A 56060-nucleotide genomic window follows, 5' to 3' on the forward strand; every position below is an offset into this window, starting at 1 on the left:
GACACGACAGTCGGGCCACCGGCCTGACCATCACCCACCGGACAAAGCAAAACGGTCCGCCGACTCCGTCGGCAGACCGTCACGCAAGATCGAGGTTAGGCGCTTGATAGCCGAGACCGCAAGCGGCTTGGAATCGCTGGACATGCCCGGCGGGTCCGGAACCGCCGTCGGCGGATACGACGGCATCGTCACAGCGTCGCGACCGTCGGCGTTCGTGCCCGAGGGAACTTCGGTGTGGGAGCTGTCTGTTGGCGGCGGCAATAGCAAGGCCGAGGATGACTACGAGAAAAGAATCAAAGGCCCGAAGGGGCTCGCGACCCAAGACGTCACCTACGTAGAAGTCGTCCTCGACACGTGGAGAGATGCTCGAACCTGGGCCGAGCGTCACACCGGAGATGGTCGGTGGCGGGAGGTACGTGGGTACAACCTCGACGGGATCGACCTATGGCTGGAGCAAGCGCCGGCCACCACGGCATGGCTTGCAGCCCGGCTGGGGAAGGCACTGCCGGGCGTGCGGTCTCTGGACTCGTGGTGGACGGACAGTTGGCTCCGGTCGACGCGCATCCCGCTGGACCGAACGGTGGTGCTGGCAGGAAGAGAGAAGGCAGCCGCCGACTTTGGTGCCCTACTCGCCACCGGCCAGTCGGTAACCACGCTAGGTGGTGATCTGCGTCCCGATGAAGTCTGCGCTTTCGTCGCCGCTGCCCTAGAGCAAGAAGGCATCCTGGGGGCCACTCAGGTGGGGGCGCGGGTCCTGTTTGTTTCCGACAGGAGTGGTATTGAGCAACTGGTCACGCAGCGCCAGCCGTTGATCCTGGTCCTCGCCGACCCGGCCCTCGCGCGGGACATTCCGCAGCAGCAGCCTCACCAGTTGGTGTGGGCGGCGATGCCGGGCGCCCGGTGCGACGTGAAGGTACCCAGGCTCCACAGCCAAGTCATCGAGTCCCTGCTGCTCTCCAACGACATGCCGCGTGAGCGTGCGGCTCGACTCGGCGCGCTCGGTCGCCGCAGCCTGCTTGCGCTACGGCGAGCCCTGGCCCACCACCCAGAGCCACTCACACCGGAGCGGGTCTCCACTCTCGATGTGGTCCGCCGACGGCTGCTCCTGGTGAACTCCTGGGCCGGAGACAATCAGGAAGACCGCCGTGTGGTTGGGCAGTGCTCGGGACTTGAGTACGACGAGTTGCAGGAGCGAGCCCGGGAGCTCGCCGCCGGGGCCGACATCCCCTTCCTTGGCTATCAGGAAGGAATTTGGCATGTGCTCGCCGCCGAGGATGCCTGGGCGTTGCTCGGTACGTCTCTCACCAGTGACGATCTTCAATTCTTCCGAAGGGTAGTTCTAGAGGTACTGACTGAAACAGATCCGACCCTCGACCTAGACCCTGGTGAGAAGTGGAAGGCCGGGGTGATGGGCATACGACGATGCTTCTCACACACCCTTCGCGCCGGGCTCGCCCAGTCGCTCGCCCTCCTGGGCACCCTGGGCGCAGACCTACGGGGCCCGGGCGGTGTCACGGGCGATCGGTGGGCACGGTTGCTAGTTCGTGATCTGCTGAAACAGGCCAATGCTGATGACACGTATAGCCTGTGGCGTTCCCTGGGCGATGTGCTCACTTTGCTGGCTGAGGCCGCTCCGGAGGAGTTCATGGAAGCGGTGCACGAGGGCCTCAGCGGCACCACGCCGCTTCACACCGCCATGTTCACAGACAACCAGCCTGACAACATGGGGCTTGGATCCAGCTCTCCTCATACAAGCTTCTTGTGGTCCTTGGAGAGCCTGGCGTGGTCTCCGGAGCACCTCGATGACGCAGTCGACGTACTGACTGCGCTGGCTGTCGTGGACCCGGGCGGCCGGCTCTCGAATCGTCCCCTCGCGAGTCTGGTGGGGATTCTCAGCGCATGGGCTCCGAACACGACCGCCCATGCCGAGGACCGCATAAGAGTAATCCGACGCCTGGTGCGGAGGCAGCCAGCACTCGGCCGCAAGTTGCTCCTCCAGCTCATTCCTGACAGTCACGCTATACAGATGAGCCATCCTGGTCCGCGTTTCCGTGATTGGAAAAGGGCCACCGTCGTCACCCCGCATGATCGATGGAGTGTGATCACCGCCGTGGTCGACCTACTCCTGGACGAGGTCAACGCTGCCCCCGAGCTGTATGCCGAACTGATCGGCAAAATCGACGTTCTCCCTCCCCAACACCGCGCTGAGGTCGCGCGAGGACTGACTGAACTGGGCGGCGACCTGGAAGATGACGATCAGCGCGCGGTTCTCCACCGCGCACTGCGCGACCAAGTCGCCCGGCACCAAGAGTATGCGGACGCCGCGTGGGCGCTTCCTGCGGACGAGCTGGCCCCCCTCCAAGCCGCATGTCAAGCGCTGGAGCCTCGGAATCCGGTGAGGCGATACGCATGGTTGTTCCAATCCGGTTGGATCACGCTCGGCGACATCAGGCGGCGTGATGACTTCGCTGCCTACGACGCGGAACTCCTCGCCCGGCGGGCCGCCGCAGTCGGGGAAATAGTCGTGAATGGAGGGCTGACGGCTCTTGTCGAGCTGGCTTCCGTAGCAGAGTTCGCCGACCTGGTGGGCATCGCTCTTGCCGAGCACTCCGATGACCATGACCAAGAGCTGCTGTCATGGCTTGAGGAGGACGCCTCGCCAGCCAAGGAGGTTGCCGTTGGGTACCTGCGTCGGCGTATGTGGGCTCGGGGGAATGATCTCCGCGACAGACTTCTTTCTCTTACGGAGCTTCCGCATGTTCAGGCAGTGATCCTTCGACTCGGCCCAGAACCAGCCGCCGCGTGGTCCAAGCTCTCGGAACTCAGTCCGGAAGTAGCGGGACATTATTGGCGCGAGTTCTCCTACTTTGGGCTCGGCTCTAATTTCCCACGAGCGCTTGACGCCGCCCGGTCGCTGCTGGGTGCAGGCCGTCCGGCAGCCGCGCTGGACCTCATCCTCCTCTACGACAAGGAAGGGGGTGCTCCAGAGGTCGCTGAGATTGTCGTCACCGGGCTCGAAGACCTCATCGCAGCTAGGTTGAGCGATCCTGAGATCGGGCGACTCAGTTCACGTTTCCAGGATCTATTCACGCTGCTGGCACGGCATTGCGAGCAGGTCGGGCGTCAACGCATCCTCAGGCTGGAGTGGCAACTCTTGCCTGCGCTCGGATTCGACGCTAAGGCTCCGATCCTCCACAAGATGCTGGTCGAGGACCCTGAGGCGTTCGCGGATTTGGTGACATGGTCCTTCCGTCCCAGCACCGCTTCTGACGAAGATACGGTAGATGCCGTAGAGAAGGAGAATAGGCGCAATATTGCGAACCATTCATATCAAGCCCTTCGTGCGTTGCGCACGTGTCCAGGGCTTAAGGCCGACGGGACCCTCGACCCGGTTGCGCTGCGCACGTGGGTCATGACGGCACGGGCAGAATTGGCTTCTAGGGATCGCGCCAGGGTGGGTGACGTGCAGATCGGTCAGGTCCTTGCTTTCGCCCCGCGCGACCAGGACGACCTGCAAGTTCCGGAAGCTGTCCGAGATCTACTTGAAGAGATCAATAGCAACGATCTCGAAAGGGGTCTCAGCATTGGCATCTACAACAAACGAGGTGTGACCAGCCGAGGGCTCCTAGACGGTGGAGTGCAAGAGATGGAGTTGGCCCGGTCCTTCCGGGAGCAGGCCGAACGCGTACGCGCGTGGCCGCGAACCCGAAAGTTGCTCAAAGGGCTTGCGGAGTCGTACGAAGCAGACGCCCGGCGGGAAGACCAAGAGGCAGAGCGACGTCATCAGGGCCTGGAGTAGGCCATGCCGCCAAGACCCGTTGCGAAAGCGCGGGCCGACGCTGCTCAGCGAGCTCAGTTAACAGCAGGTCGCCTTATCGACGTGAGCGACGCCGACACCGACGCGACCCTGGCGCGCGTGAGGCGGCTGCCTGCACCTCGACGCTATCGCCGACCTCGCGGTTCTCTGGATGAGGATCGCCCGTCAGGAGCCCAAGGTTCTTGACGGGCTCGCGAAACTCAGCAGGTGCGTCCCGCTCGAATGGCAGGGGGCCACGGGGGCTGACTGGGCCGAGCGACTGACCGGCGGGAATCCGAGTACGCCAGCCACTCGGACCCGGACTTCACGCTGCGGACGTACACGCACCCGCTGTCGTCCAGCCAGACGCGGACCCGCAAGATGATCGACGACGTCTTCAGTCAGTAGCCAGCACCAGAAGCCCAGGGTGTAGTCAGTAACCCGGCTGCACGAATGTGCCCTCAATGTGCCCCGGGCCCCTGACGGCCCCTCCCCGGCACGTGAAAGGGCGAGGCCCGAAGACCCCGCCCGCCCCTCACGAAACCCCAGCTCAGGGCCACACCAGGCAGTAAGGCTGATGCCCCGCCTCATGCAACCGATGGCTGAAGTCCTGCCACTCGTGCAGCAACTGGTACACGTTGAACGCGTCCCGCGGCCCCCCGCGGTCCGGGACCGTGGACCAGATGAAGGCCGCCGCGCCCACCGCCTCCTCGCCGATGTCGCGGAGGGGGTCGACGACGGTCATGGGGAGTTTGACGACGGCGTAGTCGGGGTGCAGGACGACCAGTTCGAGGGGCGGGACCCGGTGGAGGGGGACGCCCTCGATGCCGGTGAGGACCATGGCGGCCATGGTCTCCGGCTTGATCTTGGTGAACATGCCGTTCATGCCGAGTTCGTCGCCGCCGAGTTCCTCGGGGCGCATCGAGATCGGGACCCGGGCCGCGGTCGCGCCGTCCGGTGCGCCGAAGTACTTGTAGGTCACCCCCACCCGACCACCATTCCTGCTCCCCGCCCGGAGGCGATCGGCCCGCTCGGGATCACCCGGTGCACCCTGTGCCTGACGTGCTGCGGCGGTTTCCTCCGCGTCGCGCCGGTGCCTTCCCCGCCGGGCACGCCGAGGACCCAGGTCGTCAGTCCCCTCGCCCAGTCCGCCACCGCGATGCATATCTCCACCCGACTGCTTTTCTAGGACGCGTGGCCCCGGCCGCGCAACCCGATCATCGTGTCAGTGACCTCCCCCACGGCCGCACGCCGAAACGTGCGTCGAAACATCTCCCCGCGGGATCTTCGTGGCCGTCCGCACGACCCTGCCACGACTTTTTCCTCCTGCTCCGTCCGTCCGGCCCGAGGCACCTGTGAGGGGCGCCCGGCGCCGCGCGCACGTCCTCGCGCGCCCGTCCCTGCGCACCTGTCCATACGTACGAGGAGCCCAGTTTCTCAGATGGGGCGGGCGGAAGCCGCTTCTTCGGCCACCGGGCCGCGGCCGGGTATGCGGTCGGGCCCGCTCCGCTCCCGGCGTCCCGCGCCCCCTGGCCTACCCTGAACAGGGCACCGGACAGGTCACGGCCCGCCGGGCGCCGCCCAGCACCGCCCACCGGATCCGCCGAAGCCGCCGCCCGGCCCGAGCCCCAGCAAGCCCCAGCCAGCACCGGAAAACCCCCGAGAGAACCGAGAAGTCGGAGAAGTCGGAGAAGTCGCAGGTCATGAGCGAACTGCCATACCCATACGAAGCCCCCGCCTCACAGGCGCTGTTCGACCGTGCGGCGGCGGTCACGCCCGGCGGCGTGAACTCGCCGGTGCGTGCCTTCCGTGCCGTGGGCGGTACGCCCCGGTTCATGGTGTCCGGCAGCGGGCCGTACCTGAAGGACGCCGACGGGCGGGAGTACGTCGACCTCGTGTGCTCCTGGGGGCCGATGATCCTCGGGCACAGCCACCCGGAGGTGATCGCCGCCGTGCAGGAGGCGGTCGCGCACGGTACGTCCTTCGGCACGCCCGGTGAGGGCGAGGTCGCGCTCGCCGAGGAGATGACCGGGCGGGTGGGGCCGCTGGAGCAGGTGCGGCTCGTGTCCAGCGGCACCGAGGCCACCATGTCCGCGATCCGGCTCGCCCGCGGGTTCACGCAGCGCACCAAGGTGGTCAAGTTCGCCGGCTGCTACCACGGGCACGTCGACTCGCTGCTGGCCGCCGCCGGCTCGGGCGTCGCCACCTTCGCGCTGCCGGACACCCCGGGCGTCACCGGCGCCCAGGCCGGCGACACGATCGTCCTGCCGTACAACGACCTCGAAGCGGTGCGCGCCGCCTTCGCCGCCCACCCGGGCGAGATCGCCTGCGTGATCACCGAGGCCTCGCCGGGCAACATGGGCGTCGTGCCGCCGCTGCCCTCCTTCAACCAGGGGCTGAAGGACCTGTGCCGGGAGAACGGCGCGCTGTACATCTCCGACGAGGTCATGACCGGGTTCCGCACCAGCCGCGCCGGGTGGTACGGCGTGGACGGGGTCGAGCCCGACCTGATGACCTTCGGGAAGGTGATGGGCGGCGGCTTCCCGGCCGCGGCCTTCGGCGGACGTGCCGAGGTCATGGCGCACCTCGCGCCGGCCGGGCCCGTCTACCAGGCCGGCACCCTGTCCGGGAACCCGGTCGCCACCGCCGCGGGCCTCGCCCAGCTGCGGCTGCTCGACGACGCCGCCTACGCCAAGGTGAACGCCGTCTCGCAGCAGATCCAGGCCATGGTCTCCGAGGCGCTGACCAAGGAAGGCGTCGCGCACACCGTGCAGAACGCCTCCAACATGTTCTCGGTGTTCTTCACCGGCCGGCCGGTGCGCAACTACGACGACGCCCGCGCGCAGGAGTCGTACCGCTACACCGCCTTCTTCCACGCGATGCTGGCGAACGGCGTCTACCTGCCGCCGTCGTCCTTCGAGTCCTGGTTCGTGTCCACCACCCACGACGAGCAGGCGCTCCAGCGGATCGCCGACGCCCTCCCGGCGGCGGCCCGCGCGGCGGCGGAGGCCACGGCATGAGCGAGCGGCTGAACAAGGAGAACGGCATGGGCGACAAGGACGTCACCGTCGTCCACCTCATGCGGCACGGGGAGGTCGAGAACCCGACCGGGGTGCTGTACGGGCGGCTGCCCGGCTACCACCTGTCCGACCTGGGGCGGCAGATGGCCGAGCGGGTCGCCGAGCACCTCGCGCCCCGCGACGTCACGTACGTCGTCGCCTCGCCGCTGGAGCGGGCGCAGGAGACGGCGACGCCGATCGCCAAGGCGCACGGGCTCGACCTCGCCGCCGACGAGCGGCTGATCGAGGCGGAGAACGTCTTCCAGGGCAAGACGTTCGGCGTCGGCGACGGCGCGCTGCGCCGGCCGGGGAACTGGAAGCACGTGGTCAACCCGTTCAAGCCGTCCTGGGGCGAGCCGTACGTCGACCAGGTGGTGCGCATGATGGGCGCGCTGAACGCGGCGAAGGACCGGGCGCGCGGGCACGAAGCGGTGCTCGTCAGCCACCAGTTGCCGATCTGGATCGTGCGGTCCTACGTGGAGCGGCGGCGGCTGTGGCACGATCCGCGCAAGCGGCAGTGCACACTGGCCTCGCTGACGACGTTCACCTACCTGGGCGACCGGATCGTCTCCGTCGGCTACAGCGAGCCGGCCCGGGACCTGGTGCCGGCTCATCTCCTGGCGGGTGCCAAGCCGGTGAAGGGGCAGGGGAAGGCGTTCGGGGCGTAGCTCCGGCCCAGCCCCCATAGAGCACGCAGCGTAAGGAGACCGTAAGCCTTCGGTCACGTACGCACAGTTTCGTTACGTTTGTTGTGAAATTCATATGGGTTCACGGAACCCTGTCGTTCGTCACGTCCTCTGAATGAGTGACCAGCATTCGCAGGACGTGACGGATCGGGGATCTCATGCGCACCTTCTCCCGGAGGGGAATACTCGGCCTTGGCGCGGGCACCGCTGCTGCCGTCGGACTCGCGGGCTGCGGCGGCTCCAAGTCTTCGGACGGCTCGGGCGGTGCCGGCGGTTCCGGTTCGGGCGCGGGGTCGCAGGGCAAGGGCTCGCAGCAGCCCGCCCGCCCCATCGGTGACGGCTCGACGTCGTTCACCGGCAAACAGGCGCACCAGCCCGCCAAGCCGACCCCGCTGGAGCCGGGCCAGACCCCGCCGCAGTTCGTCATCTTCTCCTGGGACGGCGCGGGCGAGGTGGGCAACGGCCTCTTCCCGCGCTTCCTCGACCTCGCCAAGCAGCACGAGGCGAGCATGACCTTCTTCCTCTCCGGGCTCTACCTGCTGCCGGAGTCGAAGAAGCGCATGTACGAGCCGCCGAACAACGCGCGCGGCGCCTCCGACATCGGCTACCTCACCGACGAGCACATCAAGGCCACGCTCACCAACGTGCGCCGCGCCTGGCTCGAGGGCCACGAGATCGGCACCCACTTCAACGGCCACTTCTGCTCCGGTCACGGCACCGTGGCGAACTGGACGCCGGGGCAGTGGCGCAGCGAGATCGACCAGGCCAAGGCGTTCGTGAAGCAGTGGCGGACCAACACCGGCTGGACCGACCTGCCCTCCCTGCCCTTCGACTACGACAAGGAGCTGGTCGGCGGCCGCACGCCCTGCCTGCTCGGCCAGAACAACCTGCTGCCCACGGCCAAGAAGCTGGGCTGGCGCTACGACGCCTCCTCGCCGGGCGGCCGCCAGGTGTGGCCGCAGAAGAAGCTGGGGATCTGGGACCTGCCGCTGCAGCAGATCCCCTTTCCGGGCCACTCCTTCGAGGTCCTCTCGATGGACTACAACATGCTCGCCAACCAGTCGGTGAACTCCACCAAGGCGCCGCCCGCCAACTACCCCGGCTGGCGCAAGCAGTCCGCCCAGTCCTACATCCAGGGCTTCCAGCGGGCGTACCAGACGAACCGGGCGCCGTTCTTCATCGGCAACCACTTCGAGCAGTGGAACGGCGGCATCTACATGGACTCCGTCGAGGAGGCCTTCAAGCACATCGCGGCCGAGCGGGACAAGGGCGCCGACGTGCGCCTGGTCTCCTTCCGGCAGTTCGTCGACTGGATGGACGTCCAGAAGCCGGAGGTGCTGGCCAAGCTGCGCACCCTCGAGGTCGGGCGGCAGCCGGCGGGCGGCTGGAAGGAGTTCATGAAGGACACCGGCCCGGGGACCGCCGGCAGCACCGGCACGCAGAGCGGGACGGGCACCTCGAACGCCGCCTGATATGCGGTTTTCCGCCCGGCAGGGGGGCGCGCAAGATCCGCGGAACAGGCATGCGAAACTTTTCACATGAGTGCCGCCAGCCGCGCCCCCCAGTGCTCGAACCGGGCGAACCGTACGTCCCGTCCGCACCGCACGCGCACGACCCGTGCCCGCGGCCGCGCCGCCCTGCTCGCCGCCGGGACCGCCGCGCTCGCACTCGCCCTGACCGCCTGCGGCTCCGGCGGCACCTCCGGCGGCTCGGGAAAGAGCAACTTCATCACCGGCTCCGACGGCATCGCGACCGTGAAGAAGGGCGACCGCAAACCCGCGCCCGACCTCTCCGGCAAGACCATCGACGGCAAGCAGATCGACGTCGCCTCCTACAAGGGCAAGGTCGTCGTCCTCAACGTCTGGGGCTCCTGGTGCGCGCCGTGCCGCGCCGAGGCCCCCAACCTGGTCGAGGTCGCCAAGGACACCGCCGCCAAGGACGTGCAGTTCGTCGGCATCAACACCCGCGACACCAGCACCCAGCCGGCCCAGGAGTTCGAGAAGAGCTACGGGGTGCCGTACCCGAGCCTGTACGACCCCACCGGCAAGCTGATGCTCCGCTTCAAGAAGGGCACCCTCAACCCGCAGGCCATCCCGAGCACCCTCGTCATCGACCGGGACGGGAAGATCGCGGCGCGCGCCCTGCAGGCGCTCAGCGAGGAGAAGCTGCGCAAGATGCTCGACCCGGTCCTCGCGGAGAAGTGAGCCGTCGTGCTACTGGCCGCAGCCACTGACCCCAACCAGACGGTGTTCAGCGGAGCCCTGCTGCTCGCGCTGCCCGTCGCCGTGCTCGGCGGGCTCGTCTCCTTCTTCTCGCCGTGCGTCCTGCCGCTGGTCCCCGGCTACCTGTCGTACGTGACCGGCGTCACCGGCACCGACCTGGCCGAGGCGCGGCGCGGGCGGATGACCGTGGGCGCCTCGCTCTTCGTGCTCGGCTTCACCGTGGTGTTCGTCTCCGGCGGCGCGCTGTTCGGGTTCTTCGGGCAGACCCTCCAGGACTACAAGGGGACGCTGTCCAAGGTGCTGGGTGTGCTCATGATCCTCATGGGCGTCTTCTTCATGGGCCTGATGCCCTGGCTGACCCAGCGGGAGTTCCGCTTCCACCGGCGGCCGGCCACCGGCCTGGTGGGCGCACCCGTCCTCGGCGCCCTGTTCGGCGTCGGCTGGACCCCGTGCATCGGCCCGACCCTCGCCTCCGTCGTGGCGCTCTCCTCCAACGAGGCCAGCGCCGGGCGCGGCGCCCTGCTGACCGTCGCCTACTGCGCCGGACTCGGCATACCGTTCGTGCTCACCGCCATCGCCTTCCGCAAGGCCCTCGGCGCCTTCGGCTGGGTCAAGCGCCACTATGTCTGGGTGATGCGCATCGGCGGCACGATGATGATCGTGACCGGTGTGCTGCTGCTCACCGGCGCCTGGGACCGGCTGGTGCAGGAGATGCAGACCTGGTCCAGCGGCTTCACTGTGGGGATCTGATCCATGAGCAAGACGACACCCGGCACGAGCGCCGACGAGAACCCGGCCGTGCCTCCCCCCGGTGAGGACGACCTGGGCGCGGCCGGCTCGCAGCTGTCCACCGCGCCCACCGAGACGGCCGTCCCCGGCTCCTTCGGCGGCAACCGCGCCCCCGGCCTGGCCGGCCGGCTCGCCTGGACGGGACGGGAGGTGCTCGGCTGGACCCGCTGGTTCTGGCGGCAGCTGACCTCCATGCGGGTCGCGCTGCTCCTGCTGTTCCTGCTCTCCCTCGGCGCCATCCCCGGCTCGCTGATCCCGCAGACCGGCAGCGACGCGCTGAAGGTCGAGACCTTCCGGCAGAACCACACCACGCTCGCGCCCCTCTACGACAAGCTCGGCCTCTTCCACGTCTACAGCTCGGTGTGGTTCTCCGCCATCTACATCCTGCTGTTCGTCTCCCTCATCGGCTGCATCGTGCCGCGCACCTGGCAGTTCACCGGCCAGCTGCGCAGCCGCCCGCCGGGCGCGCCCAAGCGGCTGACCCGGCTGCCCGCGTACGCCACCTGGCGCACGGCCGCCGCGCCCGAAGAGGTCCGCGAGGCCGCGCTGAAGACGCTCAGGCAGCGCCGCTTCCGCGCCCACCTGGCCGGGGACGCGGTCGCCGCCGAGAAGGGCTACCTGCGTGAGGCCGGCAACCTGCTCTTCCACATCGCGCTGATCGTGCTGCTGGTCGCCTTCGGCTGGGGCCAGTTGTTCAAGACCGAGGGCAACAAGCTGATCGTCGAGGGCGACGGTTTCGCCAACACCCTCACCCAGTACGACGACTTCAAGTCCGGGAACCTGTTCAACGACGACAGCCTGGTCCCCTTCAGCTTCAACCTGGAGAAGTTCACCGGCACCTACGAGACCAGCGGCCCCAACAAGGGCACGCCGCGCACCTACCAGGCGGCCATCGACTACAGCGTGGGCGCCGACGGCAAGGAACGGCACAAGATCATCAAGGTCAACGAGCCGCTGGAGATCGACGACGCCAAGGTCTACCTGGTCGCCCACGGCTACGCCCCGACCGTCACCGTGCGCGACGGCAAGGGCAACGTGGTCTACCACCAGGCCGTGCCGCTGCTGCCGCTGGACTCCAACGTCACCTCGCAGGGCGCGATCAAGGTGATGGACGGCTACCGCAACCCGCAGGGCAAGAGCGAGCAGCTCGGTTTCGCGGCGGTCCTGGTGCCGACGTTCGCCGGGGCGGGCAAGGGCACGATGTTCTCCCAGTTCCCCGCGCTGAACTTCCCCGTCCTGTCGGTGGGCGCCTACCACGGAGACCTGGGCGTGGACGCGGGCACCCCGCAGAACGTCTACCAGCTGGACACCAAGAACCCGAACCTGAAGCCGTTCAAGGACGCCCAGGGCAACATCCTGAAGAAGATGCTGCTGCCCGGCGAGAGCCTGGCCCTGCCGAACGGGGCCGGCTCCATCACCTTCGACAAGGACATCAAGGAGTGGGCCGGCTTCCAGATCGTCCAGCAGCCCGGCACCGGCTGGGCACTGACCGGGGCCGTCTCCGCGATCTTCGGACTGGCCGGATCGCTGTTCATCCAGCGCCGCCGGGTCTGGGTGCGCGCGGTGCGGGGCGCCGACGGGGTGACGGTCGTCGAGGTGGCCGGTCTGGGCCGCAGCGAGTCGGCGAAGCTCCCCGAGGAGGTCGGCGCGCTGGCCGCCCTGGTCCACGACAAGGCACCCACCCAAGCCGTCACCGACTCCGACCCGGAGCCGGGCGCCGTCACCCCCGTACCCGCCGAAGGGGCTGAGAAGAAGTGACTCCCGCAGCCACGCAGCTGGCCGTCGCCACCAACGAAAATCTCGCACACCTCAGCAACACGCTGATCTACTCCTCGATGGCCGTCTACATGCTGGCCTTCTTCGCCTACATCGCGGAGTGGCTCTTCGGCAGCCGCAGCAAGGTGGCCCGCACGGCCGCGGCGCTGACCGCCAAGGGGGAGACGGCCCGGGCCGCGGGCCCGGCCGTGGCGGTGAGGTCCGCCGGTGGCACCGCCGTCCTGGAGCGGCCCGAGGTCGTCGTGCGGTCCGCCTCCGGCTCCCGTGACATGCCCGACGGGCCGGGCGCGCACGGCGGTGACCAGCAGGGCGACCTGTACGGCCGGATCGCCGTCTCGCTCACCGTGCTCGCCTTCCTCGTGGAGCTGGGCGGCGTCGTCGCCCGCGCGGCCTCCGTGGAGCGGGCGCCGTGGGGCAACATGTACGAGTTCAACATCACCTTCTCCACGGTCGCGGTCGGCGTGTACCTCGCGCTGCTCGCCCTGAAGAAGAACGTGCGCTGGATCGGCCTGTTCCTGACCACCACGGTCCTGCTCGACCTGGGCCTCGCCGTCACCGTCCTGTACACCGCGAGCGACCAGCTGGTCCCCGCCCTGCACTCGTACTGGCTCTACATCCACGTCTCCACCGCGATCTTCTGCGGCGCGGCCCTGTACGTCGGCGCGGTCGGCACGCTCGCCTACCTCTTCAAGGACTCCTACGAGAACAAGCTGGCCGGTGGCGGCGAGCCCGGCTCCTTCGCGAAGTCGGTGCTGGAGCGGCTGCCCTCGGCCGCGTCGCTGGACAAGTTCGCCTACCGGATCAACGCGGGCGTCTTCCCGCTGTGGACGTTCACGATCATCGCGGGCTCCATCTGGGCCGAGTCGGCGTGGGGCCGCTACTGGGGCTGGGACCCCAAGGAGACCTGGGCCTTCATCACCTGGGTCGCCTACGCCGGCTACCTGCACGCCCGCTCCACAGCGGGCTGGAAGGGCCGCAAGGCGGCGTACATCGCGCTGATCGCCTTCGCCTGCTACCTGTTCAACTACTACGGCGTGAACATCTTCGTGAGCGGCAAGCACTCGTACGCGGGCGTCTGAGGGCCGCTAAGCCCTGTCGCCCGGGGGAACACGGGTGGTATGACCGGTTGCATCGAACAGGGCACCAGCCAGACCCACGGCAACACGCACATCCTCGGCTTCCTGGTCCGGCTTCCCCGGCCCATGGGGGCGGTCTGGCCGGCGCTGTCCACCCCGCAGGGGCTCGCGCTCTGGTTCACCCGCGCCGACGAGCTGGAACCCCGGCTCGGCGGCGCGGTCAGCCTGCACGGCCTCGGCAGCGGGCACATCACCGCCTGGGACGTCGACCGGGTCGCCGAGTACACCGTGGACGGCGGCGGCCGGATCCGCTTCCACCTGGAGCCGGACGGCGAGGCCGGCTCGCTGCTCCGCTTCACCCACGAGTTCCAGGGCGAGGGGGAGTCGGAGCAGGCCTGGCGGACCCGTTTCGAACGCCTCATCGAGAACCTGGGGGCGGGGGAGTAGGGCCCCATGTGCCCCCGGGCACCCCATGTGCCCCGGGCCGTCCCTCCCGGGGCCGGCTACTCCCCGATGTCCTCCCGCCACAGCCGTGGACGGTCCCGTACGAAGCCGCTCATCAGGCGCACGCACTCCGGGTCCTCCAGGAGCACGATCTCCACGCCGTGCTCCGCCAGCCAGTCGTGGCCGCCGTGGAAGGTGGACGCCTCCCCGACGACGACCCGGGAGATCCCGAACTGGCGGACGAGACCGCTGCAGTACCAGCAGGGCGAGAGCGTCGTCACCATCGTCGTCCCCCGGTAGGACCGCTGCCGTCCCGCCGCACGGAACGCGGCCGTCTCCGCGTGCAGGGACGGGTCCCCGTCCTGCACCCGCCGGTTGCGGCCCCTCCCCAGCAGCGTCCCGTCGGCCGCGTAGAGCGCCGCGCCGATCGGGATGCCGCCCTCCGCGAGCCCGGTGCGGGCCTCGGCGAGAGCGGTGGCGAGCCATGCGCGTGCCTGTGCCGGGTCCATACGCTCAACTGTGCGGGCGCCGGCGCCGCAGGGCAACGACCCGGCGGGGCCCTCAGGGGGCCAGCGAGCGGCAGATGCGGTCCGGCAGCAGACGGGCCGCCTCCGCCAGGTCGACGTCCTCGACGCCGGACAGCCAGCGCCGGGCCGTGGCCACGATCGGGCCCATCACCAGGGCTTCGATCAGCGGGGCGGGCAGCGCCGCGATGTCCCCGGCCGCGATGCGGGGCCCCAGCCAGCCGGCGAACCCCGACAGCCTCGCCTCCTGCGTCTCGTGCACCTGCCGCCCCTGGCGCATCGCCGCCCGCGAGGTGCCGGAGGAGTGCAGGAAGAGGGCGGCGTCCCGGTGCTCCTGGATGAACGTCAGGTACGCCCGTACGAGCGCCCGGACGCCGGTGTGCAGGGTGCGCGTGGGCTCGAGCGCCGTCAGCAGGGCCTCCAGCAGGCGGGTGTTCCAGCGGGTGTGGAGCGCGCTCGCCAGCCCCTCGACGCTGCCGAAGTGGTGGTACAGGCTGCCCATGCTCACCCCGCTGAGCGCGGTGACCGCGGTGACGGTCAGGCCGTGCTCTCCCGCGACGGCGTGCACGCGCAGCGCGGCGTCCAGGAGCAGGTCGGCCGTCGCCTCCCCGCGTCGCTGCTTGGGGCTCATGCGACCCAGTGTAACTTTCTAGAAAAACCTTCTAGTTCACCGCTTCCTCCGTCTTCCACGGGCAGCGCCTTCCCGCACGGGTTGGAACAGGAGCGGTTCCTGCGCGCCACGCCGGCCGAAGGCCCGGAGCCGGCGTCCCGCCCCCGCCACGCCGCCGCTCCGGCACGGGGCGGTCGCGGGGGCCGCGCCCGCCTCGGCGATACTGGACCCCATGGCTTACGACGATCTTCGCTCCCTGCTCAGGGCGCTGGAGCGCGAGGGCGACCTCAAGCGCATCAAGGCCGAGGTCGACCCGTACCTGGAGGTCGGTGAGATCGTCGACCGGGTGCAGAAGTCCGGCGGCCCCGCGCTGCTCTTCGAGAACGTGTCGGGGTCGGCGATGCCGCTGGCCATGAACGTCTTCGGCACCGACCGGCGCCTCCTGAAGGCGCTCGGCCTCACGTCGTACGCGCAGATCAGCGACCGGATCGGCGGGCTGCTGCGGCCCGAGCTGCCGCACGGGTTCGTGGGCGTGCGCGAGGCGTTCGGCAAGCTCGGCGCGATGGCCCACGTACCGCCGCGCAAGGTCAAGGAGGCCCCGGTCCAGGAGGTCGTCCTGCGCGGTGACGACGTCGACCTCGACGCGCTGCCCGCGCTGTTCACCTGGCCCCAGGACGGCGGCTCCTTCTTCAACCTGGGGCTCACCCACACCAAGGACCCGGAGACGGGCGTCCGCAACCTCGGCCTGTACCGCCTCCAGCGCCACGACCGGCGCACCATCGGCATGCACTGGCAGATCCACAAGGACAGCCGCAACCACTACCAGGTGGCGGCCGGGAAGGGCGAGCGGCTGCCGGTCGCGATCGCCTTCGGCTGCCCGCCCGCCGTGACGTACGCCTCCACCGCCCCGCTGCCCGGCGACATCGACGAGTACCTGTTCGCCGGGTTCCTCGCGGGCAAGAGGATCGAGATGGTGGACTGCAAGACCGTCCCGCTCCAGGTCCCGGCGCAGGCCGAGGTCGTCCTGGAGGGCTGGCTGGAGCCGGGGAGGACGCTGCCCGAGGGCCCCTTCGGCGACCACACCGGTTTCTACACCCCGCAGGAGGCCTTCCCGGCGCTCACCATCGACTGCGTGACGATGCGCAGGCGCCCGCTGCTCCAGTCGATCGTCGTCGGCCGCCCGCCGACGGAGGACGGCCCGCTGGGCCGCGCCACGGAACGCTTCTTCCTGCCCCTGCTGAAGATCATCGTGCCGGACATCGTGGACTACCACCTGCCCGAGGCAGGCGGCTTCCACAACTGCGCGATCGTCTCCATCGACAAGAAGTACCCCAAGCACGCCCAGAAGGTGATGCACGCCATCTGGGGGGCGCACATGATGTCGCTGACCAAGCTGATCGTGGTCGTCGACGCGGACTGCGACGTGCACGATCTGCACGAGGTCGCCTGGCGGGCCCTGGGCAACACGGACTACGCCCGTGACCTCACGGTCGTCGAAGGCCCCGTCGACCACCTCGACCACGCCTCCTACCAGCAGTTCTGGGGCGGCAAGGCGGGCATCGACGCCACGAGGAAGCTGCCGGAGGAGGGCTACACCCGCGACGGCGGCTGGCCGGAGATGGTGGTCTCCGACCCGGAGACCGCCGAACGGGTGACGCGACGTTGGAAGGAATACGGACTGTGAGCAGCGCCTCCGCAGCCATCCCGCAGCCCGGACGCACCAAGGCGTTCCTCAGGCTGGTCATGATCGAGCACTCGGTCTTCGCGCTGCCCTTCGCCTACACCGCCTCGCTGACCGCGATGTACGAGTGGGACCGGAACATCCACTGGGCGCGGCTGCTCCTGGTGACCGTCTGCATGGTGGGGCTGCGCACCTTCGCCATGGCGGTGAACCGGATCATCGACCGGGAGATCGACGCCCGCAACCCGCGCACCGCGCACCGCGAGCTGGTCACCGGCGCGATGTCCGTGCGGCACGCCTGGACCGGCGCCCTGATCGCCCTCGTCGTCTTCCTCGGCGCCGCCGCCCTGCTCAACCCGCTCTGCCTGGCCCTCGCCCCCATCGCGGTGATCCCGATGGTGGTCTACCCCTACGGCAAGCGGTTCACGAACTTCCCGCAGGCCATCCTGGGCCTGGCCCAGGCGATGGGCCCGATCGGCGGCTGGCTCGCCATCAGCGGCGAGTGGTCCTGGAAGGCCGTGATCCTGGGCCTGGCCGTGGGCGTGTGGATCGGCGGCTTCGACCTGATCTACGCCTGCCAGGACGTCGAGACCGACCGGCAGGCCGGCGTCCGGTCGGTCCCGGCCCGCTTCGGCATCCCGGCCGCGATCTGGGGCGCCCGCGCCTGCCACACGGTCACCACGGCCCTGTTCGTCTGGTTCGCCCTCGCCACCGGCGCCGGAGCCTTCTTCTGGCTGGGCCTGGTCGTGGTCGCCGGGGCGTTCGTCTACGAGCACACCATCGTCCGCCCGCACGACCTGTCCCGCCTGAACCGGGCGTTCTTCAGCGTCAACGGGTTCATCGGCATCGCGCTCTTCGTGTGCGCCCTGCTGGACCTGCTGGTGCGGGGTCTGAGCGTCTGAGGAGGCGCCCCCGGCTCCCGTCGGCCCCGAGGAACCCGGCCGGTCCTGAGCACCGTTCACCACGCCGGTAGGCTCGACATGTGAACGCAGGAGAAACGCAGCGCAGGCCTTGGATCGTGGGGGTGTCCGGGGCGTCCGGAACGCCGTACGCGGCCGCTGTGCTGCGTGGGCTGATCGACGCGGGGCAGAGCGTCGACCTGGTGGTGAGCCGGGCCGCGCGACTGACCCTGCTCGACGAGACCGGCATCTCCTTCCGGGACGCCCACTGGCGTGCCGACCTGCGGGAATGGCTGTCCCTCGGCGCCGACGGCAAGCCAGGCACGTTCGAGGCGGACGTCGCGGACGTACGGCACTGGAGCGCCGGCGACCTCGCGGCCGGGCCGTCCTCGGGGTCGTACCCGGCCCGGGGCATGCTGATCGTGCCCGCCTCGACGGCGTGCGTGGCGGGCGTCGCGCTCGGACTGTCCAAGGACCTGCTGCAACGGGCGGCGAGCGTGACGCTCAAGGAGCGCAGGCCACTGGTCGTGGCCGTTCGGGAGACCCCGCTGAACGGACCGACGCTGCGGCAGCTGGTCGCACTGGACGAGGCGGGTGCCACCGTCCTGCCCGCCTCGCCCGCCTTCTACGCCGGCGCGACGCACATCCAGCACCTGGTGGACTTCGTCGCCGGCCGCGCCCTCGACGCGGTGGGCGTACCCCACCGGCTCTACCGCCGCTGGGAGGGCGAACTGGGCGGCGCGGCCCGTCCCGAGTGAGCGGGAGCGGCGCGAACGACACGGTCCGGCAGGCAGGCGGAGCAGTACCGGCACCACCACACTCGGCACTTCAGGACTTCAGGAACTTCTTTCAGCGGAAGGCTTCGATCGCATGGACGCGGTGGACAGGCAGCTCATCCAGGCACTGAGGGAGAACGGACGGGCCTCCTACGCGGAACTGGGGCGCCTCGTCGGCCTGTCGGGGCCGAGCGTCACCGACCGCATCAACCGGCTGGAGGCGGCCGGGGTCATCACCGGCTACCGGGCCACCGTGGACTCCGCCTCGCTCGGCCTCGGTGTCATCGCCCTCATCGGCATCTCGCTCTCCGACGCCGCCGACCACGAGGACGTCGCGCAGCGGCTGAAGGACCTGCCCGAGATCGAGGACTGCTGGTTCATCGCGGGCGACGACTCCTTCATGCTCAAGGTGCGCGCCACGGACGTCGACGGTCTGGAGAGGATCATCCGGCGGCTGTCCGGCACCAAGGGCGTCTCCCGGACCCGTACCACCATCGTGCTCTCCACGAAGTGGGAGAACCGGGTGGGCGAGCTGCCGGAAGAGGTCTGACGGTCCAGGCGTACGGTTGACGGAGTCTTTCGGAGAAAGAGGTAGGGGTATGGACGTCGGGCTCAAGCGCGAGCTGGAGGAGAAGGTGAGGGCGGGTGTCCGCCTGACCCGCGAGGACGGCATCGCGCTGTACGAGTCGGACGACCTGGCCTGGCTGGGCGGTCTCGCGCACGAGGTGCGGACGCGGAAGAACGGCGACGTCGTCCACTTCAACGTCAACCGGCACCTCAACATGACGAACGTGTGCACCGCGTCGTGCGCCTACTGCTCCTTCCAGCGCAAGCCGGGGGAGAAGGACGCGTACACGATGCGCATCGAGGAGGCCGTCAAGCTCGCCAAGGCGATGGAGGCGGACAACCTCACCGAGCTGCACATCGTCAACGGCCTGCACCCGAACCTGCCCTGGCGCTACTACCCGCGCTCGCTCAGGGAACTGAAGGCCGCGCTGCCCGGCGTGTCGCTGAAGGCGTTCACGGCCACCGAGATCCACCACTTCGAGACGATCTCCGGGCTGAGCGCGAGCGAGATCCTGGACGAGCTGATCGACGCCGGCCTGGAGTCGCTGACCGGCGGCGGCGCCGAGATCTTCGACTGGGAGGTCCGGCAGCACATCGTCGACCACCGCACCCACTGGGAGGACTGGTCGCGCATCCACCGGCTGGCGCACGAGAAGGGCCTGAAGACCCCGTGCACCATGCTGTACGGGCACATCGAGGAGCCCCGCCACCGCGTGGACCACGTGCTCAGGCTGCGCGAGCTGCAGGACGAGACCGGCGGTTTCCAGGTCTTCATCCCGCTGCGCTACCAGCACGACTTCGTCGACATGAAGGACGGCAAGGTCCGCAACCGCCTCCAGGCGCGGACCACGATGGCGACCGGCGCCGAGGCGCTGAAGACCTTCGCCGTCTCCCGGCTGCTGTTCGACAACGTCCCGCACGTCAAGGTGTTCTGGGTGATGCACGGCGTGCGGACCGCTCAGCTCGCGCTCCAGCACGGCGCGGACGACATGGACGGCTCGGTCGTCGAGTACAAGATCACCCACGACGCGGACGACTTCGGCACGCCGAACAAGCTGACCCGCGACGACCTGCTGGAGCTGATCCAGGACGCGGGCTTCCGCCCGGTCGAGCGCAACACGCGCTACGAGATCCTCCGGGAGTACGACGGCCCGGACGCCGGCCGCCGCGAGTCGCCGCAGCCCATGCGGGTCTGACCCCGCCCCGCCGTGCGGCCGGGTGCCGCACGGGTACCCGGCCCGCATGGCCACCACCAAGGCGAAGGCGTCCGCGGCGGCGCCCGAGGACGCCTACACCGCCGCGCCGTTCGTCCCGGACGGCGCGGACCTCGCCGCGCTGCGCCGCGCCGCCGCGCAGTGCCGCGGCTGCCCCCTGCACCGGGACGCCACGCAGACCGTGTTCGGCGAGGGCGCCGCGCACGCCCGGGTGATGCTCGTCGGCGAGCAGCCCGGCGACCAGGAGGACCGGCAGGGCAGGCCGTTCGTCGGACCGGCCGGAAAGCTCCTGGACCGGGCCCTGGCCGACGCCGGCATCGACCCGGGCGAGGCCTACGTCACCAACGCGGTCAAGCACTTCAAGTTCACCCGCTCCGAGCCGCGCAAGCGGCGTATCCACAAGGCGCCGAACCTGCACGAGACGGCCGCGTGCGGCCCCTGGCTCGCGGCCGAGCTGGCGCTCGTCGAACCCGAACTGATCGTGGTCCTGGGCGCGACCGCGGGCAAGGCGCTGCTCGGTTCGTCGTTCCGGGTGACCGAGGTGCGCGGGACGGTGCTGGAGCGGGAGATCCACGGCCGTCCACAGCGGCTGGTGCCGACCGTGCACCCCTCCTCCGTGCTGCGCGCCGACGACCGCGAGGGCGCCTACCGCGGACTGGTGTCAGACCTGAAAGTGGCTGCCGGAGCGATGAGGTAATAGGTACGATGCCCGCATGCCTATTACTTTCACCCTGGACCCGTCCGTCGACCGAGCCCTGCGCGACGGCATCCTCGACCTGTGGACCGATGTGACGGACGCGGGCGGAGCGGTCGGATTCGTGGCGCCCGCCTCGCGGGAGGCGATCCGCCCGGAGCTGGTGAAGCAGTTCGTGGCGATGGCCGAGGGCCGCTCCCGGCTGCTCGTCGGCCACGACGAGGAGGGCAGGATCGCCGCGACGGCTTTCCTGACCTTCAACCGGGACGACCTGTCGGCCCACTGGCTGTGGCTCTACACGGTGATGGTGCACCCCCGTCACCAGGGCAAGGGATACGGGCGCGACCTGCTCGCGGCGGCGGCCGACGCGGCCCGCGGCTGCGCCGGCATCGAGGCGATCCGGCTCGGCTGCCGCGGCGGACAGGGCCTGGAGCGGTTCTACGCCTCCTGCGGTTACAAGGAGGTCGGCCGGATCCCCGGCGCCACCCGGGTGGGCCCCGGCGACGACCGGGACGAAGTGATCATGTTCATGCCGTTGACCTGAGCCTTCCCGGGCCCGCGCGACCCGCGTGCGGGCACGGGCCCCGCCCGTGCTTCACTGGACGGAGCCCTTTGGCCTTGTTCGGAATGGAAGAGTGATTTGAGATGCTCCGCTACACGCTGATGCGCCTCGGGATCTTCGTGGGCTGCCTGGTGGTCGTCTGGGGTCTCGTCTACGCCGGAATCGTGCCGAGCGGCCGCAACGGCTCCAACAGCCTGTGGATCCCGCTTCTCGCGCTCGTGATCTCGGCCCCGATCAGCTTCGTCGTCCTGCGCGGGGAGCGCGACCGGGCGTCCGTCCAGGTCGCCGAGCGCGTGGACCGCATGAAGGCGAACATGCAGGCCGCCGGGCTCGCGGAGGAGCTGGCCGGGGAAGAGGCACGGACCCGTTCCAAGGCGTCGTCCTCCTCCTGACGGCGTGACGGCGTGACGGCGTGATCCGGCCGTGGTGCCCGGCGCCGACCGGCCGGTCGCCCGGCGGCCGGCGGTGCGAACCGTAGGCTTGCGCCCATGGGTGCCGTGAAGACCAAGCGGATGCCGCGGGCGGTTCGCGAACAGCAGATGCTCGACGCCGCCGTGCAGATCTTCGGCCGGCGCGGCTACCGGGCCGCCTCCATGGACGAGATCGCCGAACTGGCGGGCGTCTCCAAGCCGTTGGTCTACCTGTACCTGAACTCCAAGGACGACCTCTTCACCGCCTGCATCCGCCGCGAGGGCGCCGCGCTGACCCAGGCCGTCCGGGCCGGGGCCCGCCCGGACCTGCCCGCCGACCGGCAGCTCTGGGAGGGGCTGCGGGCGTTCTTCACGCACACCGCGCGCTACCCGGACGGCTGGTCGGTGCTGCACCTCCAGGCCCGTACCCACGGCGAGCCGTTCGCGGCCGAGACCGCCGCGATGCGCACGGAGATCGTCTCCTTCGTGCGGCTGCTGATCACCGAGGCGGCGCGCGACGCCCACTGCACAGGGAACGCCCGCCCCGCAGGGGACGCCCGCAGCGAAGGGGACGCCCGCCGCGCTCACGACCTGCCCGAGCACGAGGCGGCCGGGCTCGCCGAGGCGCTGGTGGGCGCCGCCGAGTCCCTCGCCGCCTGGGCCAACGCCACCCCTGGCGTGACGGCCCGGCAGGCAGCGCTCACCCTGATGAACTTCGCCTGGGCAGGCCTGGGCGACCTCATGGAGGGCCGCCCCTGGAGCCCGCCCGCGCCCCGGGACTGACGGACGCGCTCACCCGCGCGGCGCCCGCACCTCGCCCACGAGGTGGACCCGGGCCGTCGGGTCCGCCGAGCGCACCTCGAAGCGGCCGGCGCCGTCGGCGGCGTACGCGAGCGTGCCCGGCAGCAGCACGGGAGCCCGGAAGGCGGCCCGCACCCCGGCGGCTTCGGGGGTCCCGTGGGCGGCGAGGCAGCGGGCCACGGTCCACATGCCGTGGGCGATCGCCCGGGGGAAGCCGAACACCCGGGCGGAGAGCGGATGCAGGTGGATCGGGTTGCGGTCGCCGGAGGCGGCGCCGTAGCGCCGGCCCAGGTCGCCGGGCAGCCGCCACTGTCCGACGGCGGGCAGCGGCGCACGCGCGTCCGGCGCCGGGCCCGCACGCTGGTCCCGGGCAGGGCCCGCGGGCTCGTCCCGCGCGGACTTCGCGCGGCCGGGCACGGGGTCGTGCGTGCGGTGACGGGCCAGGTAGGTGCTCGCCGACTCCCACACGAGGTCCGTGCCCGCGTGCACCTCGGTGATGAGGGTGGCCTGGGTGCCGCGCCGGTGGGCCGCCAGGCCGTCCACGCGCACGGCGAGGGCGTACGTCCCCGCCGCGGGCAGGGCGGTGTGCCGGGTGAGGGTGATCGACGTGTGGACCAGGCCGAGCAGCGGCAGTGGGAAGCCGCCGCCGCTCATCAGGCGCATGGCGAGCGGGAAGCCGAGCACGTGCGGATAGGTGATCGGCAGCGTGTCCTCGCCGGTGGGGAAGCCGCACACCCGCTCGTAGGCGGCCAGTCGCGCCTGGTCGACGCGGACGGACGGCAGGACGAGCCGGTGGCGGGGGAAGGGCGCGTCCGGGTGGGGGCGCTTGAAGGGGGAGCGCAGGGCGCCGCGCGCGAGGAGCGGGGCGAGGGCGGGCGTGCGGGTGAGGACGACGGCGGGGCGGGCGTCCGGGTCGGCGCCGGTCACGGTCACGCCCCCAGCAGGCTCTGCCCGCACACGCGGACGACCTGGCCGTTGACCGCGCCGGAGTCCGGATGCGCGAGCCAGGCCGTCGTCTCGGCGACGTCGACGGGCAGCCCGCCCTGCGCGAGGGAGTTCATCCGGCGGCCCGCCTCCCGGATGAACAGCGGTACGGCGGCCGTCATCCTGGTCTCGATGAACCCGGGCGCGACGGCGTTCACCGTGACCCCGTGCTCGCGCAGCGCGCGGGGCGCGAGGGCGCGGACGAGTCCGGCGACGCCCGCCTTGCTCGCGCCGTAGTTGGTCTGGCCCGCGTTCCCGGCCAGGCCCGCGATGGAGGCGGTGGCCACGATCCGGCCGCCCGGGCGCAGGGTGCCGGCCGCGAGCAGCGCGTCGGTGGTGCGCAGCACGCTCGCCAGGTTGACCTGCAGGACCGGACTCCAGCGCTCAGCGGGCATGTTGACCAGCCGCCGGTCCCGGGTGATGCCCGCGTTGTGGATCAGGACGTCGAGGCCGCCGGGCAGCGCGGCGGCGATCCGCTCGCCCGCGTCGGCGGCGGTGATGTCGAGAGCGAGGGCGGTGCCGCCGAGGCGCGCGGCGACCGCGCGGGCGTCCGCCTCGGCCGCGGGGACGTCCAGGACGACGACGTGGGCGCCGTCCCGGGCGAGCGTCTCGGCGACCGCTTCGCCGATGCCGCGCGCGCCGCCGGTGACGAGGGCGGTGCGCCCGGCCAGGGGCCGCTCCGGGTCCGCCGGGGCGCCCTGGGGCGCGGGGGTGTCCGGCGCCGGGGCGCCGACGTGGATCACCTGGCCGCTGACGTAGGCCGACTTCGGGGAGAGCAGGAAGCGGAGGGTGGATCCGGCGGCGTCCGCGTCGGTGAGCCGGACGAGGTTCACCGTCCTGCCCCGGCCGATCTCCTTGCCGAGGGACCGGGTGAAGCCCTCCAGGGCCTGCTGGGCGGCGGCCTGGTGGTGGTCGTCCGCATCGAGCGGGGCGCCCAGCAGGACCACGCGCCCGCTCGCCGCGACCGACCGCAGGACGGGGTGCAGCGCGGCGTGCACGGCGCCGAGCCCGTCGACGTCCCGGACCCCGGTGGCGTCGAGGACCACGGCAGCGGGGTCCCGGTCGCCCGGCGGCAGTCCGGCGCGGGCGAGCACCGGGGCGGCGTCGAGGCCGCTCCCACCGGCCGTCAGGTGCAGCAGGGGGCCGTCGAGCACGGGCTGCCGCGGTGACCAGCGCCGCAGGGCCGCGGGCTGGGGAAGCCCGAGGCGGCGGGTCAGGAAGCGGCCCGGCGCGGTGCCGGTGAAGCTCAGGTAGCGGTCGGCCATGTGCCGTCTCCCACGGGTCGCCAATGCTTACTGTGGAGTAAGGTTACCGGGGGTAAGCCTACGTCACGGGTGAGGAGCAGGTCGAGATGAGTCCCCTTCAGGCCGAACCGCGACAACCCGAACCGCACGTGATCCGCCGGGTTGCGGTCCTCGGCGGCGCGCGCATCCCCTTCGCCCGCTCCGACGGCCCCTACGCCACCGCCTCCGACCAGGAGATGCTCACCGCCGCCCTGGACGCCCTCGTCGAGCGGTACGGCCTTCAGGAACCCGGTGCCGTGGGTGAGTTCGTCGCCGGTGCCGTCCTCAAGCACAGCCGCGACTTCAACCTCGCCCGCGAGACCGTCCTCGGCTCCCGGCTGGATCCGCGCACCCCCGCCTACGACATCCAGCAGGCCTGCGGCACCGGTCTCCAGGCGGTGATCGCGGCCGCCAACAAGATCGCCCTCGGGCAGAGCGGGTCCGCGATCGCGGGCGGCGCCGACACCGCGAGCGACGCCCCACTGGGCGTCAACGACGAACTGCGCCGCATCCTGCTCGCCGCCCGGCGCGCGAAGTCCACCGGCGCCCGGCTGAGGGCCCTCGCCCGGGTGCGCCCCCGCCACCTCGTCCCCGACATCCCGCGCAACGCCGAACCCCGCACCGGCCTGTCCATGGGCGAGCACGCCGCCGTCACCGCCCGCGCCTTCGGCATCACCCGCGAGGCCCAGGACGAACTGGCGGCCGCCAGCCACCAGCGGCTCGCCGCCGCCTACGACCGCGGCTTCTTCCAGGACCTCGTGGTCCCCTTCCGCGGCCTGGAACGCGACCAGAACCTCCGGCCCGGCTCCACGGTGGGGAAACTCGCCTCGCTCAAGCCGGTGTTCGGCCTGGACCGGCCCGGCCCGACCATGACGGCGGGCAACTCCACGCCCCTGACGGACGGCGCGGCGACCGTGCTCCTGGCGTCCGAGGACTGGGCGCGCGCCCGCGGCCTGGAACCGCTCGCGTACCTGACGGCGTACGAGACCGCGGCCGTCGACTTCGTGCGGGGCGACGTGGCGGACGGCGAGGACGGCCTGCTGATGGCACCCGCCCACGCCGTCCCGCGGATGCTGGAGCGGGCCGGGCTCGGCATGGAGGACTTCGACCTGGTCGAGATCCACGAGGCGTTCGCCTCCCAGGTGCTGGCGACCCTGGCGGCCTGGGAGGAACGCGGCCTGGCACCGGTCGACCGCGCCCGCCTCAACGTGGCCGGCTCCTCCCTCGCCACCGGCCACCCCTTCGCCGCGACCGGCGCCCGCATCGTGGCGACCCTGGCCCGGCTGCTCGCCGAGCGCGAGGGTCCGGCGCGCGGCCTGGTCTCCGTCTGCGCGGCCGGCGGACAGGGAGTGACGGCGATCCTGGAGCGCGCCTGAGCCGTGCGCGCGGACGGACCCGCGACCGCGCACGCGCAGGAAGCAGCAGCACGCGCAGGAAGCAGCAGGAGGAAGCACCCGCGGAAAACGCCGGAGGGAAGCACCCGCGGAAACACCGGGGGAAGCACCGGGGGACGCATCCACGGAAACCGGGGGGAAGCGCCCGCGGAAAAGGTGCGCAACCCGCACAACCCCGTCCCCGGACCATCGCCACGCCCGCCCCGATTCCGCACGGACTCCCCATGAACACGCCGTACGATCCCGAGTGCAACCGGCGGTAACACCGAAGGCCCCGCACAGCCGCGCACGCACCACCGGTGAACGACTCGGTCCGCACCGTGCGTACCCCATGCGGCGAAGCAGGACACAGCCGCAGGCCCCAGGAGCTGCCATGCCCATCTCGTACTCGTCGTCCCCGTGGCCGTCCGGCTCTCCCCTGCCACCGCCCTCCGCACCCGGCCACGCAGGCTCCGGCGGCCACGGCCACGGCCCCTACGACTACGACCAGGGCCCCGGCGGCGGCCCCGGAGCCCTCGCGCCGCGGCTCACGCGGCTGGACGGCGAGGTGCGCGAGGCGTACGTGCCCCCGCTGGTGGCCCGGGTGACCCACGGCTCGCTCGCCGACCTGCCGTTCGAGAACGCCGCCGCCGACCCCGAGCGCCGCGTCCTCAGCCGCCGCGGCGAGGACGGCACCTGGACCCACGTGACCGCACGGCACTTCGCCGCCCAGGTGCGCGCCCTGGCGAAGGGCCTGATCGCGGAGGGCATGGCACCGGGCGACCGGATCGCCGTGATGGCACGCACGCGCTACGAGTGGACACTGCTCGACTTCGCCGCCTGGGCCGCCGGGCTCGTCACCGTCCCGGTCTACCCGACCTCCTCCCTCTTCCAGATCCGCTGGATCCTGCACGACGCGGGTGCCGTGGCCCTGGTGACCGAGACGGCCCGCCAGGCGGCGGCGCTCGGCCCGGAGCGCGACCGCCTGCCCGGCCTGCGCCACCTGTGGGTCATGGACCACGGCCACCTGGACCGGCTGGCGGAGCTGGGCGAGAACACCGTGGCGGACCAGGAGACCGACGTACGCCGGGGCGTCCTCGGCCCCGACACCCCGGCCACCCTCGTCTACACCTCGGGCACGACGGGCCGCCCGAAGGGCTGCGCCCTGACCCACGGCAACTTCCTCGCCGAGGTCGACAACGCGATCGAACTGCTCTACCCGGTCTTCAAGGCCAAGGACGCCAAGAACGCCAAGAACGTCAAGAACGCCAAGGACGCCAAGGAATCGGAGGAGCCCGCGACCCTGCTCTTCCTGCCCCTCTCGCACGTCTTCGGCCGCATGGTCGCGGTCGCCTGCGTCCGCGCCGGGGTACGGCTCGGGCACGCGCCGAGCCTCGCGGCGAAGGACCTGCTGGACGCCCTCGCGAGCTTCAGGCCCACGTTCCTGCTGGCCATCCCGTACATGCTGGAGAAGATCTACAACAACGCGCGGGCCACGGCCGAGCGCGGCGGCCGGGCGTCCTCCTTCGACCGCGCGGCCGGGGTGGCCCGCCGCTACGCCGAGGCGGTCGAGGCCCGCCGGCACGGCTCGGGCCCCGGTCCCGGCCGCTCCCTCAAGGCGGCCCGCGCCTTCTACGACCCGCTCGTCTACCGCCGCATCCGAGGCGCCCTCGGCGGCCGTCTGCGGCACGTCATCTGCGGCGGCTCCCCGCTGGGCCGCCGCCTCGCCGCCTTCTACGCGGGCGCGGGCATCGAGATCTACGAGGGCTACGGCCTCACGGAGTCGACGGGCGCGGCGACGGTCACGCCACCGCACCGGCCCCGCCTGGGCACGGTGGGCTGGCCGCTGCCCGGCACCCGGGTCCGTATCGCCGCGGACGGCGAGGTGCTGCTGAGCGGCGGCCAGGTGTTCCGGGGGTACTGGGAGCCCCACGCGGGCGGGGTGGTCCCGGCGACCCACGACGGCTGGTTCGCCACGGGCGACATCGGCCGCCTGGACGACGAGGGCCACCTGACGATCACCGGCCGCAAGAAGGAGATCCTGATCACCGCGGGCGGCAAGAACGTGGCCCCGGCGCCCCTGGAGAACTGGCTGCGCTCGCATCCCCTGATCTCCCAGTGCATGGTCCTGGGCGACGGCCGCCCCTACATCGGCGCGCTGATCACCCTGGACCCCGAGGGCATCACGCACTGGCGCCGGATGAACGGCAGGCACCCCGTGCCCGCTGAACTCCTCACCGACGACCCGGACCTGGCGGCCGTCCTGCAACGGGCGGTGGACGAGGCGAACAAGCTGGTCTCCCGCCCCGAGTCGATCCGCCGCTTCGCCGTCCTCCCGGTGGACTTCACGGAACAGGCGGGCCACCTGACACCCTCGATGAAGCTGCGCAGGCAGGCGATCATGCGTGACTTCGCCCGGGAGGTGGAGGGGTTGTACGGGGGCTGAGGGGCGCGGGCGCGGGTTCGGGCCGCGGTTGCGGCTGCGGCTTCCGTGCTTCCGCCGTCTCCGTCTCCGTCGCCGTCTCCGTCTCCGTCGCCGTCTCCGTCTCCGTCGCCGTCTCCGTCGCCGTGTCCGTCGCCGTCGCCGTCTCCGTATCCGGCTTCGGCTCCGGGCCCAGGCCCTGAGCCGGGGAGTCGGTGCCGGGGTCGCGGCAGCAGTCCACCACCGTCTCGGCGAACGCGCGGGCCAGCGGGCTGAGCGCGTCCCAGCGGCGGACCGCCCAGCCGACGGACAGCGGGCGCAGGGCCGGTACGGGCACCAGGCGCAGCGGGCCGCCCGGCGTCGTGTGCCCGGGCAGGGCGGGCAGCACCGCGCGGCCCACCCCCAGCTCGGCCAGCAGGAACGCCGTGTCCCAGTCGGCGACGCTCGTGTCCGAGCCGAACCGGACGCCCAGCTCGGCGCAGGCGGCGTCCAGGTGCGCGGCCGAGGTGGAGTTCGGCGGCAGCCGGATCAGGCGCAGGTCGCGCAGCTGGGCCGCGTCGACGCAGGCGCGGTCCGCCAGCGGGTCCTCGGCCCGCACCGCCAGCACCCACGGCAGGTCCAGCACCCCGCGCTGCTCGATGCCCCGCACCGGGGCGCCCAGCGTGACCCAGGCCAGGTCCAGCTCGCCGCCGGCCAGCGCGTCGAAGCAGCCCCGGCTCGAACTCTCCGTGAAGAACTCCAGGTTGACCTTGGGGTAGCGCTGCCGGAAGGCGACGACCGCGTCCGCCATGAAGTGCCGCACGGTCGTCGCACCGGTCGCGATCCGCACCTCGCCGCTCTCGCCGTCGGCCAGGTCACGCAGCCGCCGCAGCGCACCGTCCAGGCCGGCGAGACCGTCGGCGGCGGCTGCCCGCAGGACCGCGCCCGCCGGGGTGGGGACGACCCCGCGCGGCCGGCGTTCCAGCAGGCTGACGCCGGTCTCCCGCTCCAGCCGTTTCACGTGCTGGCTCACCGCCGACTGGGTGCAGCCCAGGTCCCGGGCCACCGCGCTGAGGTTGCCCGCCCGGCACACGGCCACGAACACCCGTAGATCATCGAGAGTCACCGGCCCAGGCTAGTGCTGCGGCCGGAAAGGTCCACCGGCTCGCGACGCCCGGCACGGCTCCCCCAAGCTCTTCGAGCAGGGGGGACCCCCAGCCGCGTTGTCGCATCACCCGAGTACATCCAGTACGCGGGTGATGCTCCGCCTTGCGATGCTCCCCCACTGCCTGAAGGGCGTGGGAGGTACCCCCAGCACCGGACGCCGCGAGCTTCCCGGCAAACCTTTCCGGCCACAGCACTAGCCACGGACGGCCGCCCAGACCCAAGGTTTCCCTTGGGGATGCGCACAAATCCCCAGGATTGACTGGACCTTGCTCCTGTACGACGATCTCCGCAGGGCCCGGGCGGCAACCCGCTCCGCCTCCCGCCGGGGTCCGGACCACGGGCGGGGGAGGGAGCGGGTGCCGACCCAACCGGAACGAATGCCGCCCGAGCGGAGCGGACCGGAAGCGGCGGCGGAAAGGCAGGAGCCCCGTCGCCGGAAGGCGCGGGGCTCCTTGGGTACTTCAATCAGAACGGTTACTGCGCGCGGACGCTCAGACCGGGGTGACGTTCTCCGCCTGCGGGCCCTTCGGACCCTGGGTGACGTCGAAGGACACCTGCTGGTTCTCTTCGAGAGAGCGGAAACCGGTCGCGTTGATCGCGGAGTAGTGGACGAAGACGTCGGGGCCGCCGCCTTCCTGGGCAATGAAACCAAAGCCCTTTTCGGCGTTGAACCACTTCACGGTTCCGGTAGCCATAAGCCCTCCTTGGGCTCAAAGGGTCGCCCTGCTCCAGAACCTGCAAGTGTGAAAACGAGATCGCCGCACAACTGCATACGTCTGAAAACGACCAGAGCCCGCGGTTACATGCTCCGCAGGCTCTGTACTGCAAGGGAAACCAAAACTGCAACTTGCTGGTGAGCCTAGCATGCAGGCACCGGAACGCAATAGGGGCCAAGATCACGTCACCCGGATGTTTGAAGGCTCTGGTGAGAGGTTGACGCAACAGGTCGGGAGAAGCCGGACATCCAGGCGGCCGGACGGGTGAGCGGGAGGTCCGGGCCCCGGCGTTCCGGCGGCCGGCAGGGCGTCGGCGGGGGCGGCGGCGGGAACCGGCGGGCCGGGGTCTAGTCTCGCGATGTGGACAATTCTCGCATCCGGCCGCGCGTCGGCCACATCCAGTTCCTCAACTGCCTGCCCCTCTACTGGGGGCTCGCGAGAACCGGCACGCTCCTCGACTTCGAACTGACCAAGGACACCCCGGAAAAGCTCAGCGAGCAGCTCGTGCGGGGAGACCTCGACATCGGCCCCGTGACCCTCGTCGAGTTCCTCAAGAACGCGGACGACCTGGTCGCCTTCCCCGACATCGCCGTCGGCTGCGACGGCCCGGTGATGTCGTGCGTGATCGTCTCGCAGGTCCCGCTGGACCGGCTCGACGGCGCCCGGGTCGCCCTCGGGTCGACCTCCCGCACCTCCGTCCGCCTCGCCCAGCTGCTGCTCGCCGAGCGGTACGGGGTGACGCCGGACTACTACACCTGCCCGCCCGACCTCAGCCTGATGATGCAGGAGGCGGACGCGGCGGTGCTCATCGGCGACGCGGCCCTGCGCGCCAACCTGCACGACGGCCCGCGCTACGGCCTCGAGGTGCACGACCTCGGGCAGCTGTGGAAGGAGTGGACGGGCCTGCCGTTCGTCTTCGCCGTCTGGGCGGCACGCCGCGACTACCTGGAGCGGGAGCCCGTCATCACCCGCAAGGTGCACGAGGCCTTCCTGTCCTCGCGCAACCTCTCCCTGGAGGAGGTCGGCAAGGTCGCCGAGCAGGCGGCCCGCTGGGAGGCCTTCGACGAGAAGGTGCTGGAGAAGTACTTCACCACCCTCGACTTCAGCTTCGGCGCCCCGCAGCTGGAGGCGGTCACGGAGTTCGCCCGGCGCGTCGGCCCGACCACGGGCTTCCCGGCGGACGTCGAGGTGGCCCTCCTGCGGCCCTGACCGCGGCCCGCGCACGCTGCCGAGGGGCCGCGGGCCCGGCGTACGGGGGAGCCGGTGGACACCGGAACCCGCCCCCGCCTCGCCGCCTCGCCCGCGCCCCCGGACGCGTCCCCGTCCGGCGCCTTGCCCTCCGTGTTCCCGGGACGCGGACGACCGCACGGTCCACCTCCGTCCCGGCGGCGCCGCCGCCCTCCGGTCCACCTCGGACGGCCCGGAGGCGGGCAACCGCAGGGCCCGGCCGGAGCACGTGTCCTGGCCGGGTGCCGACGGCCTGGCGTCGGCCCGCGATCAGCACTGGCGTAGGCTGTTTCGGTCCGTCCAATCCCTACGAACCCTCTGCGAAAGGGACGCCGGTGACCGAGAAGGCCGACCTTCAGTCCGTCCTCGACCGTGCCGCCGCGGGCGGACGGATCTCCTACGAGGAGGCGCTCGACCTGTACCGGCACGCGCCGCTGCACGCGCTGGGCGCCGCCGCCGACGCCGTACGCCGCCGCAAGTACGCCGGTACCGAGCACATCGCGACGTACATCATCGAGCGCAACATCAACTACACGAACGTGTGCGTCACGGCGTGCAAGTTCTGCGCCTTCTACGCGGCCCCCAAGGACACCGCCAAGGGCTGGACCCGCGACCTGGACGACATCCTGCGCCGCTGCGCGGAGACCGTCGAGCTCGGCGGCACCCAGATCATGTTCCAGGGCGGCCACCACCCGGACTACGGCGTGGAGTACTACGAGAAGCACTTCTCGGCCATCAAGAAGGCGTTCCCGCAGCTCGTCATCCACAGCCTGGGGGCCTCCGAGGTCGAGCACATGGCCCGGATCTCCAAGGTCTCCGTCGAGGAGGCCATCACCCGCATCCACGCGGCCGGTCTCGACTCCTTCGCCGGCGCCGGCGCCGAACTCCTGCCCGAGCGGCCCCGCAAGGCCATCGCCCCGCTGAAGGAGTCCGGCGAGCGCTGGCTGGAGATCATGGAGACCGCGCACCGGCTGGGCGTGGAGTCCACCTCCACCATGCTGATGGGCACCGGCGAGACCAACGCCGAGCGCATCGAGCACCTGCGGATGATCCGCGACGTCCAGGACCGCACCGGCGGTTTCCGCGCCTTCATCCCGTACACCTACCAGCCGGAGAACAACCACCTGAAGGGCCGCACGCAGGCCACGCTCTTCGAGTACCTGCGGATGATCGCCATCGCCCGCCTCTTCCTGGACAACGTCATGCACATCCAGGGCTCCTGGCTGACCACCGGCAAGGAGGTCGGCCAGCTCACCCTGCACTACGGCGCCGACGACCTCGGCTCGATCATGCTGGAGGAGAACGTCGTCTCCTCCGCCGGTGCCAGGCACCGCTCCAACCGCATGGAGATCATCGAGCTGATCCGCAGGGCGGGCCGCGTCCCGGCGCAGCGCTCCACGACGTACGAGCACATCGTCGTGCACGACGACCCGGCGAACGACCCCGTCGACGACCGCGTGATGTCCCACATCTCCTCCACGGCGCTCGACGGCGGCACCGCGCACCCGGAACTGAAGCTGCTCGCGTCCAGCTGAGCCGCCCGGACGAACCGTCGAGTCCCATGCTGACGATCCACCGCCCGCTGGCGGACCCGGACCGCTCGGTCGCGGTCGAGGGCGACCGGATCGTGGGCCTCGGCCCGTACGAGGAGCTGCGCGCCGCGCACGGCGCGGGCGCCCGCCTCCGCGAGTGGGCCGGGACCCTCGTCCCCGGACGGCACGAACCGGACGCCGTACGCCTGCTGGAGACCCTGTACTGGCCCGACCCGCGCGAGGCCGACGAGCTGGGCACGCAGCCGCTGCCCGTCGGCCCGGACGGGATGCCCGAGGCCCGCTGGGGCGCGAGCGCCCGGCGCGGACTCCAGCGGATGCTGGCGCGCGGGGTGACGTCGGTGGCCGGACCGTTCGACCGCCCGCCGGTGCGGACCGCCGTGCAGCGGTCCGGCGTCCTGGTCGGCCCCGGTGCCGCGGCCCTCGCCCCGGGCGCCCGCGCGGACTTCGCCGTCCTCGCGGCGGACGGGAGCTGCCTGGCGACCGTGGTGGGCGGACGGCTCGTCCACCGGCGGGCATGAACACGATTGCGGCGGTTGACCGTACTCGTCTGCGCGGCGACACCGGAGGCGAGTGCGTCGGGCACGCGGACCTCACCGCCCACATCGCCCTGCGCGACAGCAAGAAGCCGGCCGGAGGCCGCCTCGCCGTCGCGCCGGAGGCCTTCGCCCGGTTCGCGGGGGCGGCGGCGCGGGGCGAGCTGCAGGTCCCGGGCGGGCGGCTGCAACAATGACGGGGTGACCCGCGCATCCCTGGAGAAGCAGCCGCACGAAGTCGCCTCGATGTTCGACGACGTGGCGGAACGGTACGACCTGACCAACGACGTGCTGTCCCTCGGACAGGACCGGCGCTGGCGCAAGGAGGTCGCCAGAGCGGTCGACGCGCGCCCGGCGCAGAAGATCCTCGACCTCGCCGCCGGCACGGCCACCTCCTCGCTGCCCTTCACCCGCGCCGGGGCCTACGTCGTGCCCTGCGACTTCTCGATCGGCATGCTCCAGGTGGGCAAGCAGCGGCACGGCTGGCTGCCGTTCACCGCGGGCGACGCGACGCGGCTGCCGTTCAAGGACGACACCTTCGACGCGGTCACCATCTCCTTCGGGCTGCGCAACGTGCAGGACTTCGACGCGGCGCTGCGCGAGATGCACCGGGTGACGCGGCCCGGCGGACGCGTGGTGATCTGCGAGTTCTCGCACCCGACGTGGGCGCCCTTGCGTACCGTCTACACGGAGTACCTGATGCGGGCCCTGCCGCCCGTGGCCCGCGCGGTCTCCTCCAGCCCGGACGCGTACGTCTACCTCGCCGAGTCCATCCGGGCCTGGCCCGACCAGCCGGCGCTGGCCGGAAGGCTGCGCGAGGCCGGCTGGTCGAAGGTGGCCTGGCGCAACCTCACCGGCGGGATCGTCACCCTGCACCGGGGCTTCAAGGCCTGAGGGCCGGCCGGTCAGCAGGGGCCGACGACGGCGCAGGGCTCGCCGGGCTCACCGCCCGGCCGGCCCGGCTCGTCGAGTTCGCGGCGCAGGCCGCCCGGGGGCGGCCCCGGCACACGTGGCTCACGGACGCCCCCGCCGCCCTCGCCCGGCCCGAAGTCGAACCACACGTACACCAGGGAGTCGCGCGGCACCTCGGCGCCGGGCCGCGGGTACTGGCGTACGACGTGGTCGACGACGGTGAGGTGGAAGTCGGGCCGGTCGGGCGCGTCGAGCAGCAGGCCCCGCGCCCGGGCGGTCTCGCGCGCGTCCACGGCCATCAGGCCGACCAGGCGCGGAACGCGCACTTCCGGTGTCTTGGGCCTCGGGTACACGGACGTCACCCCCCCAGCGGTACCGGCAGGGTAGCCGCCCGGAACACCACCCGGAAGCTCTCTGTGTCTTTCCGTGACATTCGATTACATGGAGTGACTGTCACTCTCCGGGCCGAGCGAGAGCCGGTAGCAGTGGCCGATCCGCTTCCGGTCCGGTGTCACGAAGGTCTCCGCGTGGTGCATGCCCAGACGCCGGGTCACCGCTATGGAGCGCGTGTTGCGCCGGTCGACCATGGCGACCACGCCCGGCAGACCGGCCGCGCGCAGCCGCTCCAGGGTCATCCGGGCCGCCGCCGTGACGTAACCCCGCCCCCAGTACTCCCGGCCGAGGCGCCAGCCGATCTCGATCTCGCCCACCGGGCCCCACTCGCCGGGCCACGGCTGGGCGCCGGTGAAGCCGATGGCCCGGCCGGACTCGTCGAGCATCGTCCAGAAGCAGAAGCCGCGTTCGGCGTCGTGCCGGCGCTGGCGGGCGGTCAGCTCCTCGTAGACGGACAGCTCCGCGGAACGGCCGCCGTGGTACTCCATGACGTCCGGGTCGTCGAAGAGGCGGTGCCAGGCGACGGCGTCCTCGTCGGTGGGGACGCGCAGCCGTACGACGGGCGGAACTCGGTTCACAGGGCAGCCCTTCAGCCGGGTGATCAGTGCCGCTGAATAGACTGCCCATGTCCAGTGCCGGTCGGCACGCAGATTTCGAACTTGGGGAGATCCCGCCGTGACCGTCGAGACTGAGCCCCTCTCCGACCCCCTCTCCGGGAGCAGCGCCGATGTGATCGTCGTGGGTGCGGGACCGGCCGGTTCCACCACCGCGTACCACCTCGCCCGGGCCGGTCTCGACGTCCTCCTGCTGGAGAAGACCGAGTTCCCGCGCGAGAAGGTGTGCGGCGACGGTCTGACCCCGCGCGCCGTCAAGCAGCTCGTCGCCATGGGCATCGACATCTCGGAGGAAGCGGGCTGGCTGCGCAACAAGGGCCTGCGGATCATCGGCGGCGGCGTCCGGCTCCAGCTCGACTGGCCCGACCTGGCCTCCTTCCCCGACTACGGACTCGTCCGCAAGCGCGACGACTTCGACGAGCAGCTCGCCCGGCAGGCCCAGAAGGCGGGCGCGCGGCTGTACGAGCGCTGCAACGTCTCCGCTCCCGTCGTGGACGACCGCACCGGCCGCATCACCGGCGTGAAGGCCAAGCTCGGCGAGGAGAAGCGGGAGGTCACCTTCCACGCGCCGCTCGTCGTCGCCGCCGACGGCAACTCCACCCGGCTCTCCCTGGCGATGGGCCTGCACCGCCGTGAGGACCGCCCGATGGGCGTCGCCGTGCGCACGTACTTCACCTCGCCGCGCCACGACGACGACTACCTGGAGTCCTGGCTGGAGCTGTGGGACCGGCGCGGCCCGCAGGACCGCCTGCTGCCCGGCTACGGCTGGGTCTTCGGCATGGGCGACGGCACGTCCAACGTGGGCCTCGGCGTGCTGAACACCTCGGCCGCCTTCAAGGAGCTGGACTGGCGGGAGATCCTGAAGGCCTGGTGCGCCTCGATGCCCGAGGACTGGGGCTACACCCCGGAGAACATGACGGGACCCATCCGCGGCGCCGCGCTGCCGATGGCCTTCAACCGGCAGCCCCACTACACGCGCGGCCTGCTGCTCGTCGGCGACGCCGGCGGCCTGGTGAACCCCTTCAACGGTGAAGGCATCGCCTACGCCATGGAGTCCGGCGCGCTCGCCGCCGACGTCATCGTCCAGGCGCACTCCCGTGCCACGCCCGCCCAGCGCGAACTGGCCCTCCAGCGCTATCCGCGCGTCCTGAAGGACACCTACGGCGGCTACTACACGCTGGGCCGTGCCTTCGTGAAGCTCATCGGCAACCCGAAGGTCATGCAGATCGCCGCCCAGCGCGGCCTCACGCACCCGCTGCTGATGAAGTTCACCCTCAAGCTCCTCGCCAACCTCACCGACCCCACCGGCGGCGACGCGATGGACCGCATCATCAACGGCCTGAGCAAGGTGGCGCCGAAGGCGTGAGACAGGCGCGGGGATGACCGTGAGGCCGGCTCGTCCTGAGCCGGCCTCAGTCATGTCCCGGGGTGCGCCGGTCGGCACATCGGGGGCGAATCGGGTGAAGGGGAAACGACGGAAGGGCCGCTGCCCCCGAGCGGCTGCGGCCCTTCCCCCTCTACGGCGGTGTACGGGGCTCAGAGCACCCGGACGGCCCCGGTGGGCGGGTCGTACGACAGAGGCCTCTCCACGACGCCCGTGGAGGAGTTCTGCGCGCCGACGAACATACCGCCACCGACGTACACGGCCACGTGGTACGCGCTGCCGCTGCCGCCCCAGTAGAGGATGTCGCCCGGCTGCAGGTTGGACAGGGACACCTGGGTGCCGACGGTCGACTGGTCCTGGGAGACGCGCGGCAGGCTGACGCCCACCTGCTTGAAGGCGGTCTGCACGAGGCCCGAGCAGTCGTAGGCGGACGGGCCGGTGGCGCCGGGGATGTAGGCCTTGCCGACCTGCGCCTTGACGAACGAGATGACGGAGGCGACCGAACCGGTCCCCGTGGACGTGCCGACGGACACGTCGGCGCTGCTGCTGCCGGAACCGCTGCCGGATCCGGTGCTCGCCTGGGTGGCGAGCGTGGTGCGGGCGGCGCTGCGCGAGGCCTGCTCGGCGGCGGCCTTGCGGGCGGCGGCCTCCTCGGCGGCCTTCTTCTTCGCGGCCTCGGCCTTCTTCTTGGCCTCGGCGAGGTCCGACTTGGCCTGCTTCGCGGCGTTCGCGGAGGCCGCGTCACGCTCGGCCTGGAGCTGGTAGTTCGCGGCGGTCTGCTGCGTGGCGTCCGCGGACTGGGCGACCTGGTCGGCCAGGTCGGCGGTGAGCGTGGGCAGTTCGAGGGTCTGGGTGACCGGCTCGGCGGCGCTCGCCGTGGAGGCGGACGCACCGGCCACTGCCAGGGTGCCGAGGACGCCACCGGCAACTCCGGCCCGCATCGCGATTGTCGACGCGCTACGGCGGGGCTTCCGGTGGCTGCGTATGTGAGCGGTGTGGGACATGGGAACAACCGGTATCAGGGGCTCCTCCATATCTTCAAGAAACGTGGTCTGCGCCACATTTGCTCAACCGGGGGTGCGAACGCCGGGCGTGTCGTCCCTTATTGACGCCGTAACGGACATTGCGGGCACAGATGATCATGCCTGTGATCATGGTCTTTCGCTGTTACGCCCGAATTGCCCCGCACCTACCATCGGTTGGGACCGTTGGCCAAGCCCGGTTCTCATGGGCCTCTCATCGATGTGGCGGAGGTCACGGAACGGTCACCGTACCCTCCCGCGTCCGCGCGCCCGCCTCCGAGGGGGCGGAGCGCCGACTTGTCCGATCGGTGCGCCGAAGTCCCGAACGCCCCAGAGGCCACAGCAGTCACAGACAACCTCGGGAGCCACATGCGTCGCTTGTGAACGGGTGAACGCGCCGGAGCGCGTCCACTTTCCGTTCCGCGGTCCCTCTGATGTGTGAAAAGCGGCCCTATATCAAGGTCTTGACGCCGTCCGCCACTTTGCGCCGAACGCTGGTCATCTGATAGTGCAGACCCCCTCCGACCTGCAAATACGAGGTAAAATGTAACCAGTGGTGATCACTCAGGTGCTTCGCGTGCGAAGATCACCGCTCATCCGGCTTGATGATCCTTCGTCAGGTGGTGGAGATCACAAAGCTGGTGCAATACCCCGTGTCGCAGATCACAGAGTGTCGGGCATAGGATGCCCTGCAGTTGGGCTTGTGACCTGCTTCACATGTTCCCGATCTTCGCCGGGACGGGCGGGGCTCGTGGGACAGACGAGGCAGTTGTGAACCCAACGACCGCCAGCAGTCAGTGCCGACTGAGAGGAGCGAGGAGCGGTGAACGCGTATGCGCCCATCCTCGTACTGGGAGCCCTCGGGGCAGGCTTTGCGATCTTCTCCGTGGTCATGGCCACGCTGATCGGGCCGAAGCGGTACAACCGCGCCAAGCTCGAGGCGTACGAGTGCGGCATCGAGCCCACTCCCACGCCGGCCGGCGGCGGGCGCTTCCCCATCAAGTACTACCTGACGGCGATGCTCTTCATCGTCTTCGACATCGAGATCGTCTTCCTCTACCCCTGGGCCGTCACCTTCGACGCCCTGGGTGTTTTCGGGCTCGTGGAGATGCTGCTCTTCGTGCTCACCGTCTTCGTCGCGTACGCGTACGTATGGCGGCGCGGCGGCCTGGAATGGGACTGAGGGGCCTTATAAGACATGGGACTCGAAGAAAAGCTGCCGAGCGGCTTCCTGCTGACCACCGTGGAGCAGGCCGCGGGCTGGGTGCGCAAGGCGTCCGTCTTCCCGGCCACCTTCGGCCTCGCCTGCTGCGCGATCGAGATGATGACCACCGGCGCGGGCCGCTACGACCTGGCCCGCTTCGGCATGGAAGTGTTCCGCGGTTCGCCCCGGCAGGCGGACCTGATGATCGTGGCCGGCCGGGTCAGCCAGAAGATGGCGCCGGTCCTGAGGCAGGTCTACGACCAGATGCCCAACCCCAAGTGGGTGATCTCCATGGGCGTCTGCGCCTCCTCGGGCGGCATGTTCAACAACTACGCGATCGTCCAGGGCGTCGACCACATCGTCCCCGTGGACATCTACCTGCCCGGCTGCCCGCCCCGCCCCGAGATGCTGATGGACGCGATCCTCAAGCTCCACCAGAAGATCCAGTCCACCAAGCTCGGCGTCAACGCCGAGGAGGCGGCCCGCGAGGCGGAGGAGGCGGCGCTCAAGGCCCTGCCCACGATCGAGATGAAGGGGCTGCTGCGGTGAGCGACGCGAACGGCACCCACGGCGCGGGCGGCGCGAACGGCTCCGCGAACGGCAACGGCGTCAACCCCGAGAAGGACCTCGCCGCCCAGAACCTCCCGGGCCGGCGAGGCCAGGGCGGTGAGGAGATCCGCGTCCAGCGCGGCATGTTCGGCGCCGACAACGGCGGGGACACCTCCGGCTACGGCGGCCTGGTCCGCTCGGTGCGGCTCCCCGGCCCGGCGAGCCGGCCCTACGGCGGCTGGTTCGACGAGGTCGCCGACGAACTGGAGGGCGCCCTGGAGGAACAGGGCCTGCTCCCCGGCAACGCCATCGAGAAGACGGTCGTCGACCGCGGCGAGCTGACCTTCCACATCGAGCGGGAGCACCTGCTCCGGGTCGCCCGCACCCTGCGCGACGACCCCGCCCTGCGCTTCGAACTGTGCACGGGCGTCAGCGGGGTCCACTACCCGCACGACAAGGGCCGCGAGCTGCACGCCGTCTACCACCTGCGCTCGATCACCCACAACCGGCTGATCCGCCTGGAGGTCAGCGCCCCCGACAGCGACCGGCACATCCCGTCGCTGGTCCCCGTCTACCCGACGAACGACTGGCACGAGCGCGAGACCTACGACTTCTTCGGCATCGTCTTCGACGGTCACCCCGCTCTGACGCGGATCATGATGCCGGACGACTGGCAGGGCCACCCGCAGCGCAAGGACTACCCCCTCGGCGGCATCCCCGTCGAGTACAAGGGCGCCCAGATCCCGGCTCCGGACCAGCGGAGGTCGTACTCATGAGCACGCACACCCCGTCCTCGGCGACCCCCCGCGAGACCACCGAGGGCACCGTCTACACGGTCACCGGCGGCGACTGGGACGAGGTCGTCCAGTCCGCGGCCCGCGCCGACGACGAGCGCATCGTCGTCAACATGGGCCCCCAGCACCCCTCCACCCACGGAGTGCTGCGCCTCATCCTGGAGATCGAGGGCGAGACGGTCACCGAGGCCCGCTGCGGCATCGGCTACCTGCACACCGGCATCGAGAAGAACCTCGAGTTCCGCACGTGGACGCAGGGCACCACCTTCGTCACGCGCATGGACTACCTGACGTCCTTCTTCAACGAGACCGCCTACTGCCTCGCCGTCGAGAAACTCCTCGGCATCGAGGACCAGATCACCGACCGCGCCAAGATCATCCGCGTGCTCCTGATGGAGCTGAACCGGCTCTCCTCCCACCTGGTGTGCATCGCCACCGGCGGCATGGAGCTGGGCGCCACCACGATCATGATCTACGGCTTCCGCGACCGGGAACTGATCCTCGACATCTACGAGCTGGTCACGGGCCTCAGGATGAACCATGCCTACATCCGGCCCGGCGGACTCGCCCAGGACCTGCCACCCGGCGCGGTCGACCAGATCCGCGAGTTCGTCAAGAAGATGAAGAAGAACCTCCCGGAGTACGACAAGCTCGCCACCGGGAACCCCGTCTTCAAGGCCCGCATGCAGGACGTCGGCTACCTGGACCTGGCCGGCTGCATGGCCCTGGGCGCCACCGGCCCGATCCTGCGCGCCACCGGCCTGCCGCACGACCTGCGCAAGACCCAGCCGTACTGCGACTACGAGACGTACGACTTCGAGATCCCGACCGCCGACACCTGCGACGCCTACGGCCGCTTCCTGATCCGCCTGGAGGAGATGCGCCAGTCGCTCAGGATCGTCGAGCAGTGCCTGGACCGGCTGCAGCCCGGCCCGGTCATGGTCGGCGACAAGAAGATCGCCTGGCCCGCCCAGCTCGCCCTGGGACCGGACGGCCTCGGCAACTCCCTCGACCACATCAAGAAGATCATGGGCACCTCCATGGAGGCCCTGATCCACCACTTCAAGCTGGTCACCGAGGGCTTCCGGGTCCCGCCGGGACAGGCGTACGCGGCGGTCGAGTCCCCCAAGGGCGAACTCGGGGTGCACGCCGTGTCCGACGGCGGCACCCGCCCCTACCGGGTCCACTTCCGCGACCCGTCCTTCACCAATCTGCAGGCCATGGCGGCGATGTGCGAGGGCGGCCAGGTCGCCGACGTCATCGTCGCCGTCGCGTCCATCGACCCCGTGATGGGAGGCGTCGACCGGTGACCACCTCTTCTTCGGAGCGGGGCGTCAGCCTGGGCATGCCCGAACTGCCCGCTCCCGGCTACCCGGACGACGTCCGCGCCCGGCTGGTGGCCGACGCGCGCGAGGTCATCGCCCGCTACCCCGACTCGCGCTCCGCGCTGCTGCCGCTGCTGCACCTCGTGCAGTCTCAGGAGGGGCACGTCACGCGCACCGGGATGCAGTTCTGCGCGGACGTCCTCGGTCTGACCACGGCCGAGGTCACTGCGGTCGCCACCTTCTACACCATGTACCGGCGCAAGCCGTCCGGCGACTACCAGGTGGGGGTCTGCACCAACACCCTGTGCGCGGTGATGGGCGGCGACGCGATCTTCGAGGCGCTCCAGGAGCACCTGGGCGTCGGCAACGGCGAGACCACCGACGACGGCAAGGTCACCCTGGAGCACATCGAGTGCAACGCGGCCTGCGACTTCGCCCCGGTCGTGATGGTCAACTGGGAGTTCTTCGACAACCAGACCCCCGCGAGCGTGCGCCGCCTGGTCGACGACCTGCGCGAGGGACGGCCGGTGACGCCCACGCGCGGTGCGCCGATGTGCACCTTCAAGGAGACCGCCCGTATCCTGGCGGGCTTCCCCGACGAGCGGGAGGGTGCCGCCGACGCCGGCGGCAGTGCGGGACCCGCTTCGCTGGTGGGCCTCCGCCTGGCCAGAGGAGAGGCCGCACCCGCGCGCGTGGTCCATCCCCGCGAGGGCGGCCCGCAGGACACCGCGCGGGACACCGCCGTCCACCAGCCGTCACCGGCGGAGCACCTCAGCTCCCACGACGCGCCGCAGGAGACATCGGCCTCGGATCCGTCGCACCCCGCGGGGCCCGCCGCGAAGGAGGGGGAGTGATGAGCGTGGCAACCGAACTCAACGAGTCCAGTCCCGAGAAGCTGCTCGCACCCGTGCTGTCGGCCTTCTGGGACGAGGACCGGTCCTGGACCCTGGACGTCTACCGAAGGCACGAGGGGTACGAGGGACTCCGCAAAGCACTCGCCATGTCGCCGGACGACGTGATCGCGTACGTCAAGGACTCCGGTCTGCGCGGTCGCGGCGGCGCGGGATTCCCGACGGGGATGAAGTGGCAGTTCATTCCCCAGGGTGATGGGAAACCACACTATCTAGTTGTCAACGCCGACGAATCGGAGCCGGGAACCTGCAAGGACATCCCGCTCCTCTTCGCGAACCCGCACAGCCTCGTCGAGGGCATCGTGATCGCGTGCTATGCCATCAGGTCGTCGCATGCCTTCATCTACCTGCGTGGTGAAGTCGTACCGGTGCTGCGGCGGTTGCACTCGGCCGTGCGCGAGGCCTACGCGGCGGGCTACCTGGGTACGAACATCCTGGGCAGCGGACTCGATCTCGACATCACCGTGCACGCGGGCGCCGGCGCGTACATCTGCGGTGAGGAGACCGCGCTGCTGGACTCGCTCGAAGGCCGCCGCGGCCAACCGCGGCTCCGTCCCCCCTTCCCTGCCGTCGCGGGCCTCTACGCGTGCCCGACTGTGGTGAACAACGTCGAATCGATCGCGTCAGTTCCCGCCATCCTGCAAAACGGCAAGGAATGGTTCAGGTCGATGGGCAGCGAGAAGTCCCCCGGCTTCACGCTCTACTCGCTCAGCGGCCACGTCGCGAGCCCCGGCCAGTACGAGGCCCCGCTCGGCATCACACTGCGTCAGCTCCTCGACATGAGCGGCGGCATGCGCCCCGGGCACCGGCTGAAGTTCTGGACCCCGGGCGGCTCCTCCACCCCGATGTTCACCGACGAACACCTCGACGTCCCCCTCGACTACGAGGGCGTGGGCGCCGCCGGTTCCATGCTCGGCACCAAGGCCCTGCAGTGCTTCGACGAGACGACCTGCGTGGTGCGGGCCGTGACCCGGTGGACCGAGTTCTACGCCCACGAGTCCTGCGGCAAGTGCACACCCTGCCGCGAGGGGACGTACTGGCTCGTGCAACTGCTGCGGGACATCGAGGCCGGCAAGGGCGCCATGGCCGACCTGGACAAGCTGAACGACATCGCCGACAACATCAACGGCAAGTCCTTCTGCGCCCTCGGCGACGGCGCGGCCTCACCGATCTTCTCCTCCCTGAAGTACTTCCGCGAGGAGTACGAGGAGCACATCACGGGCCGCGGCTGCCCCTTCGACCCGGCCAGGTCGACGGCCTGGGCGGACCAGCACACGGAGGTGCACGCATGACCGTGACCACCAACGCCCCTTCCTCGGGCGGCGCGGCGGCACCCCCGCCGGACGACCTCGTGACGCTGACGATCGACGGCATCGAGATCAGCGTGCCCAAGGGCACCCTGGTCATCCGAGCCGCCGAGCAGCTCGGCATCGAGATCCCCCGGTTCTGCGACCACCCGCTGCTCGCCCCGGCCGGCGCCTGCCGCCAGTGCATCGTCGAGGTCGAGGGCCAGCGCAAGCCCATGGCGTCCTGCACGATCACCTGCACCGACGGCATGGTGGTGAAGACCCAGCTGACCTCGCCGGTCGCGGAGAAGGCCCAGCACGGCGTCATGGAGCTGCTGCTCATCAACCACCCGCTGGACTGCCCGGTCTGCGACAAGGGCGGCGAGTGCCCGCTGCAGAACCAGGCCATGTCGCACGGCAACGCCGAGTCCCGCTTCGAGGGGAAGAAGCGGACGTACGAGAAGCCGGTCGCGATCTCCTCGCAGGTGCTGCTGGACCGCGAGCGGTGCGTGCTGTGCGCCCGCTGCACCCGCTTCTCCAACCAGATCGCCGGCGACCCGATGATCGAGCTGATCGAGCGGGGCGCGCTCCAGCAGGTCGGCACCGGCGAGGGCGACCCCTTCGAGTCGTACTTCTCCGGCAACACCATCCAGATCTGCCCGGTCGGCGCGCTCACCTCGGCGGCCTACCGGTTCCGCTCCCGCCCCTTCGACCTCGTCTCCTCGCCGACGGTCTGCGAGCACTGCGCGGGCGGCTGCGCGACCCGCACCGACCACCGGCGCGGCAAGGTCATGCGGCGGCTGGCCGCCAACGACCCCGAGGTCAACGAGGAGTGGATCTGCGACAAGGGCCGCTTCGCGTTCCGCTACGCGCAGCTGAAGGACCGGCTGACGACGCCGCTGGTGCGCAACCCCGAGGGCGACCTGGTCCCGGCGTCCTGGCCCGAGGCACTGGAGATCGCCGCCCAGGGCCTGCTCGCCTCGCGCGGCCGCACCGGCGTCCTCACCGGCGGCCGGCTCACCGTCGAGGACGCCTACGCGTACAGCAAGTTCGCGCGCGTCGCCCTCGACACCAACGACATCGACTTCCGCGCGCGCGTGCACAGCGGTGAGGAGGCCGACTTCCTGGCCGCCCGCGTCGCCGGACGCGGCCGGGACGTCGACGGCACGGGCGTCACGTACACCGACCTGGAGAAGGCGCCCGCCGTCCTGCTCGCCGGGTTCGAGTCCGAGGAGGAGGCGCCCGGCGTCTTCCTGAGGCTGCGCAAGGCGTGGCGGGGGCACGGACAGCAGGTGTTCGCCCTGGCCACCCACGCCACCCGCGGCCTCGACAAGGCGGGCGGCACCCTGCTTCCGGCCGCGCCCGGCACCGAGACCGAGTGGCTGGACGCGCTGGCGAGCGGGGTCGGCCTGGAGGACAACGGCAGTCGCGCCGCCGAGGCGCTGCGCGCCGAGGGCGCGGTGATCGTCGTCGGTGAGCGGCTCGCCTCCGTCGCGGGCGGCCTCACCGCCGCCGTACGGGCCGCGACCGCGACCGGTGCCCGCCTGGTGTGGATCCCGCGCCGGGCCGGGGAGCGCGGCGCGATCGAGGCGGGAGCACTGCCGTCGCTGCTGCCGGGCGGCCGCCCGGCCACCGACCCGCGCGCGCGGGAGGAGGTCGCCGCCGTGTGGGGCGTCGCCGGCCTCCCGCACCGCTACGGCCGCGACACCGACCAGATCGTCGAGGCCGCCGCGGGCGGAGAACTCCAGGCCCTGCTGGTCGCCGGTGTGGAGGTCGCCGACCTGCCCGACCCGGCACGCGCGCGTGCGGCCCTGACCGAGGTCGGCTTCCTGGTGTCGCTGGAGCTGCGGCCCGGCGAGGTCACCGAGCACGCCGACGTGGTCCTGCCCGTCGCCGCCGTCGCCGAGAAGGCCGGCAGCTTCCTGAACTGGGAGGGCAGGGTGCGCTTCTTCGAGGCCGCGCTCAAGCCCGAGCAGATGACCCGCCGTCTGGCCCCGACCGATCTGCGGGTGCTGCAGATGCTGGCCGACGCCATGGACGTCCACCTGGGCCTGCCGGACCTGCGGTCCGCGCACGCGGAGCTGGACCGGCTCGGCGCCTGGACCGGCCCGCGCGCCGCCGAACCGCTGGAGAGCGGTGGCGTGCTGCCCCGGCCCGCCGCCGGAGAGGCCGTGCTCGCCGGACACCGGCTGCTGCTCGACCACGGTGTGCTCCAGGAGGGCGACGAGGCGCTCGCCGGGACCCGGCACGCCGCACGCGCGCGCTTGTCGGCCGCCACGGCCGCCGAGGCGGGCGTCGCCGACGGCGACGTGCTCGCCGTGACCGGCCCGGCCGGGGCCGTCGAACTCCCGCTGGAGGTCACCGAGATGCCCGACCGGGTGGTGTGGCTGCCGCTGAACTCCGTCGGCGCCGGCGTCACGTCCGACACCGGGGCGCGGCCCGGCTCCCTCGTCCGTATCGGCCCGGCGACCCGTGCGGCCGAGGCCCTTGAGGAGGTGGAGGCATGAGCCCGTCCCTCGCCGCAGAGAACCTCTCGATGTTCGGCACCGACCCGTGGTGGCTCGTCGTCGTCAAGGCGGTGTTCTGCTTCGCCTTCCTGATGGTGACCGTGCTGTTCTCCATCGTCTGGGAGCGCAAGGTCGTCGCCTGGATGCAGCTGCGCATCGGCCCCAACCGGCACGGCCCCTGGGGCATGCTCCAGTCGCTCGCCGACGGCGTGAAGCTGATGCTCAAGGAAGACCTCGTCGTCAAGCGCGCGGACAAGGTGGTCTACGTCCTGGCGCCGATCGTCGCGGCCGTCCCGGCGTTCATGGCGATCGCCGTGATCCCCTTCGGGCCGGCCGGCAACGAGATCTCGATCTTCGGTCACCGCACCGCGATGCAGCTGACCGACCTGCCGATCGCCATGCTGTACATCCTGGCGGTCGCCTCGGTCGGCATCTACGGCATCGTCCTGGCGGGCTGGAGCTCCGGTTCGACGTACCCGCTGCTCGGCGGCCTGCGCTCGTGCGCGCAGATGATCTCCTACGAGATCGCGATGGGTGCCGCGTTCGCCTCGGTGTTCCTGTACTCCGGGTCGATGTCGACGTCGACCATCGTCGAGCAGCAGCACGACCGCTGGTACATCCTGCTGCTGCCGGTCTCCTTCGTGCTCTACATCGTCACCATGGTCGGCGAGACCAACCGCGCCCCCTTCGACATGCCGGAGTCCGAGGGCGACCTGGTCGGCGGCTTCAACACCGAGTACTCGTCGATCAAGTTCGCGATGTTCATGCTCGCCGAGTACGTGAACATGGTGACGGTCTCGGCCGTCTCCACCACCCTCTTCCTGGGCGGCTGGCGGGCCCCGTGGCCGATCAGCACCTTCTGGGAGGGCGCCAACCACGGCTGGTGGCCGCTGCTCTGGTTCGTGATCAAGGTGCAGCTGCTGCTGTTCTTCTTCATCTGGCTGCGCGGCACGCTCCCACGAGTGCGCTACGACCAGCTGATGAAGCTCGGCTGGAAGGTCCTCATCCCGGTCTCCGTGGTCTGGCTGATGCTCGTCGCGACCGTGCGGACCCTCAGGAACGAGCACTACGACTTCGCCGACATCGCCCTCTACGTCGGCGGCGGCGTCCTGGCCCTGCTGGTCCTGTCCTTCGTCGCCGACATGTTCCGCGAGAAGGCCAAGGAGGCCGAGCAGCCGCCCGCCGCCGGGGCGGCCGGGTTCGACCCGATGGCCGGCGGATTCCCCGTGCCCCCGCTGCCGGGACAGGAGCTGCCCCCGGTGCCGCGACGCCGTCCGCACCGCGAGCGCGAGCTGATTGTCAGTGGTGGGGCGGACACTGTCAGTGACGGATCTCTGGATGGAAAGGAGGCGTCCGATGGCTGAGGAACCCAAGGAGACCAAGCCCGGTTTCCAGAACCCCGTGGCCGGCTTCGGCGTGACCTTCAAGGCCATGTTCAAGAAGCGGCTGACCGAGCAGTACCCGGAGCAGAAGAAGACCACCGCTCCGCGTTTCCACGGACGGCACCAGCTCAACCGCCATCCGGACGGCCTGGAGAAGTGCGTCGGCTGCGAGCTGTGCGCCTGGGCCTGCCCCGCCGACGCCATCTACGTGGAAGGCGCCGACAACACCGACGAGGAGCGCTACTCCCCGGGCGAGCGCTACGGCCGCGTCTACCAGATCAACTACGCCCGCTGCATCCTGTGCGGACTGTGCATCGAGGCGTGCCCCACGCGCGCGCTGACGATGACCAACGAGTTCGAACTGGCCGACTCCAGCCGCGCGAACCTCATCTACACCAAGGAGCAGCTGCTCGCCGGCCTGGAAGAGGGCATGGTCGACACACCGCACGCCATCTACCCCGGCACGGACGAACAGGACTACTACCGGGGCCTGGTGACCGAGGCCGCGCCGGGCACGGTGCGCCAGGCGGCCGTCTCCAAGGGGGAGAAGGCGGCGGACGAGGAGGTGGACGCATGAGCCCGCAGCTCGCCGCCTACACCACCTCCACCGGGGAGGCCTTCCAGTTCTGGGTGCTGGGCACCTTCGCGGTGGTCGGCGCGCTGGGCACCGTCTTCATGAAGAAGGCCGTGCACAGCGCCCTGTGCCTGGCCGGCACCATGATCGTCCTGGCGGTGTTCTACCTCGCCAACGGCGCCTACTTCCTGGGGATCGTGCAGATCGTCGTCTACACCGGCGCGATCATGATGCTGTTCCTGTTCGTGGTGATGCTGGTCGGCGTGACCGCGGCGGACTCCCTGAAGGAGACCATCAAGGGCCAGCGGTGGCTGGCCCTCCTGTGTGGCCTCGGCTTCGGCATCCTGCTCTTCGCGGGGATCGCCAACGCCTCCCTGAAGGACTTCGCCGGCGCCGGCAAGGCCAACGCGGGCGGCAACGTGGAGGGCCTGGCGGCCCTCATCTTCACCCGGTACGTGTACGCGTTCGAACTCACCGGTGCCCTGCTCATCACGGCCACGGTCGGCGCCATGGTGCTCACCCACCGCGAGCGCACCGAACGGGCGAAGACCCAGCGCGAGCTGTCCGAACAGCGCGTGCGCGAAGGGAAGCACGTACCGCCGCTGCCCGCCCCCGGCGTCTACGCCCGGCACAACGCCGTGGACGTCGCGGGCCTGCTGCCCGACGGCACGCCCTCCGAGCTGACGGTCAGCAGGACGCTGCGCGAGCGCGGCCAGGTCCGCGACGTGTCGGCCGAGGCGCTGAACGACCTCAAGGCCCTGGAGCAGCGCGCCGAGGAGCGCCTGGAGCGCACCGGGATCGACCCGGCGAGCCGCAAGCGGCCCGAGGAGGCGTCGAAGTGAACCCCGTCAACTACCTGTATCTCGCCGCTCTGTTGTTCACGATCGGCGCCACCGGCGTCCTCATCCGGCGCAACGCCATCGTGGTCTTCATGTGCATCGAGCTGATGCTGAACGCGTGCAACCTCGCGTTCGTCGCCTTCTCCCGGATGCACGGCAACCTCGACGGCCAGATCATCGCCTTCTTCACGATGGTCGTCGCCGCGGCGGAGGTCGTGGTGGGGCTCGCGATCATCGTGTCGCTGTTCCGTTCCCGCCACTCGGCCTCGGTCGACGACGCCAGCCTGATGAAGCTGTAAGGGGTCGGAAGAATCGTGGAGAACCTGATCGCGCTGCTCATCGCGGCGCCCCTGCTCGGAGCGGCCGTCCTCCTGGTCGGCGGCCGGCGCCTGGACGCCGTCGGCCACTGGATCGGCACCCTGCTCGCCGCCGCCTCCTTCGTGATCGGCCTGGCCCTCTTCGCCGACCTCCTCGGCAAGGGCGCCGACCACCGCACGGTGACCCAGCACCTGTTCAGCTGGGTTCCGGTGGCCGGCTTCCAGGCGGACGTCACCTTCCGGCTCGACCAGCTGTCGATGACGTTCGTCCTGCTGATCACCGGGGTCGGCTCGCTCATCCACCTGTACTCGATCGGGTACATGGAGCACGACGAGCGGCGCCGCCGCTTCTTCGGCTACCTCAACCTGTTCCTGGCGGCGATGCTGCTGCTCGTCCTCGCCGACAACTACCTGCTGCTGTACGTCGGCTGGGAGGGCGTCGGTCTCGCCTCCTACCTGCTGATCGGCTTCTGGCAGCACAAGCCCAGCGCGGCGACCGCCGCCAAGAAGGCCTTCCTGGTCAACCGGGTCGGCGACATGGGCCTGTCGATCGCCATCATGCTGATGTTCACGACGTTCGGCACCTTCGCCTTCGGTCCGGTCTTCGGCCACGTGGGGGACACCTCACAGGGCAAGCTCACCGCGATCGGCCTGATGCTGCTGCTCGCCGCCTGCGGCAAGTCCGCCCAGGTGCCGCTGCAGTCCTGGCTCGGTGACGCGATGGAGGGCCCGACCCCGGTCTCCGCCCTCATCCACGCCGCCACGATGGTGACCGCGGGCGTCTACCTCATCGTCCGCTCGGGCGCGATCTTCAACGCGGCGCCCGACGCGCAGCTCGCCGTCACCGTCGTCGGCGCGGTCACGCTGCTGTTCGGTGCGATCGTCGGTTGCGCGAAGGACGACATCAAGAAGGCGCTGGCCGGCTCGACCATGTCGCAGATCGGCTACATGGTGCTGGCCGCGGGGCTCGGCCCCATCGGCTACGTCTTCGCGATCATGCACCTGGTGACGCACGGCTTCTTCAAGGCCGGGCTGTTCCTCGGCGCCGGCTCCGTCATGCACGGTATGAACGACGAGGTCGACATGCGCAAGTACGGCGGCCTCAGGAAGTACATGCCGGTCACCTTCATCACCTTCGGCCTCGGCTACCTCGCGATCATCGGCTTCCCGGGCCTGTCCGGCTTCTTCTCCAAGGACAAGATCATCGAGGCGGCCTTCGCCAAGGGCGGCACCGAGGGCTGGATCCTCGGCGGCGCGGCCCTGCTGGGCGCGGCCATCACGGCGTACTACATGACCCGCGTGATGCTGATGACGTTCTTCGGCGAGGAGCGCTGGCGCGACCGGCCCACCGCCTCGCCCGCCGAGCCCAGCGCGGAACCGGCGGCCGAGGAGCGCGGCGCCCACGCGGAACCGCACCCGCACGAGTCGCCCGGGACCATGACCATCCCCATGATCGTGCTGGCCGTCGGGTCGGTCTTCGGCGGCGCGTTCTTCAGCATCGGCGACCGCTTCCTGCACTGGCTGGAGCCGGTCACCGGGCACAGCGAGGGCGACTCGCCGGTCAGCGCCGCGGTCGTCACCGGCGCCACCATGGTCTGCCTGGTGATCGGCGTGGCCATCGCCTGGGCCCAGTACGGCCGCAAGCCGGTCCCGGCCGTCGCCCCACGCGGGTCGCTGCTCACCCGGGCCGCCCGGCGCGACCTGCTCCAGGACGACTTCAACCACGTCGTCCTCGTCCGCGGGGGCGAGCACCTCACCCGGTCCCTGGTGTACGTCGACCACAGCCTGGTCGACGGTGTCGTCAACGGCACGGCGGCCTCGGTCGGCGGCCTGTCCGGGCGGATGCGCAGGCTGCAGAACGGCTTCGCGCGTTCCTACGCGGTCTCGATGTTCGGCGGCGCGGCACTCCTGGTCGCCGCGACCCTGCTGATGAGGGCGGTCTGATACCGATGTCCTTTCCTCTGCTGACAGCGACGGCGGTGCTCCCGGCAGTCGGGGCCGTCGCCACGGCCGCCGTACCGGCCTCCCGGCGCGCGGCCGCCAAGTGGCTCGCGCTCGTCGTCTCCCTCGGCACGCTCGCGCTGGCGATCACCACCCTGGTCCGCTTCGACCCGGACGGTGCCCGCTACCAGCTCACCGAGTCCCACTCCTGGATCGCGGCCTTCGGGGTCCGCTACGAACTGGGCGTGGACGGCATCGGTGTGGCGCTGGTCGCGCTGACCGCGCTGCTGATCCCGTTCGTGGTCCTCGCGGGCTGGCACGACGCCGACCCCCTGGAGACCGGCAGCCGCCGCTGGCGGCCCACCCAGGGCTTCTTCGCCCTGATCCTGGCCGTCGAGGCGATGGTGATCATCTCCTTCGAGGCCACGGACGTCTTCCTCTTCTACATCTTCTTCGAAGCGATGCTGATCCCGATGTACTTCCTCATCGGCGGCTTCGGGGACCGTGCCCACGAGCACGGAGAGGAAGCGGCTTCCACGCAGCGGTCGTACGCGGCCGTTAAGTTCCTCCTCTACAACCTGGTCGGCGGCCTGATCATGCTCGCCGCGGTGATCGGCCTGTACGTCGTCGCCGGGAACTTCTCCCTCACCGAGATCGCCGAGGCCCGCGCCAACGGTTCCCTGCACATGGCCACCAGCACCGAACGCTGGCTGTTCCTCGGCTTCTTCTTCGCCTTCGCGGTGAAGGCGCCGCTGTGGCCGCTGCACACCTGGCTGCCCAACGCGATGGGGGAGGCCACCGCCCCGGTCGCCGTCCTCATCACGGCGGTCGTCGACAAGGTGGGCACCTTCGCGATGCTGCGCTTCTGCCTCCAGCTGTTCCCGGGGGCGAGCAGGTGGGCGACGCCCGTCATCCTCGTCCTGGCCGTGATCAGCATCCTCTACGGAGCGCTGCTGGCGGTCGGTCAGCGGGACATCAAGCGCCTGATCGCCTACGCGTCGATCTCGCACTTCGGCTTCATCATCATGGGCATCTTCGCGATGACCAGCCAGGGCCAGTCCGGCGCGACGCTGTACATGGTCAACCACGGTCTCTCCACGGCCGCGCTGCTGCTGGTCGCCGGATTCCTGATCTCCCGGCGCGGCTCGCGGCTCATCGCCGACTACGGCGGGGTGCAGAAGGTCGCCCCCGTGCTCGCCGGCACCTTCCTGATCGGCGGCCTGGCGACCCTCTCCCTGCCGGGGCTCGCGCCCTTCGTCAGTGAGTTCCTGGTCCTGGTCGGCACGTTCACGCGCTACCCGGCCATCGGCATCGTCGCCACCCTGGGCATCGTGCTCGCCGCGCTGTACACCCTCGTCCTCTACCAGCGGACGATGACCGGCCCGGTGAAGCGGGAGGTCTCCGCGATGCCGGACCTCAGGGTGCGCGAGCTGGTGGTCGTGGCCCCGCTGATCGTGCTGCTGGTCTTCCTGGGCGTCTATCCGAAGCCCGTGACGAACATCGTCAACCCGGCGGTCAAGCAGACCATGTCCGATGTGCACAAGACCGACCCCAAGCCCGAGGTGGAGGCCGCCAAGTGAGCGCAGCAGCCGTCCACAGCCTGTGGACAACCGCGGCCGACCCGATCGCCAAGATCGGCGCGCCGAAGATCGAATACGGGCAGCTGTCGCCCACCCTCATCGTGGTCGGCGCGGCGATCGTCGGGGTGCTGGTCGAGGCCTTCGTCCCGCGCAGATCCCGTTACTACGCGCAGGTGTTCGTGTCCGTCGTCGCCCTGTGCGCCGCCTTCGCCGCGGTCGTCGTCCTGGCGGCGGGCGGCTACGGCACCACCAAGGCGCACATCGCGGCGATGGGCGCCATCGCCGTCGACGGCCCGTCCCTCTTCCTGCAAGGCACGATCCTGCTGTCCGCGCTGGTCGGCCTGTTCACCTTCGCCGAGCGGCGCCTGGACCCGGAGGCGCACGGCAACCGCGTCGACTCCTTCGCCGCGCAGGCGTCGTCCGTGCCGGGCAGTGACAGCGAGAAGGCCGCGGTGAAGGCCGGATTCACCACCACGGAGGTCTTCCCGCTACTCCTGTTCGCCGTCGCCGGCATGCTCGTCTTCCCCTCGGCGAACGACCTGCTGACCCTGTTCGTGGCCCTGGAGGTCTTCTCCCTCCCGCTGTACCTGCTGTGCGCCCTGGCCCGCCGCAAGCGGCTCATGTCGCAGGAGGCCGCGGTCAAGTACTTCCTGCTCGGCGCGTTCGCCTCCGCGTTCACCCTGTTCGGCATCGCCCTGCTGTACGGGTACGCGGGCTCGGTGTCGTACACGACGATCGCGCGGGTCGTCGAGGGCAACGTGCCCAGCGTCGACCCGGCGCTGGCCAACACCATGGGCAACGACGCGCTGCTGCTGATCGGCGCGGCGATGGTGGTGATGGGGCTGCTGTTCAAGGTGGGCGCCGTGCCGTTCCACATGTGGACCCCGGACGTCTACCAGGGTGCGCCGACCCCGGTCACCGGCTTCATGGCGGCGGCGACCAAGGTGGCCGCGTTCGGCGCGCTGCTGCGGCTGCTGTACGTCGTGCTGCCCGGGATGCGCTGGGACTGGCGGCCGGTCATGTGGGGCGTGGCGATCATCACGATGCTCGGCGGTGCGATCGTCGCGATCACCCAGACCGACATCAAGCGGCTGCTGGCGTACTCGTCGATCGCCCATGCGGGCTTCATCCTCGCGGGTGTCATCGCCACCTCGAAGGACGGCGTCTCCTCCGTCCTCTTCTACCTGGCCGCGTACTCCTTCGTGACGATCGGCGCGTTCGCCGTGGTCACCCTGGTGCGCGACGCGGGCGGCGAGGCGACGCACCTGTCCAAGTGGGCCGGGCTCGGCCGGCGCTCCCCGCTGGTGGCGGCGGTGTTCGCGGTCTTCCTGCTGGCCTTCGCGGGCATCCCGCTGACCTCGGGCTTCGCCGGGAAGTTCGCCGTGTTCAAGGCGGCGGCGGAGGGCGGCGCGGCACCGCTGGTCGTGATCGGTGTGATCTCGTCCGCGGTCGCGGCGTTCTTCTACATCCGCGTGATCGTGCTCATGTTCTTCAGCGAGCCGCGTCCGGAGGGCCCGACGGTCGCGGTGCCCTCACCCCTGACGATGACCGCGATCGGCGTCGGCGTGGCCGTCACGGTGGTACTGGGCGTGGCCCCCCAGTACTTCCTCGACCTGGCGAACCAGGCAGGGGTGTTCGTGCGCTGAACCGGCCTTGTGCGAGCGGCTGCCCGGTGTCCCGGTGGGGGCGCCGGGCAGTGGCGTGAGAAGGAGATCACCTGCACCGACGGGGCTTGATGCCGGAGAGATCCAGGTCCATCGTGAACGGGACGTGCGTCTTCATCCGCTCGCGGAAGATGCCCGTACCCGTGTGCGTACCGGTGGTGGACTCCAGCTCGAAGACGTGCACGACGACGCGGTCGTTCCCGTTCTCGACCCTCCAGTAGTGGGGGATCTTCGCTCGGACGTACTTCAGGGGCTTGGTCTCGCGGTCGCGGGAAACGGATTCATCGGAGACGGCCTCGACGGCCAGGACGACGGCGTCCGCCGGGAAACGGGTCTGCTTCGCGTTCTCCACGACGTCGCTGCGCACTACGACCACATCCGGCTCAGGGCGATTCTGGCGGTCGATGCCGATGGTGAGCTCGCGGACCACTTGGACCTGTTCAGGCGCCGCGGACTGCAGTTGCCACTCGAAGAAACTCACTGCACGCGAGTGGAAAAGTGTCTGCGGACTCGCGAAGACCAGGCTCCCGTCGATCAATTCCGTATGCGGAGGAAGATTCGGGAGGCGGTCCAGGTCGTCGGCGGTCCAGCCGCCTTCCGGCGGAGTCGGCCAGGTGGGCTTGGACGCCTTCGGTGCGACGCTCATCACTGCTCCCATGGGACGGAGTCTCGCCGGTGCATTCAGACCATCGGCAGGAAACGGGCAGGTCTCCTGCGTACGTGTGAACGACTGCCGTGTCGTTGACCTAGGTCACGTCCGCTGGAGTGGTGTATCGACGGCCACTCGGTGATCTCGTATTTGAGGCTATGCGGTGAGTTCGGTGGGCAGGGCGGTGTCGTCTTTTTCTGACTCGATCGGGTGGAGTCGGGCCTTGGCGAGGAGCTCGCGGCCCATGTAGCGGCGGGCTTCGGTCCACTCGTCGTTCTGCTCGGCCAGGACCGCGCCGACGAGCCGGATGACGGCGGTGCGGTCGGGGAAGATGCCGACCACGTCGGTGCGGCGACGGATCTCCTTGTTCAGCCGCTCCTGCGGGTTGTT

51 protein-coding genes and 2 pseudogenes are annotated in these 56060 nt (G+C 70.5%); 41 read left to right on the plus strand and 12 right to left on the minus strand.

What is annotated here, in order from left to right; all coding sequences use genetic code 11:
* Window positions 1–103: 103 nt before the first annotated feature.
* Window positions 104–3799, plus strand: a complete 3696-nt coding sequence (locus tag AB0G56_RS36680; protein WP_360978825.1) for a hypothetical protein — start codon at window positions 104–106, stop codon at window positions 3797–3799.
* A 291-nt stretch (window positions 3800–4090) separates the two neighbouring features.
* A pseudogene (locus tag AB0G56_RS36685) lies at window positions 4091–4279 on the plus strand (site-specific integrase); the annotation flags it as partial.
* Between the two features lie 67 nt (window positions 4280–4346).
* Here AB0G56_RS36685 and AB0G56_RS36690 read toward each other — a convergent pair.
* Entirely contained in the window at window positions 4347–4961 is a 615-nt protein-coding gene (locus tag AB0G56_RS36690) for a hypothetical protein (RefSeq protein ID WP_360978827.1), read from the minus strand.
* Between the two features lie 538 nt (window positions 4962–5499).
* On the opposite strand from AB0G56_RS36690, the gene hemL reads away from it, so the two are divergent.
* The 8 genes from hemL to AB0G56_RS36730 all read left to right on the plus strand — a co-directional run bounded on the left by hemL (window position 5500) and on the right by AB0G56_RS36730 (window position 13851).
* Window positions 5500–6816, plus strand: coding sequence for a glutamate-1-semialdehyde 2,1-aminomutase (hemL, locus tag AB0G56_RS36695; RefSeq protein WP_360978830.1), 1317 nt, complete (start codon window positions 5500–5502; stop codon window positions 6814–6816).
* Window positions 6813–7523, plus strand: a complete 711-nt coding sequence (locus AB0G56_RS36700) for a histidine phosphatase family protein (protein ID WP_360978832.1) — start codon at window positions 6813–6815, stop codon at window positions 7521–7523. Before hemL ends, AB0G56_RS36700 begins: the two co-directional genes overlap by 4 nt.
* 176 nt (window positions 7524–7699) lie before the next feature.
* On the plus strand, window positions 7700–9013 hold the full coding sequence (locus tag AB0G56_RS36705) for a hypothetical protein (protein WP_360978835.1): 1314 nt from the start codon (window positions 7700–7702) through the stop codon (window positions 9011–9013).
* Window positions 9014–9079: 66 nt separating this feature from the next.
* Complete coding sequence (locus tag AB0G56_RS36710; RefSeq protein WP_360978838.1) at window positions 9080–9745, plus strand: TlpA disulfide reductase family protein; 666 nt, start codon at window positions 9080–9082, stop codon at window positions 9743–9745.
* A 6-nt stretch (window positions 9746–9751) separates the two neighbouring features.
* Window positions 9752–10513: a cytochrome c biogenesis protein CcdA gene (locus tag AB0G56_RS36715; protein WP_360978841.1), complete on the plus strand. Its 762-nt coding sequence runs from the start codon at window positions 9752–9754 to the stop codon at window positions 10511–10513.
* Between the two features lie 3 nt (window positions 10514–10516).
* Window positions 10517–12310 carry a cytochrome c biogenesis protein ResB gene (locus AB0G56_RS36720; protein WP_360978844.1) on the plus strand — a complete coding sequence of 598 codons (1794 nt, stop codon included), beginning with the start codon at window positions 10517–10519 and terminating at the stop codon, window positions 12308–12310.
* Window positions 12307–13407 carry a c-type cytochrome biogenesis protein CcsB gene (gene ccsB, locus AB0G56_RS36725; RefSeq protein ID WP_360978847.1) on the plus strand — a complete coding sequence of 367 codons (1101 nt, stop codon included), beginning with the start codon at window positions 12307–12309 and terminating at the stop codon, window positions 13405–13407. The genes AB0G56_RS36720 and ccsB overlap by 4 nt, the downstream gene beginning before the upstream one ends.
* A gap of 39 nt (window positions 13408–13446) precedes the next feature.
* A complete protein-coding gene (locus AB0G56_RS36730; protein WP_360978850.1) occupies window positions 13447–13851 on the plus strand; it encodes an SRPBCC domain-containing protein in 405 nt (134 codons plus the stop codon).
* A 56-nt stretch (window positions 13852–13907) separates the two neighbouring features.
* On the opposite strand, the gene AB0G56_RS36735 is transcribed toward AB0G56_RS36730, so the two are convergent.
* Window positions 13908–14357 carry a nucleoside deaminase gene (locus AB0G56_RS36735; RefSeq protein ID WP_360978853.1) on the minus strand — a complete coding sequence of 150 codons (450 nt, stop codon included), beginning with the start codon at window positions 14355–14357 and terminating at the stop codon, window positions 13908–13910.
* 52 nt (window positions 14358–14409) lie between these two features.
* On the minus strand, window positions 14410–15003 hold the full coding sequence (locus tag AB0G56_RS36740; RefSeq protein WP_360978856.1) for a TetR/AcrR family transcriptional regulator: 594 nt from the start codon (window positions 15001–15003) through the stop codon (window positions 14410–14412).
* Between the two features lie 211 nt (window positions 15004–15214).
* Here AB0G56_RS36740 and AB0G56_RS36745 point away from each other — a divergent pair, with 211 nt between their 5' ends.
* The 9 genes from AB0G56_RS36745 (at window position 15215) to AB0G56_RS36785 (ending at window position 22568) form a co-directional block, all read left to right on the plus strand.
* Window positions 15215–16666, plus strand: coding sequence for a menaquinone biosynthesis decarboxylase (locus AB0G56_RS36745; RefSeq protein WP_360978859.1), 1452 nt, complete (start codon window positions 15215–15217; stop codon window positions 16664–16666).
* The gene (mqnP, locus tag AB0G56_RS36750) at window positions 16663–17565 is read left to right on the plus strand and encodes a menaquinone biosynthesis prenyltransferase MqnP (RefSeq protein ID WP_360978862.1); all 903 of its coding nucleotides are present in this window, start codon (window positions 16663–16665) and stop codon (window positions 17563–17565) included. The genes AB0G56_RS36745 and mqnP overlap by 4 nt, the downstream gene beginning before the upstream one ends.
* An 80-nt stretch (window positions 17566–17645) precedes the next feature.
* A complete protein-coding gene (locus tag AB0G56_RS36755; RefSeq protein WP_360978865.1) occupies window positions 17646–18320 on the plus strand; it encodes a UbiX family flavin prenyltransferase in 675 nt (224 codons plus the stop codon).
* A 112-nt stretch (window positions 18321–18432) separates the two neighbouring features.
* A complete protein-coding gene (locus AB0G56_RS36760) occupies window positions 18433–18888 on the plus strand; it encodes an Lrp/AsnC family transcriptional regulator (protein WP_018568246.1) in 456 nt (151 codons plus the stop codon).
* Window positions 18889–18937: 49 nt separating this feature from the next.
* Window positions 18938–20101, plus strand: a complete 1164-nt coding sequence (gene mqnE / locus AB0G56_RS36765; RefSeq protein ID WP_360978868.1) for an aminofutalosine synthase MqnE — start codon at window positions 18938–18940, stop codon at window positions 20099–20101.
* Window positions 20102–20147: 46 nt separating this feature from the next.
* Complete coding sequence (locus AB0G56_RS36770) at window positions 20148–20816, plus strand: UdgX family uracil-DNA binding protein (RefSeq protein WP_360978871.1); 669 nt, start codon at window positions 20148–20150, stop codon at window positions 20814–20816.
* A gap of 16 nt (window positions 20817–20832) precedes the next feature.
* Window positions 20833–21357: a GNAT family N-acetyltransferase gene (locus AB0G56_RS36775; protein ID WP_360978874.1), complete on the plus strand. Its 525-nt coding sequence runs from the start codon at window positions 20833–20835 to the stop codon at window positions 21355–21357.
* A 101-nt stretch (window positions 21358–21458) separates the two neighbouring features.
* A complete protein-coding gene (locus AB0G56_RS36780; protein WP_360978877.1) occupies window positions 21459–21767 on the plus strand; it encodes a DUF4229 domain-containing protein in 309 nt (102 codons plus the stop codon).
* Between the two features lie 96 nt (window positions 21768–21863).
* Window positions 21864–22568 (plus strand): TetR/AcrR family transcriptional regulator, encoded by a 705-nt coding sequence (locus AB0G56_RS36785; RefSeq protein ID WP_360978880.1) that lies wholly within the window; start codon window positions 21864–21866, stop codon window positions 22566–22568.
* A gap of 9 nt (window positions 22569–22577) precedes the next feature.
* On the opposite strand, the gene AB0G56_RS36790 is transcribed toward AB0G56_RS36785, so the two are convergent.
* Window positions 22578–23519 carry a MaoC/PaaZ C-terminal domain-containing protein gene (locus AB0G56_RS36790; RefSeq protein WP_360978883.1) on the minus strand — a complete coding sequence of 314 codons (942 nt, stop codon included), beginning with the start codon at window positions 23517–23519 and terminating at the stop codon, window positions 22578–22580.
* A complete protein-coding gene (locus AB0G56_RS36795; RefSeq protein WP_360978886.1) occupies window positions 23516–24835 on the minus strand; it encodes a 3-oxoacyl-ACP reductase in 1320 nt (439 codons plus the stop codon). Before AB0G56_RS36795 ends, AB0G56_RS36790 begins: the two co-directional genes overlap by 4 nt.
* A gap of 86 nt (window positions 24836–24921) precedes the next feature.
* On the opposite strand from AB0G56_RS36795, the gene AB0G56_RS36800 reads away from it, so the two are divergent.
* Both AB0G56_RS36800 and AB0G56_RS36805 read left to right on the plus strand, forming a co-directional pair.
* On the plus strand, window positions 24922–26229 hold the full coding sequence (locus AB0G56_RS36800; protein WP_360978889.1) for an acetyl-CoA C-acetyltransferase: 1308 nt from the start codon (window positions 24922–24924) through the stop codon (window positions 26227–26229).
* Window positions 26230–26620: 391 nt separating this feature from the next.
* A complete protein-coding gene (locus tag AB0G56_RS36805; protein ID WP_360978892.1) occupies window positions 26621–28672 on the plus strand; it encodes an AMP-dependent synthetase/ligase in 2052 nt (683 codons plus the stop codon).
* Window positions 28673–28889: 217 nt separating this feature from the next.
* Here AB0G56_RS36805 and AB0G56_RS36810 read toward each other — a convergent pair.
* A pseudogene (locus AB0G56_RS36810) lies at window positions 28890–29753 on the minus strand (LysR family transcriptional regulator); the annotation flags it as partial.
* 532 nt (window positions 29754–30285) lie between these two features.
* On the minus strand, window positions 30286–30489 hold the full coding sequence (locus AB0G56_RS36815; protein ID WP_004984723.1) for a cold-shock protein: 204 nt from the start codon (window positions 30487–30489) through the stop codon (window positions 30286–30288).
* Between the two features lie 381 nt (window positions 30490–30870).
* Between AB0G56_RS36815 and AB0G56_RS36820 the strand changes: the two genes are divergently transcribed.
* The 5 genes from AB0G56_RS36820 (at window position 30871) to AB0G56_RS36840 (ending at window position 34717) form a co-directional block, all read left to right on the plus strand.
* Window positions 30871–31719: a menaquinone biosynthesis protein gene (locus AB0G56_RS36820; RefSeq protein ID WP_360978895.1), complete on the plus strand. Its 849-nt coding sequence runs from the start codon at window positions 30871–30873 to the stop codon at window positions 31717–31719.
* 353 nt (window positions 31720–32072) lie between these two features.
* The gene (mqnC, locus tag AB0G56_RS36825) at window positions 32073–33272 is read left to right on the plus strand and encodes a cyclic dehypoxanthinyl futalosine synthase (protein ID WP_360978898.1); all 1200 of its coding nucleotides are present in this window, start codon (window positions 32073–32075) and stop codon (window positions 33270–33272) included.
* A 26-nt stretch (window positions 33273–33298) separates the two neighbouring features.
* Window positions 33299–33808, plus strand: coding sequence for a hypothetical protein (locus AB0G56_RS36830; protein ID WP_360978901.1), 510 nt, complete (start codon window positions 33299–33301; stop codon window positions 33806–33808).
* Entirely contained in the window at window positions 33805–34020 is a 216-nt protein-coding gene (locus tag AB0G56_RS36835; RefSeq protein WP_360978904.1) for a DUF397 domain-containing protein, read from the plus strand. The genes AB0G56_RS36830 and AB0G56_RS36835 overlap by 4 nt, the downstream gene beginning before the upstream one ends.
* 4 nt (window positions 34021–34024) lie before the next feature.
* A complete protein-coding gene (locus tag AB0G56_RS36840) occupies window positions 34025–34717 on the plus strand; it encodes a demethylmenaquinone methyltransferase (RefSeq protein ID WP_360978907.1) in 693 nt (230 codons plus the stop codon).
* Window positions 34718–34728: 11 nt separating this feature from the next.
* On the opposite strand, the gene AB0G56_RS36845 is transcribed toward AB0G56_RS36840, so the two are convergent.
* Together AB0G56_RS36845 and AB0G56_RS36850 are read right to left on the minus strand one after the other, a co-directional pair.
* The gene (locus AB0G56_RS36845; RefSeq protein ID WP_360978910.1) at window positions 34729–35061 is read right to left on the minus strand and encodes a PASTA domain-containing protein; all 333 of its coding nucleotides are present in this window, start codon (window positions 35059–35061) and stop codon (window positions 34729–34731) included.
* A gap of 111 nt (window positions 35062–35172) precedes the next feature.
* The gene (locus AB0G56_RS36850; protein ID WP_360978913.1) at window positions 35173–35706 is read right to left on the minus strand and encodes a GNAT family N-acetyltransferase; all 534 of its coding nucleotides are present in this window, start codon (window positions 35704–35706) and stop codon (window positions 35173–35175) included.
* Window positions 35707–35803: 97 nt separating this feature from the next.
* Between AB0G56_RS36850 and AB0G56_RS36855 the strand changes: the two genes are divergently transcribed.
* On the plus strand, window positions 35804–37108 hold the full coding sequence (locus AB0G56_RS36855) for a geranylgeranyl reductase family protein (RefSeq protein WP_360978916.1): 1305 nt from the start codon (window positions 35804–35806) through the stop codon (window positions 37106–37108).
* Window positions 37109–37278: 170 nt separating this feature from the next.
* Here AB0G56_RS36855 and AB0G56_RS36860 read toward each other — a convergent pair whose 3' ends face one another.
* Entirely contained in the window at window positions 37279–38130 is an 852-nt protein-coding gene (locus AB0G56_RS36860) for a C40 family peptidase (RefSeq protein WP_360978919.1), read from the minus strand.
* 841 nt (window positions 38131–38971) lie between these two features.
* Between AB0G56_RS36860 and AB0G56_RS36865 the strand changes: the two genes are divergently transcribed.
* The 14 genes from AB0G56_RS36865 to nuoN are packed head-to-tail and all read left to right on the plus strand — an operon-like array spanning window position 38972 to window position 55003.
* Window positions 38972–39331, plus strand: coding sequence for an NADH-quinone oxidoreductase subunit A (locus tag AB0G56_RS36865; RefSeq protein ID WP_007383963.1), 360 nt, complete (start codon window positions 38972–38974; stop codon window positions 39329–39331).
* 15 nt (window positions 39332–39346) lie between these two features.
* Window positions 39347–39901, plus strand: a complete 555-nt coding sequence (locus AB0G56_RS36870; RefSeq protein WP_009190037.1) for an NADH-quinone oxidoreductase subunit B — start codon at window positions 39347–39349, stop codon at window positions 39899–39901.
* Window positions 39898–40677 carry an NADH-quinone oxidoreductase subunit C gene (locus tag AB0G56_RS36875; RefSeq protein WP_360978924.1) on the plus strand — a complete coding sequence of 260 codons (780 nt, stop codon included), beginning with the start codon at window positions 39898–39900 and terminating at the stop codon, window positions 40675–40677. The genes AB0G56_RS36870 and AB0G56_RS36875 overlap by 4 nt, the downstream gene beginning before the upstream one ends.
* Complete coding sequence (locus AB0G56_RS36880; protein WP_360978927.1) at window positions 40674–42005, plus strand: NADH-quinone oxidoreductase subunit D; 1332 nt, start codon at window positions 40674–40676, stop codon at window positions 42003–42005. The genes AB0G56_RS36875 and AB0G56_RS36880 overlap by 4 nt, the downstream gene beginning before the upstream one ends.
* Window positions 42002–42874, plus strand: a complete 873-nt coding sequence (gene nuoE, locus AB0G56_RS36885; RefSeq protein WP_360978930.1) for an NADH-quinone oxidoreductase subunit NuoE — start codon at window positions 42002–42004, stop codon at window positions 42872–42874. The genes AB0G56_RS36880 and nuoE overlap by 4 nt, the downstream gene beginning before the upstream one ends.
* Entirely contained in the window at window positions 42871–44223 is a 1353-nt protein-coding gene (gene nuoF / locus AB0G56_RS36890) for an NADH-quinone oxidoreductase subunit NuoF (RefSeq protein WP_360978933.1), read from the plus strand. Before nuoE ends, nuoF begins: the two co-directional genes overlap by 4 nt.
* Window positions 44220–46724 (plus strand): NADH-quinone oxidoreductase subunit G, encoded by a 2505-nt coding sequence (locus AB0G56_RS36895; protein WP_360978936.1) that lies wholly within the window; start codon window positions 44220–44222, stop codon window positions 46722–46724. The genes nuoF and AB0G56_RS36895 overlap by 4 nt, the downstream gene beginning before the upstream one ends.
* Entirely contained in the window at window positions 46721–48088 is a 1368-nt protein-coding gene (gene nuoH / locus AB0G56_RS36900) for an NADH-quinone oxidoreductase subunit NuoH (protein WP_360978939.1), read from the plus strand. Before AB0G56_RS36895 ends, nuoH begins: the two co-directional genes overlap by 4 nt.
* Window positions 48081–48683, plus strand: coding sequence for an NADH-quinone oxidoreductase subunit NuoI (nuoI, locus tag AB0G56_RS36905; protein WP_360978942.1), 603 nt, complete (start codon window positions 48081–48083; stop codon window positions 48681–48683). Before nuoH ends, nuoI begins: the two co-directional genes overlap by 8 nt.
* Window positions 48680–49522: an NADH-quinone oxidoreductase subunit J gene (locus AB0G56_RS36910; protein ID WP_360978945.1), complete on the plus strand. Its 843-nt coding sequence runs from the start codon at window positions 48680–48682 to the stop codon at window positions 49520–49522. The genes nuoI and AB0G56_RS36910 overlap by 4 nt, the downstream gene beginning before the upstream one ends.
* Complete coding sequence (gene nuoK, locus AB0G56_RS36915; protein ID WP_003974374.1) at window positions 49519–49818, plus strand: NADH-quinone oxidoreductase subunit NuoK; 300 nt, start codon at window positions 49519–49521, stop codon at window positions 49816–49818. The genes AB0G56_RS36910 and nuoK overlap by 4 nt, the downstream gene beginning before the upstream one ends.
* A gap of 15 nt (window positions 49819–49833) precedes the next feature.
* Window positions 49834–51780 carry an NADH-quinone oxidoreductase subunit L gene (nuoL, locus tag AB0G56_RS36920; protein WP_360978948.1) on the plus strand — a complete coding sequence of 649 codons (1947 nt, stop codon included), beginning with the start codon at window positions 49834–49836 and terminating at the stop codon, window positions 51778–51780.
* Window positions 51781–51785: 5 nt separating this feature from the next.
* Complete coding sequence (locus AB0G56_RS36925; protein ID WP_360978951.1) at window positions 51786–53357, plus strand: NADH-quinone oxidoreductase subunit M; 1572 nt, start codon at window positions 51786–51788, stop codon at window positions 53355–53357.
* Window positions 53354–55003, plus strand: coding sequence for an NADH-quinone oxidoreductase subunit NuoN (nuoN, locus tag AB0G56_RS36930; protein ID WP_360978954.1), 1650 nt, complete (start codon window positions 53354–53356; stop codon window positions 55001–55003). Before AB0G56_RS36925 ends, nuoN begins: the two co-directional genes overlap by 4 nt.
* Window positions 55004–55070: 67 nt before the next feature.
* Here nuoN and AB0G56_RS36935 read toward each other — a convergent pair whose 3' ends face one another.
* Together AB0G56_RS36935 and AB0G56_RS36940 are read right to left on the minus strand one after the other, a co-directional pair.
* Window positions 55071–55667 carry a Uma2 family endonuclease gene (locus AB0G56_RS36935; protein ID WP_360978957.1) on the minus strand — a complete coding sequence of 199 codons (597 nt, stop codon included), beginning with the start codon at window positions 55665–55667 and terminating at the stop codon, window positions 55071–55073.
* Between the two features lie 159 nt (window positions 55668–55826).
* On the minus strand, window positions 55827–56060 hold a 234-nt coding region (locus tag AB0G56_RS36940; RefSeq protein ID WP_360978960.1), incomplete at its 5' end, for a transposase.

The sequence above is a fragment of the Streptomyces sp. NPDC021356 genome (assembly GCF_040641015.1).
GTDB lineage: Bacteria > Actinomycetota > Actinomycetes > Streptomycetales > Streptomycetaceae > Streptomyces.

Bases quoted from the DNA above. Each gene is read 5' to 3' on its own strand.
- AB0G56_RS36805 (WP_360978892.1), top strand. From the start codon at position 26,621: ATGCCCATCTCGTACTCGTCGTCCCCGTGGCCGTCCGGCTCTCCCCTG.
- AB0G56_RS36925 (WP_360978951.1), top strand. From the start codon at position 51,786: ATGTCCTTTCCTCTGCTGACAGCGACGGCGGTGCTCCCGGCAGTCGGG.
- AB0G56_RS36800 (WP_360978889.1), top strand. From the start codon at position 24,922: ATGAGTCCCCTTCAGGCCGAACCGCGACAACCCGAACCGCACGTGATC.
- nuoH (WP_360978939.1), top strand. From the start codon at position 46,721: ATGAGCCCGTCCCTCGCCGCAGAGAACCTCTCGATGTTCGGCACCGAC.
- AB0G56_RS36740 (WP_360978856.1), bottom strand. From the start codon at position 15,003: ATGAGCCCCAAGCAGCGACGCGGGGAGGCGACGGCCGACCTGCTCCTG.
- AB0G56_RS36730 (WP_360978850.1), top strand. From the start codon at position 13,447: ATGACCGGTTGCATCGAACAGGGCACCAGCCAGACCCACGGCAACACG.
- AB0G56_RS36830 (WP_360978901.1), top strand. From the start codon at position 33,299: ATGCTGACGATCCACCGCCCGCTGGCGGACCCGGACCGCTCGGTCGCG.
- AB0G56_RS36835 (WP_360978904.1), top strand. From the start codon at position 33,805: ATGAACACGATTGCGGCGGTTGACCGTACTCGTCTGCGCGGCGACACC.
- AB0G56_RS36870 (WP_009190037.1), top strand. From the start codon at position 39,347: ATGGGACTCGAAGAAAAGCTGCCGAGCGGCTTCCTGCTGACCACCGTG.
- AB0G56_RS36935 (WP_360978957.1), bottom strand. From the start codon at position 55,667: ATGAGCGTCGCACCGAAGGCGTCCAAGCCCACCTGGCCGACTCCGCCG.
- AB0G56_RS36795 (WP_360978886.1), bottom strand. From the start codon at position 24,835: ATGGCCGACCGCTACCTGAGCTTCACCGGCACCGCGCCGGGCCGCTTC.
- AB0G56_RS36815 (WP_004984723.1), bottom strand. From the start codon at position 30,489: ATGGCTACCGGAACCGTGAAGTGGTTCAACGCCGAAAAGGGCTTTGGT.
- nuoI (WP_360978942.1), top strand. From the start codon at position 48,081: ATGGCTGAGGAACCCAAGGAGACCAAGCCCGGTTTCCAGAACCCCGTG.
- AB0G56_RS36735 (WP_360978853.1), bottom strand. From the start codon at position 14,357: ATGGACCCGGCACAGGCACGCGCATGGCTCGCCACCGCTCTCGCCGAG.
- AB0G56_RS36690 (WP_360978827.1), bottom strand. From the start codon at position 4,961: ATGCATCGCGGTGGCGGACTGGGCGAGGGGACTGACGACCTGGGTCCT.
- AB0G56_RS36780 (WP_360978877.1), top strand. From the start codon at position 21,459: ATGCTCCGCTACACGCTGATGCGCCTCGGGATCTTCGTGGGCTGCCTG.
- mqnE (WP_360978868.1), top strand. From the start codon at position 18,938: ATGGACGTCGGGCTCAAGCGCGAGCTGGAGGAGAAGGTGAGGGCGGGT.
- AB0G56_RS36745 (WP_360978859.1), top strand. From the start codon at position 15,215: ATGGCTTACGACGATCTTCGCTCCCTGCTCAGGGCGCTGGAGCGCGAG.
- AB0G56_RS36860 (WP_360978919.1), bottom strand. From the start codon at position 38,130: ATGTCCCACACCGCTCACATACGCAGCCACCGGAAGCCCCGCCGTAGC.
- hemL (WP_360978830.1), top strand. From the start codon at position 5,500: ATGAGCGAACTGCCATACCCATACGAAGCCCCCGCCTCACAGGCGCTG.
- AB0G56_RS36705 (WP_360978835.1), top strand. From the start codon at position 7,700: ATGCGCACCTTCTCCCGGAGGGGAATACTCGGCCTTGGCGCGGGCACC.
- AB0G56_RS36880 (WP_360978927.1), top strand. From the start codon at position 40,674: ATGAGCACGCACACCCCGTCCTCGGCGACCCCCCGCGAGACCACCGAG.
- AB0G56_RS36895 (WP_360978936.1), top strand. From the start codon at position 44,220: ATGACCGTGACCACCAACGCCCCTTCCTCGGGCGGCGCGGCGGCACCC.
- AB0G56_RS36770 (WP_360978871.1), top strand. From the start codon at position 20,148: ATGGCCACCACCAAGGCGAAGGCGTCCGCGGCGGCGCCCGAGGACGCC.
- AB0G56_RS36760 (WP_018568246.1), top strand. From the start codon at position 18,433: ATGGACGCGGTGGACAGGCAGCTCATCCAGGCACTGAGGGAGAACGGA.
- AB0G56_RS36775 (WP_360978874.1), top strand. From the start codon at position 20,833: ATGCCTATTACTTTCACCCTGGACCCGTCCGTCGACCGAGCCCTGCGC.
- AB0G56_RS36785 (WP_360978880.1), top strand. From the start codon at position 21,864: ATGGGTGCCGTGAAGACCAAGCGGATGCCGCGGGCGGTTCGCGAACAG.
- AB0G56_RS36700 (WP_360978832.1), top strand. From the start codon at position 6,813: ATGAGCGAGCGGCTGAACAAGGAGAACGGCATGGGCGACAAGGACGTC.
- AB0G56_RS36910 (WP_360978945.1), top strand. From the start codon at position 48,680: ATGAGCCCGCAGCTCGCCGCCTACACCACCTCCACCGGGGAGGCCTTC.
- AB0G56_RS36720 (WP_360978844.1), top strand. From the start codon at position 10,517: ATGAGCAAGACGACACCCGGCACGAGCGCCGACGAGAACCCGGCCGTG.
- AB0G56_RS36710 (WP_360978838.1), top strand. From the start codon at position 9,080: ATGAGTGCCGCCAGCCGCGCCCCCCAGTGCTCGAACCGGGCGAACCGT.